Consider the following 57,671-nt stretch of genomic DNA (forward strand, 5'->3'; position numbering starts at 1 on the left):
GAGGCGGATTTGGGTGACCGCGATGCGGTGCAGCGCGGCGTTGAGTTGACGGTTGCCCGAACGGGTCATTCGGACGCGACCGCGGGTCTTGCCTGACCACACCGGCACCGGCGCGACCCCAGCGTGACGGGCGAAGGCCGCCTCGCTTTTGAACCGAGTGACCCCGGCGGACTCCCCGACCAGCTTGGCCGCGGTCAGCTCGCCACAGCCGGGCATCGCCAACAACACCGGAGCCACCAGGCGCACGCGTTGGCCAATGCGCTTGGCCAACGCGTTGATCATTTCAGTGAGGCGGGTGATGTCGGCGAGCTCGTCGCGGGCCAGTTCGGCGACGATCCCGCTCTGGCCCTCCAACCAATCACCGAGGATCTGTCGGTGCTTGGCAAGATCGAGCGAGCGCGGTTTGGGTGCACGTTCAGGATCGAGTTCATGAACCCGCCACAGCAACCGGTTGATCGTCGCCGTGCGTTGTGCCACAAGAACTTCCCGGCGATCCACCAGAAGTTTGCACTCACGCGACACCTCNTCATGGGAGGCCACCGGCAGATCAGGCTCACGCAGGAAACCACGCGCGACCGCCAACGCGTCGATCGGATCGGACTTACCCCGGGTGCGCGCCGAAGCCCGGGTCTGAGCCATCAACTTCGGGGGTACCCGCACCACCTTCTGCCCCTGGGCAAGCAGATCGCGTTCCAGGCGGGCCGATAGATGCCGACAGTCCTCGATCGCCCAGACNACATCGGTCCCGAACTGCTCACGGGCCCACATCACCGCCTCGGCATGCCCGGCGGTGACCGCGGTAACGGTCTTCTCGGCGAGCCTGCGCCCCGCCTGGTCGACGGCCACGAAGGTGTGCGTGCGCTTGTGTACGTCGGCTCCAACAACAACCATGGTGGTTGCCTCCATTCACTGTGAGGTGACGGTTGGGCCGGTCGGCGGACATACCTCAGTGGGGGCGGTGCCACGCTCCTNTCACACCTGATGCCGACAAAACGCATGCACGCCAACCCGAAGGCGGCAGCGAGCCTATGAGCCAGACACCAGATGATCAGGATCCAACCACCGCAAGAAGCGGTGCCCTCACCCTGACACTGACGCGAGCCTGGTCGACGCGTTGGAGTTCGGCGGCACCGCCATCACCTACGGCTCACTGACCGGTGCGCCGACGGGCCCGTCGACCGCCGCGCTGTTCGCCAAGGAGATTCGGTATACGGGCTTCTGGCTTGGCAACTGGTACTTCTCCGCGCCGCGGCAGGAGGTCGTGGAGACGCTCTCCTACCTCGCAGGCCTGGTGGCCGACGACGAACTGTCGGTACCCGTCGAGGCCACCTACCACCTCGACGAGCACCAGAAGGCGTTCGCGCACGCCCAGGCCACCCAGCGCGGCGGCAAGGTCCTGTTCACCTTCGACTGACGTCCATCCGACCCCGAGGAGATGCAATCTATGACCACCAACCCGATCCTGGTGACCGGAGCGACCGGACGTCACGGCAACACCGGCGAATACCTGGTGCGACGCCTGCGCGAGGAAGGCCGGGCGGTCCGGGTGCTGGCTCGCACCCTCGGCGAGCGCACCGACCGGCTCGCCGCGCTGGGTGCCGAAGTCGTCGTCGGCGACCTGCACGACCGTCGGACGCTGGTGCCCGCGCTGGCCGATGTCGACCTGGCGTACTTCACCTATCCGATCGATGCGGGAGTTGTTCCGGCGGCGGCCAATTACGCCGCCGCGGTGCGCGAGGTCGGGCGCCGGCCCAGGACGGTGGTGATGTCGATGGGCCCGGCGCAGCCCGAAAGCCCGAGCGCTCTGGGGCGGGCCCAGTGGCTCGCCGAGGAGATCCTGCAGTGGGCCGGCCTCGACGTCCTCATCCTTCGGGTGGCGGCGCTGTTCCATGAGAACCTCGCTGTGCTGCATGGTCGTTCGGTCATCGAACGCGGGGTCATCCGCAACTCTTTCGGGCCCAACGAAGTCGCGTGGATCAGCGGTGGCGACGCCGCAGAACTGGCTCTGACCGCGCTGTTGAGGCCGGAGCGGTTCGCCGAGCCGATCTATTATGCGAAGGGCGCGGAGGTGCTCAGCCACGTCGAGATCGCCGAGCTGATCACCGAACTCAGCTCCGTCGATGTCCGGTACGAGGCCGTCACGCAGGAGGAGTGGCGTCGCGATCTGGAGGCGCAGTCCCTGTACGACGGTGAGGATGTCGTGAACGGCGCGATGGCGCAGCACATTTCGGCGGTAGGTGACATGGTGGCCCGGAGTGGTCGCACGCTGCCCGCCGACGTGGATGCGCTACGCGATCTCATTGGCCGCGAGCCGGTGACCGTGCGCGACTATCTGCAGGCAAACCTCGCCGGGTTCGCGGCACGCCAACCCGCCTGACGCGCGGCCGAGTCTCCTCGCGAGCAGACGCGTACACCCCCAAATCACGTGGAAATAGGGGGTGTATGCGTCTGCTCGTCGGCGCACTCAGGTCTGGGTCGTAAGCAGGAAGACCAAAAAGGCGACGTATGCGCACACCATGGCCGCGCCTTCGCCACGATGGACCCGTCGACCGGAGATGAAGATCGGGATGCATGCCAAGGTCACGGCCACCATGATCGGGATGTCGATACGCACCAGCGCGGACGGCAGTTCGAGGCCGTGTGCGGGTATCAGGCAGGTGATGCCGAGGATCAGCAGGATGTTGTAGATGCTGCTACCGAGCAGGTTCCCGATGGCGATGTCCCTGTCGCCGCGCAGCGTGGAGACGACGGTGGTGACGAGTTCGGGAGCGGTCGTGCCGATGGCGACGACCGTCAGCCCGATCAGCGCATCCGATACGCCGAATCCGCCTGCGATCCCGACTGCGGCGTCGACCAGCCGATCGGCGCCGAGCACGATGATCGCGATGCCGCCGACCATCATCGCGACATGCAGGGCGGTGCTGCGACCGCCGGTGGTATCGGCCGGATAGGCCGGGACGAATTCGGCTGCAGCATCACGCGTTTCCCGTCGTGCAGCCTGAATCACGGCGAAGGTGTAGACCACCGCACAGACCACCAGGATCATGCCGTCGACTCGGGACAGCACGCCGTCGAACGCGAGAATCATCAGCAGGACGGCGGCGACCGCCATCACCGGCAGTTCGAAACGAAGCGTGCGCATTTCGATGGCCAGCGGCAGCATCAGCGCGCTCAGACCGAGTACGAACAGCAGATTGATCACGTTGGCGCCCGCGATGTTGCCGACCGCCAGCGCGCCGGTGCCCTCCGACGCGGCGACCACGCCGATCGCCAGTTCGGGCATGCTCGTGCCGATCGCCACCACCGTCAGGCCGACGACGATCGCGCTGATGCCCAGTCGCGAGGCGATCTTCGTCGCGCCGCGCACCATCACTTCCGCCCCGGCGACCAGGGCGGCCAACCCCACCACGAACCACGCCGCGTGCGCAACCACCACCGTCGAGTCTCCTCGTGAAAAGACGCGAAAACCCCCAAAATCGCTAGATTTTGGGGGTGTTCGCGTCTGTCCCCAGCCTACGCGTGGGCCCTCGCGCAGAACCTAGCTAGCGGTAGTCGCTGTAGCCGTAATCGTCCAACGGCACTGCGGCACCGGTCGCCTGGCCGAAGTCCGGGCTGTAGTACTGATCCTCGTAGGACGGGATCGTGTACGCCGCGGCCCGTGCTTCCTCGGTCGGCTGCACCTGGATGTTGCGGTACCGGTTGATACCGGTACCGGCCGGGATCAGCTTGCCGATGATCACGTTCTCCTTCAGACCCTGCAGCTTGTCGCTGCGGCAGTTGATCGCCGCATCGGTGAGCACGCGCGTGGTCTCCTGGAACGACGCCGCCGACAGCCACGAGTCCGTGGCCAGCGATGCCTTCGTGATACCCATCAGCACCGGACGACCCGCCGCGGGCTCGCCGCCCTCGGCGACCACCCGACGGTTCTCGGTCTCGAACTCGCCGCGCTCGGTCAGCGAGCCGGGCAGGAACTCCGTCGCACCCGAATCGATGATCGTGACGCGCCGCAGCATCTGCCGGACGATGACCTCGATGTGCTTGTCGTGGATCGACACGCCCTGAGCGCGGTAGACCTCCTGGACCTCCTTGACGAGGTGGATCTGCACCTCGCGGGGACCCTGGACACGAAGCACCTCGTGCGGATCGGCCGAGCCTTCCATCAGCTGCTGGCCCACCTCGACGTGGTCGCCGTCGGACAGCAGCCGCTCGGTGCCGTCGTCGTGCTTGAACACCTTCAGGCGCTGACGACGAGAGAGCTTGTCGTACACCACTTCTTCGCCACCGTCATCCGGGATGATGGTGATCTTGTAGAAGCGCTCGCCCTCCTCGAGTTGCACGCGTCCGGAGACATCGGCGATCGGCGCCTTGTCACGCGGGATACGGGCCTCGAACAGCTCCTGCACGCGGGGCAGACCACCGACGATGTCGCTACCACCAGAGACGCCACCCTGGTGGAACGTCCGCATGGTCAGCTGCGTACCGGGCTCACCGATGGACTGCGCGGCCACGATGCCGACCGCCTCGCCGATGTCGACGAGCTTGCCCGTCGCCATCGAACGGCCGTAGCACATCGCGCACACGCCGGTACCGGTGCCGCAGGTCAGCACGGAGCGGACCTTCACCTCGGTGATGCCGGCAGCCAGCAGCGCCTCGATCGCCGGGTCACCCAGGTCGTGGCCACGCTCGACGATGACGTTGCCGTCGGCGTCGACCGCGTCCTGCGCCAAAGTGCGGGCGTAGGCCGAGGTTTCGATGTGCTGATCGCGGATCAGCGTAGCCCCACCATCCGGAGAGACCTGCTTCTCGGCCAGCGTGACGTTGATGCCGCGCTCGGTCTCGCAGTCGGTCTCGCGCACGATGACGTCCTGGCTGACGTCCACCAGACGACGGGTCAGGTAACCCGAGTCAGCGGTACGAAGTGCCGTGTCCGCCAGACCCTTTCGCGCACCGTGGGTGTTGATGAAGTACTCCAGCACCGTCAGGCCCTCACGGAACGAGGACTTGATCGGACGCGGGATGAACTCACCCTTCGGGTTGGTCACCAGACCCTTCATGCCCGCCAGCGTGCGGGTCTGGGTCAGGTTGCCCGTGGCGCCCGACTTCACGATCGTGATGATCGGGTTGTCCTCGGGGTAGTGCGCCTCCAGCGCCTCACCGACCTCTTCGGTGGCGTTCTGCCAGATCTTCACCAACGCTTCGTTGCGCTCGTCGTGGTTGAGCGCGCCGCGCTGGTACTGCTTCTCGATCCGGTCGGCCTCGAGCTCGTGACGCTCCAGGATCTCCTGCTTCTGTGGTGGAACCAACACATCAGCCATGGAGACCGTCACTCCACTTCGGGTGGCCCAGTAGAAGCCGGCGTCCTTGAGCTTGTCCACCGTCTGCGCGACGACGATCATCGGGTAGCGCTCGGCCAGATCGTTGACGATCCGCGCCTGCACCTTTTTGTGCATCTGCTCGTTGACGAACGGATACGCCTGCGGGAGAAGCTCGTTGAACATCACCCGGCCCAGCGTGGTGTCCGCAGTCCAAGCGTCGCCCGGCTTCCAGCCCTCCGGGAACAGCTCGGCCTCGATCTCGGCGGGCGGACGCAGCTGGGTCAGCCGCACCCGGATGTTGGCGCGAACGCTCAACGCACCGCGGTCCATCGCCATGATGGCCTCGGCGGGTGAGCTGTACACACCCGTCTCCGGCTTGTCCTTGGCCGCCGGCGTGTACTCGCCGGTGTCGCCCTCGATCATGGTGGTCAGGTAGAACAACCCGGTCACCATGTCCAGACGCGGCATGGCCAGCGGGCGGCCCGATGCCGGCGACAGGATGTTGTTCGACGACAGCATCAGGATGCGAGCCTCGGCCTGCGCCTCCGCCGACAGCGGAAGGTGCACGGCCATCTGGTCGCCGTCGAAGTCGGCGTTGAACGCCTCACACACCAGCGGGTGCAGCTGAATTGCCTTGCCCTCCACGAGCTGCGGCTCGAAGGCCTGAATGCCGAGGCGGTGCAGCGTCGGTGCACGGTTCAGCAGCACCGGGTGCTCACCGATGACCTCTTCGAGGACATCCCACACCTGGGGACGCTGACGCTCGACCATCCGCTTGGCGCTCTTGATGTTCTGCGCGTGGTTCAGGTCGACCAGACGCTTCATCACGAACGGCTTGAACAGCTCCAGCGCCATCAGCTTGGGCAGACCGCACTGGTGCAGCTTGAGCTGCGGACCGACCACGATGACCGACCGGCCCGAGTAGTCGACGCGCTTACCGAGCAGGTTCTGACGGAACCGGCCCTGCTTGCCCTTCAACAGATCCGAAAGCGACTTCAGCGGACGGTTGCCCGGCCCGGTGACGGGACGGCCGCGGCGGCCGTTGTCGAACAGCGCGTCCACCGACTCCTGAAGCATGCGCTTCTCGTTGTTGACGATGATCTCGGGCGCGCCGAGGTCGATCAGCCTCTTGAGCCGGTTGTTGCGGTTGATGACACGGCGATACAGGTCGTTCAGGTCGGAGGTCGCGAAGCGGCCACCATCAAGCTGAACCATCGGGCGAAGCTCCGGCGGGATCACCGGAACGGCGTCGAGCACCATGCCCATCGGCGAGTTGGTGTTCGACTGGAACGCCGCGACGACCTTCAGGCGCTTCAGAGCACGAAGCTTCTTCTGGCCCTTGCCGTTACGGATCACGTCGCGCAGCTCTTCGGCCTCGGCATCGATGTCGAAATTCTCGATGAGCTTCTTGATCGCCTCCGCGCCCATGGCACCGGTGAAGTACTCGCCGTAGCGATCGACGAGCTCGCGGTAGAGCACCTCGTCGACGATGAGCTGCTTGGGAGCCAGCTTGGTGAAGGTGGTCCAGATCTCCTCGAGACGGTCCAGCTCGCGCTGGGCCCGGTCGCGGATCTGACGCATCTCGCGCTCGCCGCCGTCACGCACCTTGCGCTTGACGTCGGACTTGGCGCCCTCGTCCTCGAGCTCCTTCATGTCGGCCTCGAGCTTCTGCGCCCGGGCCTCCAGGTCGGCGTCGCGCTGATCCTCGACAGCCTTGCGCTCGACGGCCATCTCGGCCTCGAGCGTCGACAGCTCGTTGTGCCGCATCTCGTCGTCGACCGCGGTGATCACGTAGGCCGCGAAGTAGATGATCTTCTCGAGATCCTTTGGCGCCAGGTCGAGCAGGTAGCCCAGACGCGACGGCACACCCTTGAAGTACCAGATGTGCGTGACGGGCGCGGCCAGCTCGATGTGGCCCATCCGCTCACGACGCACCTTGGCGCGAGTGACCTCGACGCCGCAGCGCTCGCAGATGATGCCCTTGAAGCGGACACGCTTGTACTTGCCGCAGTAGCACTCCCAGTCGCGAGTCGGTCCGAAGATCTTCTCGCAGAACAGGCCGTCCTTCTCGGGCTTTAGCGTGCGGTAGTTGATGGTCTCCGGCTTCTTGACCTCGCCGTAGGACCAGTTGCGGATGTCGTCCGCGGTCGCGAGACCGATCCGGAGTTCATCGAAGAAGTTGACGTCTAACACGTAACTCCCTTTCCCCTTTCGGGACTAGAAACTATTAGGCACCACGGCTGAGCCGTGACTTAGGCAAGGTCCTCAACGGACGCAGATTCATTGCGGGACAGGTTGATTCCCAGGTTCGCGGCAGCGCGCTCCAGGTCCTCGTCGTCGCCGTCGCGCATCTCGATCGCGGCACCGTCCGACGACAGCACCTCGACGTTGAGGCACAGCGACTGAAGCTCCTTGAGAAGCACCTTGAACGACTCGGGAATGCCCGGCTCGGGGATGTTCTCTCCCTTGACGATCGCCTCGTAGACCTTGACGCGGCCGACGGTGTCGTCGGACTTGATGGTCAAGAGCTCCTGCAGCGTGTACGCCGCGCCGTAGGCCTGCATGGCCCAGCACTCCATCTCGCCGAATCGCTGACCACCGAACTGCGCCTTACCGCCCAGCGGCTGCTGAGTGATCATCGAGTACGGGCCGGTCGAGCGAGCGTGGATCTTGTCGTCGACCAAGTGGTGCAGCTTCAGGATGTACATGTAGCCGACCGTCACCGGGTACGGGAACGGTTCACCACTGCGGCCGTCGAACAACTGCGCCTTGCCGTCGCCGTCGACGAGCGTGTCGCCGTCGCGGTTGGGCAGCGTCGCCGACAGCAGACCCTGCAGTTCGGCTTCGCGGGCACCGTCGAACACCGGCGTCGAAACGATGGTGTTCGGCTCGACCTCGAGCATCTCCTCGGGCAGGTTGGCAGCCCAGTCCGGCGAACCGTCGATCTTCCAGCCGGCCTTGGCGGCCCACCCGAGGTGGGTCTCCAGGATCTGGCCGATGTTCATCCGTCGCGGCACACCGTGCGTGTTCAGGATGATGTCGACGGGCGTGCCGTCGGGCAGGAAGGGCATGTCCTCGACGGGCAGGATCTTGCCGATGACGCCCTTGTTGCCGTGGCGTCCGGCCAGCTTGTCGCCATCGGAGATCTTGCGCTTCTGCGCGACGTAGACGCGGACCAACTCGTTGACACCGGCGGGCAGCTCGTCATCATCCTCGCGGCTGAACACGCGGATGCCGATGACCTTGCCGGACTCACCATGCGGCACCTTGAGCGACGTGTCGCGGACCTCGCGCGCCTTCTCACCGAAGATCGCGCGTAGCAGCCGCTCCTCCGGGGTCAGCTCGGTCTCGCCCTTCGGGGTGACCTTGCCGACCAGGATGTCGCCGTCGCGGACCTCGGCGCCGATGCGAACGATGCCGCGCTCGTCGAGGTCGGCCAGCACCTCATCGGAGACGTTCGGGATGTCCCGGGTGATCTCCTCGGCGCCCAGCTTGGTGTCGCGGGCATCGATCTCGTGCTCCTCGATGTGAATCGAGGTGAGCACGTCCTCTTCCACCAGACGGTTCGAGAGGATGATCGCGTCCTCGTAGTTGTGACCCTCCCACGGCATGATCGCCACGAGCAGGTTCTTGCCCAGTGCCATCTCGCCGTTCTCGGTGCACGGACCGTCGGCGATCACCTGGCCGGCCTCCACCCGGTCGCCGGCGTCGACGATCGGGCGCTGGTTGGCGCAGGTGCCGTGGTTGGACCGCGCGAACTTGCGCATCCGGTAGGTGTGCCGGGTGCCGTCGTCGGCCATCACGGTGATGTAGTCGGCGGATACCTCTTCGATGACGCCCGCCTTGTCGGCGACGACGACGTCACCGGCGTCGATCGCGGCGCGCAGCTCCATGCCGGTGCCGACCAGCGGCGCCTCGCTGCGGACCAGCGGAACCGCCTGGCGCTGCATGTTCGCACCCATCAGGGCGCGGTTGGCGTCGTCGTGCTCGAGGAACGGGATCATGGCCGTCGCGACCGACACCATCTGGCGCGGCGACACGTCCATGTAGTCGACCTCGGTGGCGGACACGAACTCGACCTCGCCGCCCTTCCGGCGAACCAGGACGCGCTCCTCGAGGAAGCGGCCCTTCTCGTCGGTCGGCGAGTTGGCCTGCGCCACGACGTGGCGGTCCTCCTCGTCGGCGGTCAGGTACTCGATGTCGTCGGTGACGACGCCGTCCTTGACCTTGCGGTAGGGCGTCTCGATGAAGCCGAAGGGGTTCACCCGCGCGTACACCGACAGCGAGCCGATCAGGCCGATGTTCGGGCCTTCCGGCGTCTCGATCGGGCACATGCGGCCGTAGTGGCTCGAGTGCACGTCGCGCACCTCGAGGCCGGCGCGCTCACGGGACAGACCGCCGGGGCCCAGCGCCGAGAGACGACGCTTGTGGGTCAAGCCCGACAGCGGGTTGTTCTGGTCCATGAACTGGGAGAGCTGGCTGGTGCCGAAGAACTCCTTGATGGCCGCCACGACGGGACGGATGTTGATCAGGGTCTGCGGCGTGATCGCCTCGACGTCCTGAGTCGTCATCCGCTCGCGCACGACGCGCTCCATGCGGGACAGGCCCACCCGGATCTGGTTCTGGATCAGCTCGCCGACGGTACGCAGACGACGGTTGCCGAAGTGGTCGATGTCGTCGACCTCAACGGGAACCTCGACTCCGCCGGGGGCGGTCATCGTCTGATCGCCCTGATGCAGGCGCACCAGGTACTCGATGGTGGCGACGACGTCCTCTTCGGTCAGCGTCGAGCTGGTGATCGGCTGGCCGGCGTTGAGGCCGAGCTTCTTGTTCACCTTGTAGCGGCCGACGCGGGCCAGGTCGTAGCGCTTCTCCTTGAAGAACAGGTTCTCCAGCAGGGTCTGCGCGGACTCCTTGGTCGGCGGCTCGCCCGGGCGCAGCTTGCGGTAGATGTCCAACAGCGCCTCGTCGGTGCCGGCGGTGTTGTCCTTCTCCAGCGTGCCCATCATGATCTCGGAGAAGCCGAAGCGCTCCACGATCTGCTCGTTGGTCCAGCCCAGTGCCTTGAGCAGCACGGTGACGGGCTGACGACGCTTGCGGTCGATACGCACGCCCACGGTGTCGCGCTTGTCGACGTCGAACTCCAGCCACGCACCGCGGCCGGGGATCACCTTGACGCTGTGCAGCGTCTTCTCGGTGGACTTGTCGATGCTCTCGTCGAAGTACACACCCGGCGAGCGGACCAGCTGGGACACCACAACACGCTCGGTGCCGTTGATGATGAAGGTGCCCTTCTCGGTCATCATCGGGAAGTCGCCCATGAAGACCGTCTGGCTCTTGATCTCACCGGTGTTGTTGTTGATGAACTCGGCCGTGACGAACAGCGGCGCCGCGTACGTCATGTCCTTGTCTTTGCACTCGTCGACCGGGGCCTTGACTTCGTCGAAGCGCGGGTCGGAGAACGACAGCGACATGGAACCCGAGAAGTCCTCGATCGGCGAGAGCTCGGTGAGTACCTCTTCGAGGCCGCCGACGGGCTCGATGGCGTCGCCACGGAGCTTGGCGTTCTCGCGCCAGCGATCCGAACCGATCAGCCACTCAAAAGACTCGGTCTGAACGTCAAGTAGCCCCGGAACCTCGAGCGGCTCACGGAGCTTTGCAAAGGAAATTCGGTTTGGTGCTCCTGGTACGGAGTTATTGGTTACTACTGCTGACTTGGATTGGCGGGACCCTGCCAAGATGCATCCTTCCAGCACCTCATGCGACGATCCGGATGGCCTCAAGGGGCTTGAGCGCCGTTCCGTTCCTATCGCGATATCTGCGTCGGTTTGGCTGGCTTCTCAAGCCCAAATACGCCCGTAAGCAGGACACACGACTAGATCACTGAGCGGACTCAGGCCAAAACATCGGTGTCAGGTGCGGGTTTGGAGGGCAGGATGCAGCCAGCGCAACGTCCAACAGTACCGCAGGACGGCGTATTCCTCAACCACTGCACGTACGGACAGTCGGGGCGCTGGCTGGCGACTCGATTCTTCTAACCCATCCGTACATTGCTGACCAACAGATTGGCCCCTCGAAGCCCTTCCGTCAAGAGATAACGCGGTGTTTGGTGTGGGGTTTTTCGTTGGTACCCCGGTTTGCGGAGGCTTAAGCGGCGACGGTGTTCGTGCAACTGGCGCTTGATCCGACCTCCTCCCGTAGACAGCCCGGCTGGAGGGTGAACAGCCCCGCACTCATCGCCATGAACGGTTCCAGGAAGTTCAAGAGGTACGGCCGGCGCAGCGAATTCGGGAGGTCAACCAGTGTGGCGGCGCCTCCGGGAGTGGTGATCGTGCGCGTCTCACCGCTATCGAGGTAGATGCCGGTGGCCCGGTTGCCCGCAAACATGTCGTTCACCCAGCCCACCATCAGGATCTGCGCGGCCGCGACGTTCTGCGGCTGGGAGAACCCCGCCACCAGTTGCTGCGAGAACTGGATGAGGAAGTTGCCGCCGCGCATCGTGTCGACGTGGGAGCCGCCGGCCAGTGTCACGCCGTGGAAGTCGGCGTCGGGCCGTGCCTGCAGCAGTGCAGCGGTGCCGCTGCCGAACATGTTCCACATGTACTTGGGCGCGGCGAGCTGATAGATCGGGATGCTGTCGTCGACCTTCCGCAGGTCGCTGGCCATCAGGCCGTTGAGACCGACACCGTCGAGCAGCACCACCCCGGCCAGCCGGTCAGCGCTGCCGTTGTCCGTCATGTACCCGGCGATACCGGAGACCGCGCCGCCGCCGAGCGAGTGACCCATCAACACCACCCGATCGGGAATCGGACCGGTGTAGCCGGCGGCGGCTGCGCTGTCGGCGAGTGCCGTGTTGCCGTCTGCGAACACGCCGGCCATCGCCTGGTGCATCGGGGCCCCGCCGAGCCAGCACTGGCCGTAGTCCAGGAAGTTCGAGGTGATCGACGGGGCGACGACGATGCTATTGGTCTGTTCGGCCATCGTGGCGGCGGTGTGGCTGTACCACGGCCCGGCGGCCAGGAATCCGTGCTGCAGGTAGATGAGCCGGTCCGGCTGGGAGTTCTGGGGGACGTACCAGTCCGCGGGCACACTCTCGCCAGCGCCCGGTGCGCACCCGCAGTCCATCCGTAGCCGCGAGCTGTGCACCGTGACCGTGCTGTTGGCCGGGAGCATCGGCGGCCCGCCGAAGAGCTGGATGACGAAGCCGTACAGGCCGAAGACGATCGTCCCGATCACGTCGAGTAGAAGGTTCAACGGGGTTGCTGTCGCGACGGCGGTGGCCTGCGTCCTCGCAGTGGGCGTGACCTCGACGGCTGCGAGTTCGGGCTCTTGTGTCTCGACGAAGGAGGTGTCGAGCCCCATCGCCACGAATTCGGTGGCGAATTCCGTTGCGAATTCCTGGGTATCTTCGCGTTCGGTTTCGACGACGGCTGTCTTTTCCTCGACGTCCGGTTCCGTGGTCTTCGCGAATCGGTTGTCGACGGCCTGGGTCAGGGCCGTCTCGACCGTTGGCGTCTGCGAACCACCCGATGCGTCATGCTCCACGTGCGAGTCGTTGCCGGTTTCCGTTTCCGCCGCGGACGTATCGTCTTGGGTGACGCCTTCGCCGGCCGTGACCTCCGGCTCGGTGACGACGTCATCGGTCGTCTCGTCTCGAGTGTTCTCGCCGGCGGCGTCGGCCTTCTTGGCGTCGTCTTGCTTTTCGTCGTCCTTCTTGTCGTCGTCCTTCTTGGCGTCGTCTTGCTTTTCGTCGGCCTTCTTGTCGCGGTCCTGCTGACTGCCCGCGCCGACATTGCCTTGCTTCGTTCCGCCGCCGTTCTGGGTGCCCGTCGCCGACGCGGAGCCATCGTTCTTGCTGCCCGTGGAATCCGACGAGGATGACGTCGACGTGTTGCCGCCGTCGCCGGAGTCGCCGTCGGTAGCCATCGCGATGCCCGACCCGGCCAACAACCCAGCCGAAATACCCGCGGTGACCACGCCGGTCGCCATCCACACCAAGAACCGGTCGCCCATGCGCCCTCCTGTTCGCTGACCGCCAGAAAGATAACGTGTGTTGTCAGCTCATTAGGGCGATTCAACGATTCCGCGCCGAATCCGCACGTTTGCTCAGGATGGATGAGGGGCGCGTCGATTCGACGCTACGAGGCCGCCCGCTCGACCCGGATTGGCACACCGGTCAGCCGCGCCATGCCGGCGAGCCGCTCGATGTCCTCGGGGTTGCTGGACATCAGCTTGTTCACGTTGGCGCCGCCCGCGCGGTTGGCCAGCCGCCAGCCGCCCGTCCCCTTGTGGCCCCAGCCGTGCGGTACCGCCACCACGCCGGCGACGATGTCCTTGGTGACGGTGACGGGCAGCTCGATCTCGCCGTGCTGCGAGGCGATGCGCACCACGTCGCCGTCGACGATGTTCGCCGCGGCCGCATCGTCGACGTGCATGCGCGCATGCTGGGTGCGTTCGCCGCGCATCAGCAGCGGCGCGTTGTGCATCCACGAGTTCTCGGACCGGGCCTCGCGCATGCCGATCAACCGCAGCGGATAACCCTCGGGCGCTTCGCGGTGCGCGAGCTTGTCGACCTCGGCGGCGATGTCGTCATGGCGCAGCCGCACCCGACCGCCGCGATAGACGACGACGTCCTTGAGCACCCCGTCGCGCAGATGCGGCGCCAACACGACACCGTGCGGGTGATCCGCGGTGAGGCGGCCGAAGGACAGCCCACCGCGACGCAGCCCGAACCGGTCCCCTGCCTCGCCGAGCCGGATTACCGCGTCGACCAGTAACCGCGGGCTCAGCCGAACACCGAAGAGTGACAACGCCTTTCGTACAGCAGTCAGCATCGCGAAGCCCGGTGTCCGCCGCCGCAGCCGTGACGTGAGATCGTCGATGATCTCCCACTCGGGACGAGCCTGCCCCACCGGCGCGATGACGGCTTCGGTGGCCTGCCGGAACGGAGTGGGTTGCAGGGTCTGGAACGGCAGCGGAAAGTCGTCGCGCTCGTACATCGACGCCGCGGGCAACACGTAGTCACAGTGCGCCAGCGTCTCGTTGACGTACAGGTCGATGCCGACCATCAACTCCAGGGACTCCAGCGCCGTTTCCAACTCCTCGCCGTTGGGCACCGACAGCACCGGGTTGCCTGCGCTCACAAGTAGCGCCTTGACCTGACCGCTGCCGGGCGTCGTGATCTCCTTGGCCATCACCGCGGCGGGTTCGGATCCGAGCACCGACGGGAAGTCACCGATGCGTGAGCGCCTTCGCGCGTAGGTCGACCGCAGCAGTGCGGCACCCGCTTTGCCCAGCCAACGCTCGCCGGGCAGCCCGAAGCGGCCGAACATGCTGCCGCCCGCCACGTCGAGATTTCCGGCCACCAAGTTGACCGCGTCGAGCAGATAGGTTGTGAGCGTGCCGTTTTCGCCGATGCTGGTGCCGACGCGGCCGTATACCGCGGCGCGTTCGGTGCGGACCAGGTCGCGGGCCAGCGAGCGCACGGTGTCGGGACCGATCCCGGTGCGCGGCGCCGTCGCCTCGGGGCTGAACGGTGCGGCCAGCCGCTCCAGCCAAACGCCGCCATCGGCCTGGCGGGCAAGCCGGGTCCGGTCGACGAGGTTCTCGCCGAACATCACGTTCAGCAGCGACAGCAGCAGGTAGGCGTCGCCGTCGGGCACGATGCCCAGCCATTCGAATGCGGCGGCTGTCTCCGTCTTGCGTGGATCGATGACGAGTACGCGGCCGCCGCGCTTGACGATGTCCTGCATACGGTCCTTGATCCGCGGGACCGTCAGCACACTTCCATGGGACACAACGGGATTGGCGCCGATCACGACGAGCAGATCGGTGCGGAGGACATCGGGCACCGGCAGCGCCAGCGGCGAGCCGTACAGCAGCTGGCTGGCCACGAACCGGTTGTTGACGTCCTGGCTACCTGCGGTGAACACATGGAACTTGGGGCCGAAGCCGAACATCAGCGTGTTCAGGCTGAGCGTGTGGCTGTAGCTGAACGCGCCGGGGTTGCCGTAATACCAGCCGATCGCGCCGGATCCGTGCCTGCGGTGGATGTCGGTCAGCCGGGCGGCGATGTCGGTCATCGCCTCGTCCCAGCCGATCGGTTCGAATCCACCGTCGGCGCTACGACGCAGCGGTTCGGTGACCCTGTCGGGATCGTTGACGATCTCGCTGAACGCGATGCCCTTCTGGCAGGCAAAACCCGCCGAGATCGGGTGATCCTTGTCGGGGCGCAGTGCCGTGAGGCGGCCGTCCTCGACCGTCGCGATCATGCCGCACAGCGGCTCGCAGATCCGGCAGAACGTCGGCTTGTGCTCGCTCGTCATGCCTCTTCGCCTCCGGCTGGGACCGTCATGCGTTAACGGGTTGATCCCCCGCACCAGGTGCAGACAATCAACCCGTTAAACAGCTATCCACGGCGGCGAACCCGGGACGAGATTTACCTCTCGACGGTCGGGATGACGCCGGTCGGGGCGTCCTCGTCGTGGTGGTGCCGCGTCGTGGTGGGCTCGGCGAACTCGCTGGTGTGGTAGCGGTGAGTGCCCTCAAGGTCGTCGCGGATCGCCTCCTGGGCGGCAGGCGGCAGCGTGTGCAGGATCTCGCGCACCCGCGCCTGGCGACGGGCCACGGCCCGACGTTCCGGCATGCCCGGCGTCGCCTGGATCTGCGGCGGCACGCCCTCGATCTCCTCGACACCGCCGTCGTGGTGGCCGGCATCCATCATGGCCTGCTCTTCGGCCATGGTCGACTCGTCCTTCTCCTCCGACATACCGATCGGGCCGATACGGCGGCCGTTGAGGAACTGCTTGACCACCGGCTCATCGCTGGTCAACAACACCTCGCGGGGACCGAACATGACCAGGTGCTTCCGGAAGAGCATGCCCATGTTGTCGGGCACCGTGCGCGCGATGTTGATGTTGTGCGTCACGATCAGGATCGTGCAGTCGATCTGTGCATTGATGTCGATCAGCAGCTGCGACAGGTAGGCCGTACGAACGGGGTCCAGACCGGAGTCCGGCTCATCGCAGAGGATGATCTGCGGGTCGAGCACCAGCGAGCGGGCCAGGCCGGCACGCTTGCGCATACCGCCGGAGATCTCGCCGGGGAACTTGTTCTCGTCACCGCCCAGACCCACGAGGTCGAGCTTCTCCATGACGATGTTTCGGATCTCGCTTTCCTTCTTCTTGGTGTGCTCACGCAAGGGGAAAGCGGTGTTGTCGTAGAGGCTCATCGAGCCGAACAGGGCACCGTCCTGGAACATCACACCGAACAGAGTGCGGATCTCGTAGAGCTCCTTGGCGGTGCACTCGATGATGTTGGTTCCGTCGACGATGATCTTGCCTCGCTCGGGACGCAGCAGGCCGATCAGCGACTTCAGGAAGACCGATTTACCGGTACCGGATGGGCCGAGCAAGACGCTGACCTCGCCTGCCGGAATCTCCAGCGTGACGTCCTCCCAGATTCGCTGGGGCCCGAAGGACTTGGTGAGTCCCTCAACCTGAATGCCAATGCCCACGCGCGCGATCCTTCCGCCAAAAATGTTCGCTGGCCACATGCCTCCCGCCTGTGGCTTGAGTCACTGTAGCGCACGGCCATCGGCGCCACCGGACTAGTGTCAATACAGATATTGACGCTGGTGAAATTTAATTTTCACGTGTCTGTGAGCCGAAACCTCAAAATGCGGCAAAACCCCTTGGTATGGGCGTGTGGGGGACGTGCAAAAGAAAAGCCCCCGGCGAACCGGGGGCTTTTCCGTGATGCTGCGGCTACTTGACGGTGACCGTTGCGCCGGCGGCCTCGAGCTTGGCCTTGGCGTCGTCGGCAGCCTCCTTGGCGACCTTCTCGAGCAGCGGCTTGGGAGCGCCGTCGACGAGGTCCTTGGCCTCCTTGAGGCCCAGGCCGGAGACGATCTCGCGGACAACCTTGATGACGCCGATCTTCTTGTCGCCGGCGCTCTCGAGGATGACGTCGAACTCCGACTGCTCGTCGGCGGCCTCGGCGGGCGCACCGGCAGCGGCCGGGCCTGCGGCCGCGACGGCGACCGGGGCAGCGGCGGTGACCTCGAAGGTCTCCTCGAACTTCTTGACGAACTCAGAGAGCTCGAGCAGCGTCAGTTCCTTGAACGCCTCGAGCAGGTCGTCGGTGGACAGCTTGGCCATGATTGGTCCTTCCTGATTCTTTCTTGTGGGCTAGTGGTGGATTTATTCGGCGGCGTCGTCGGACGGCGCCGGGCTCTCGGATGCGGCTTCGGCGGGTGCCTCGGCTGCCTTCTTCTCTTGCAGTGCCGCGAACAGCCGGGCTGCCTGCGCCTGCTGCGCAGTGAACAGACCGGCGGCCTTCGACAGATTGGCCTTCATCGCGCCGGCCAGCTTGGCCAGCAGAACCTCACGCGACTCCAGATCGGCGATCTGCTCGACCTCGGAGACGCTCAGCGTGCGGCCGTCCATATAGCCGCCCTTGATGACGAGCGCCTTGTTGTCCTTGGCGAACTTCTTGATCGCCTTGGCGGCGTCGACGGCTTCACCCTTGACGAACGCGATCGCAGTGGGCCCGACGAAAAGCTCGTCGAGACCCTCGATGCCCGCCTCCGCCGCGGCACGCTTGACCAGCGTGTTCTTGGCGACCGTGTAGGTGGCGGAATCGCCGAGCGAACGGCGTAGGTCCTTGAGGTTGGCAACCGTCAGCCCGCGGTACTCGGTGACGAGCGTCGCCGTCGAGCCCCTGAACTGTTCGGCGATGTCGGCAACCGCGGTGGCCTTGTCAGCCTTGGCCATGCATGCCTCCTCGTAGATGGGGACCGCGGGGCCGAGAGGAATCACGTCCGGAAATGACAAACGCCCCGACGCAGACAGGTCGGGGCGCGCAATACAGCACTAGCCTCGTCCTCCTGCGTGGGCCGCCGGGCTGTCCCGGACCTTCAACCGATTTCTCGGTGACCAACGGTCTTCGGTAGAACGCCGCCAAGAATAGCCGACCACCCGCCGATCAGCCAAAACGCATGCGATTTCGGCGTGCGCAGTCACGCTGAGCGAGACCCGTCACGCCGAAATCGCCAAGGCCGCGGCGCCGACGAGGCCGGCGTCGCCACCGAGTTCAGCGGGCACGACACGTAGATCGCGGATGAAGTCCAGCCCGGTGTAGGACTCCAGTGCCTCGCGAAGGGGGTCGAACAGCAGGCCCCCGGCCTTGGCGACACCCCCGCCGATGACGACGAGGTCGAGGTCGCAGACCGCACCGACCGACGCGATCATCGCGGCCACCGCCGTCGCGCCCCGCTTGAACGCGCGCAGCGCGATCGCGTCGCCCACCGCCGCGGCGTCGGCCAGCTCCTTGGCGTCGGCGCCCGCGGGCGCCTCCCAGCCCTGCTCCCTCGCCCACTGCGCCATCCGTGGACCGCTGGCGATCGTCTCGACGCATCCGCGGCCGCCGCACGCGCACCGTCGACCGTCGGGGTCGACGACGACGTGGCCGACATGTCCCGCGTTGCCGGTGCGGCCGTCATACGGAGCACCGTCGAGCACCAATCCGCCGCCCACGCCCGTCGACACCACCATCCCGAGCATGAACTCCGCGCCACGCCCGGCGCCGCGCCAGCGCTCCCCCATCGCCATGCAGAGTCCGTCGCCGCCGAGCCGCACCGGCGCACCGGCGATCGCGGACACTCGCTGGACGATCGGGAAGCGGCGCCACTCGGTGATGTTGATCGGGCTGACGGTGCCCGCCAGCAGGTCGATCGGCCCGGCCGACGCGACGCCGACGCCACGCACGGCACCGCCGGCCACCGCGAGCGCCTCGGTGACGAGCGAGTCGACGACCGTCCACACCGCCTCGGCATCCCCGTCGGGTGTGGGCAACTTCGCGTGATGCACCAGTGCACCGTCGTCGTCGACGAGGCCCGCGGCGATCTTGGTGCCGCCGATGTCGATCGCGAGGGTGGGGTCGCTCATCAGTGCCGGTGGGTGTTGTCGGGCTGTCGCGGGTCGCCGGGGTGCTCATAACCGGGCGCGAGTTCGACGAGCGCGGCGCAGCGGGCGTCCAGCCACAGCCGGAACGCGCGACGCCGCGCCGCGGCGCGCAGGTGCTCTGCGACGTCCGCGACGTCGGCGAAGCGCGACGGATTCCGCGCCTGGTACGCCGCGACCGCGTCGTCGGTCGCGTCGACGCCTTCCGTGACGGCCACGAACAGCGTCCGCGCCAACGGATCGGCGAGCACCGACGCCGCGACGCTGCCGATCTCCAGCCGCACGGTCATGTCCGGCAGCAGATCCTCCTCCGACGGCGCGCCGTCGGCGGTCAACCCGCGCGCGTTCGCCTCCGCGGCCACCACACGTTCGGTGACGAGAAGCTGTGTCAGCCAACGCCTCAGCTGCCGCCCCTCGCTGGTGCCGGGACGCGGCAGCGACGATGCCGCCCGCGACCCCCGCAGCTGCGCTTCGCGTGCATCGACCTCCTCGACCGCCACCGGTACCCCGTCGACCATCGCTGCGACGCTCATCGGACCGCCACCTCGACCGCCGACGAATACAGCAACTGCCCGGCGCCGGCGACCCGGATCAGCGCCCACCATCGACCGGGTTCCGCCCAGGCCGGCGGCGCGACGTCGAAGCTGAGTTCGGCCGTGCCACGCGCCGTCAGGTCGACGCCCGTCGCCGCCGGGCCGATCCACTCCCACGTTCCCCACGGGCTGATCAGGTGGGCCTCGACCGCGATGTCGGCATAGGCGTCGGTGGCGACTTTGGCTGTCAGGACGGCGCGTTCGCCCGCCTTGACGTCGACCGGCTGCGGGTCGGCGACGAAGCGCAGCAGGCTGTCGTCGGCGGGCGCGCCCACCGACACGACGCTCACATCCTCGACCACCTGGCGCCACGAAGGCGGCATCGAGACGTGGTGGCCGGTCAGGGCGAGTTCGGCCCGAATCGGATACAGGCCCGGCTGCGCATTCTCCGGCGCATCGAGAAGCACGTCGGTCGCGAGGTGCCCGCCCGGCGGCAGCATGAACGGCAGCTCGGCGGGATCGGCCGTCCAGCCGTCCGGACACAGCAGCCTGACCCTGCCGTGCAGCACCGTGTCGCTGCAGTCGCTGGATACCGTAAGACGCAGCTGTGCTTGCGAGTCCGGCTCAACGGCGACGTGCTGCGGATGCAGGTGCGCGACGGCGGGCAACCCGCCGAGCGGCGCAGGCCCACGGTTGTGCAGCCAGTACCGCGCGTACAGCGGTTGCGCCACCTCGGCGTCGGGCGCCAGCACGGTGTGATCGGCCTCCAGCACCTTGGGCAAGTTCAGCCGGGTCAGCACGGTGGCAATCTCGAATCCGTGCAGGGTGAGGTCGTCCGACGAAAGATGTTGGACCCGAGGCTGTTCGAGGAGGTCGACGCGGACGGCCGCCGTCACCCGACGTAGACCCGACCGAACCTCTACATCCGTTGCGGCACCCGAGGTTTCGATCAGGCGGACCGCGACCCCGTCGACGGGGTGGACGTGCCGGGCGCTACCGCCCGCCAGCGGGTTGCCCGCCGCCTTCAGCGCCCCGAGTTGGACGGTGCCCGCCGGCTCGATCTCCAGTAGCGATCCCCACGGGGGTAAACCACCTGCGGCGCCGGTGTTCTCGATGACGGCGTGCAGCGGACGGGAGAACTCGGCGCTGCGGGCCGGGATCGCTGCCTGACGCCAGTCCCCGTCGCCGGAGACCACCGCGTACTCGAAGGTGTGCGTCCAGTGCTGCAGCTGGAAGTTCGATCCGTCGGGTGCGGTGCGTCGGGGCGGGTCGATCCAGGTTCCTGACGGCCAACCGGTGCACGAACGCATCAGCGACGTGTGCAGGGTGCCGTCCGAATCGACAGCGAATCCGGGCATTCCGCGGTTGAGCACCGCCACTGTGCGTGACTCGAAGGGGTCAAGTACCGCAGGCGCCGTCTGGTCGACGACGATCTCGAAGTCGGAGAGGTCCTCGACCAGGGTGTCGACCGCGGCCTCGAGGTTCGAACCCGCCACAATGAGTACCGGCAGCGCACGCACCGAGCGTAGATCCGCACCCGGCACCCACTCGTCGACCAGCGGGGCGCCTGCAGGCACCCAAACCCTGGCCTGTCCTGTCGCCCTGAGCTGACCCTCGAGTTCCTCGGCGTAGATCGGATCGGCCGCTGCCAAAACCGCTGCGGCGAACGGATTCTGGCCGGGTCCACCGATGGCGATCCGCGCATCGGGAAGGTTGGAGTCGACGTCGAGATCGCCGTAACGCGGGTGGTCGGCGTCACTGCAGGTGGCGGTGACGCCCGCACGGACGAGCGCGACCATCAGCGCGCGGGCCATCGGGGTAGACGCCGCGCCCGCCGGTGTCACCACCTCGGCCACGGATATCGCACGCAGTCCGGCTTCCAGCCGCACCCGGGCCGCCGACGACAAGCCGAACCAGCCGTAGGCGGGGTTGTCCAGCGTCCACGGGTGCGTGGCCGAGTCGACGGCCGACTGCTCACCCTTCTCGTGCAGCAGCCCGAATCCGCGGCCGATCACCGCATCGCCGACCTCGCTGACGGGCAGTGCCCCGGGGACCGGGCAGGGCCAGCGCAACCGCAGCAGGCGGTCCGCGCCGGTGAACTCGTCGACGGTGGTCCAGCAGTCGACCCGCGCCACGTCATGCCATAGCGTCAGAGTCTGCGTGTAACGCAACAGATCTCCGATGCGACCACGGATCACCAACCGCTCCCCCAGCGGCCCGCGATACGCCTGGACCTCGGCCACTCCCGCCGATGAGCAGACGACCGGACCCTTCGGCAGCAGATGCCAAGGCCCTTCGCCTGCCTGCGGGTGCGCGGGGTACTCGTCGTACACCGCGAGCTCGTTGCCGACCCTGCCGGCGGCGATCAACTCGCGATCCGACGCCGCCTCGACCAGCGACACCACCCCACCGCCGCGCGCAGGGTCCACCCGCAGCCGGTAGTGGCTGTTGCCGATCTCGTTCCCGTCCAACGGCTTCCAGTTGTCGGCTGATGCGGCGGGTTCAAGACGATACGACTGCCAACCCAACGACGGCACCTCGCGCGCCAGCCAGCTGACCGACCGCCCGCCGTGCTCGACATGCGCCGGTATCTCGGTGCCGTCGGAGTCGAACACCCGGACACCCGGGCCGACGGGCCTTTCGAATCTGGCCGTCACGACATCACTGCGTTTGTGCGCCAGCGCATTCCAGACGACGACGTCCCCGTCGACCGCCTGCGACAACAGCGTCAACGCGTTGTCGCGTGCCGTCGTACCGAGTTCCCACGCGTCGCGCCACCCCGTCAGCAGGTCGAGGTAGACCTGGTCGGATTCCGAGCCGGTGATCGCATCGTGGTGCGCACCGTAGACGAGTTGCACCCAGGCTTTGGCCAGCGCGGCTTGCGGATAGGTCGCGCCGCCGAGCAGACCCGCGAACACCGCGAACTTCTCGGCGTCGAGCACGGCGTCCTCCGTCGCCCGGTTCGCCTGCTTGGTGTCGATGTAGGACACGTGGCACCCGGTGTAGATCGGGTTCATGTCGCGGGTCTGCGGCGAGGCCTCGACACCGCGCTCGGTGAGCTCGGCGCGCACCGCGGCGAAGAACTCTCTTGGCAACGCGCACACGAACTTCGGCCACGTGTAGCGCTCGTTCCAGTCTCGATGGATCTCCGTGACCCACTTGTTCGGCGGCGTGTAGTCCGTGCCGACCGGCAACAGCACGTTGCGCGTCAACGCCACCTTCTTCAGCGACGCGAACAACTCGTACGTCGCGGCCTCGGCCTCTTCGAGTGTCGCCGCCGAGTCCATCCACCAGCCGGCCGCGTAATGCGCTGGCATGTAATGGGTCAGCAGACCGCGACCGGACGGCGCGATCCACTCGAACTCGCTGCTGAACTGCATACGCTCGGGATCGCCGCCGCCGGCCATCGGACCCCACTGGTGATGCGGCCCCCGCGCCCACGAACTGGACGTCAACCCCGCGTCGGCTGCCATGCCGGGGAACTGGGGGTCGTGCCCGAACGCATCGAGTTGCCACGCGGTGGCCGGGTCGGCTCCGAGGATGCCGCGCTGAAACCCTATGCCGTGCACGAAGTTCCGGATCGTGGTTTCGGGGCTGGTGAGGTTGGTGTTGGGTTCGTTGTAGGTGCCGCCCATGATCTCGACTCGGCCCTCGGCGATGAACCTGCGCAGGTCGGCGCGTTCCTCGGGATGGGTGTCCCAGAACGGCTTGAGGTAGTCGACCTCGGCCAGCACGAACTTGTACTCGGGTTCGCGCCGCGCCATTTCGAGGTGAGCCCGTACCAAGTCGAAGCCGTTGGTCTGCCTACAGCGCCCGGGTGGGTCCTCGGTCCACAGACTCGTGTACGCCCCTTGGGTGTTCCACCACACCGGGTCGTAGTGAAAGTGGCTGATCATGTACATGGTCCAGCCTGGTTCGGCGACGGTGAACTCGAACGGCGTGATGCTGTCCCCGGCGATCACCCTCGCGTCGCGAACCTGGCCGGGGATCGGATCGGTCACCACGACAGGCACCTCGATGCTGCCGTCGCCGGGGTCGGCCTTGGCGCGCCCGGTCAGGCGGTCACCTTCGATGCGCACGCTCCCGGCGCCGTCGGTGTAGGTGACCCGCACCAACTGCTGTGGCGCCTGCGACGGCCCGGTGAAAAGTTGCGTCGCCTCCGCGGAGATCACGTGCACGCCAAAACCCTACGGCGTCAGGCCCTCGAAATGTCGATGACAAGGGCTCGGTGATCCGAGATCGCGAGCCTCGGCGCGCAGCAATTGGTGGCGAGCAGTCCGTCGTCGTCGGTCAGGATGTGGTCGAGCTGCGTCTCGGGTCCGTCGGCGGGAAACGTCGACGCCTGGCCGAGCGACCGCAGTCCACTCAGGCGACCCACTCGCGACGGCGCCATGTTCAGATCACCCATCAGCACGTGCGGACCGGGAAATCCGCGCAGATCCCGCATGAGCATCCGCAGTTGCCTGCGATTCCACCCGGGCACGAACGACAGATGCGTGTTGGCGACGGTCAGCGGCCCCACCGGGGTCTGCAGTCGCGCGATCGCCGCCGCCCGCGGTTCTTCGTTGACGATCTGCACGCGGTTGGGGCCACGCAGGTACATCGGAAACCTGATCGGGACGCGCGGCAGCCGCACCACCTGCCAGTCGTCGGCCGGGTATCGCGACAGCAGGGCGATGCCGTAGGCCGCGGTGCCAGGCTGTTCGCGCCCGGTTGCGGCCATCCACGTCGCACCGGGCGTGCCCGCGATCGCGGCCACGAACCGATGGCTCACCGCGTCCATCGCAAGCGCGGCAGCCGCGGTCAGATCGGCCATCCCGGAGCGCGGTTGGTCGAGGTCGACCTCCTGCAGCGCGAGGATGTCGGGGTCGAGTTTCCGTATCGCGTCGATGAGTCGGTCCCGGTGCACAACACCGTCATGCACGCTGCGACCGTGCAGGATGTTGAAAGTGGCCATCCGCATGGGTACTCACATACCCGCAATGGCCATCGGCCCATCAGGAGACATGTGCCCGCACGCAACGACGATCTGCGCGACGCGCTCAAACGTGCCGCGTCGGCCATGCGTGCGCATGGTCCGGAGTTCGCGCTGGCCGGCGGCTATGCGCTGTGGGTCTTCGGCGGTCCCGAACCCGTTCACGACGTGGACTTCGTCGTCGCGGAAGCCGATACGGAGAAGGCGGTGGCCACTCTGGAGGGCGCCGGCTTCAACATCGAGCGCACGCCGGAGGACTGGCTGTTCAAGGCCTGTGTCGGCGACGATTTCGTCATCGATGTGCTGCACCGGCTGAACGGTGTGCCGGTCGACGCGGGCACGGTGCTGTCGACCGAGGAGTTCGACGTGCTCGCGGTGCGGATGCGGGTGCTGCGGCCGACACACGTCATGACCGAGAAGCTCAACGCGCTGAACGAGCACAACTGCGATTTCGCGTCGCTGGTGCCGGGCGCCCGCGCGGTGCGCGAGCAACTCGACTGGGACCACCTACGAACCGCGACGAAGGACAACGACTTCGCGGCCGCGTTCCTGTTTCTCGCGGACCGGCTCGGACTCACTTCTTGACGGTCGCGCGGCGAAGCCGGTCAGCGACGGCGTCGACGGCTCGCGCGACCTCGGGTGGTTCGAGTACTTCGAAGTCGTAGCCGACGGTCGCGAAGTAGAACACCATCCGCTCGGGGTCGTCGGCGCCCGCGGTGACGACGCAGGCGTCGGGACCGTCGGACTCGATCGTCACCGAGGCAGGTGAAAAGTGTTGCGCGAGAGCCTGTTCGGATGCATGGTAGCGCACCCGCGCCACATAGCGGTATGGCGAGCTGCTGATCGACCGTTGCACGTAAGTCGCCGCGTCGGGGGCGTCGCGCTTGATGAAGGTGCTGCCGAGCGTTGTCACGTCGGACATCCGGTCCAGCCGCAGGCTGCGCCAGTCCTGCTTGTCGCGGTCGTAGGCCAACAGGTACCAGCGCCTGCCGGTCGTCACCAGCTGATACGGCTCGAGCCGCCGCTGTGTGGCATTGCCGCGGATGTCGACGTAGCCTAGGTTCACGTGCTCGCGGTCGCGGCAGGCACGCGCCAGCGTCATCAGGACGTCGGGTTCGACGGTCTCGGCCGACGACGGCGACGTCAGCGTGACGGTCGCGTCGTGCACCGCCGCCACCTGCGACCGCAGCCGCGACGGCATCACCTGATCGAGCTTGCTCAGCGCCCGAAGCGCCGACTCGCCGATGCCGGCGACGGTGCCGCCCGCCGCGAGCCGAAGACTCACGGCGATCGCGACGGCCTCGTCCGGGTCGAGCAGCAAGGGAGGTAGCGCCGCGCCCGCGCCGAGCTGATATCCGCCGCCGTGGCCCTTGCTGGCATGCACGGGATAGCCGAGGTCACGCAGCCGGTCGACGTCGCGGCGGACGCTGCGGGTCGTCACGCCGAGGCGCTCGGCCAGCTCCTCACCGGTCCACACCCGGCGCGACTGCAGCAACCCGAGCAGCTGCAGGACCCGGCTGGTCGTCTCTGCCATCCTTCGACCCTGTCTCAGTTATAGGACCGAAACTGTCCTATATTCGATTGAGGGTAGTCCTATGGACATGACAAGGACGACCTTCACCAGCCAGCTGGTCGACCAACTCGACTTCCACTGGACGCACGCCCTGCGGCCGCGGCTCGAGGGCCTGACCGACGACGAGTACTTCTGGCAGCCGGTTGAAGGCTGTTGGACGGTGCACCGCGACGGCGGCATCGACTTCGCGTACCCGCCGCCCGAACCCGCACCGTTCACGACGATCGCGTGGCGGCTCGCGCACGTGATCGTCGGCGTCTTCGCGATGCGCAATCACAGCCACTTCCGGGCCCCGGAAGCCAGCTATGAGACCTGGCCGTACGCGAGGGGCGCCGCGACGGCGCTGCGTCAGCTCGACGAGCAGTACCGTACGTGGATCGACGGTGTGCGTGGAATCTCCGACGACGATTTGTGGCGGCCGTGTGGGCCGGCGGAGGGGCCGTATGCCGACTATCCGATGGCCACGCTTGTGCTGCACATCAACCGCGAGGTCATCCATCACGGCGCCGAAATCGCCTGCATCCGAGACCTTTACGTCCACACCAAGAAGGGAAACTGAGTATGCCCGCAATGCCCCCACCGATTGCCGATGAGCGAGCAGGACTGCGCGAGTATGTCGCCGCGCAGCAGCATGCGTTTCACGCGGTGGCGTTCGGCCTGACCGACGAGCAGGCGAGGTCGACGCCGACGGTCAGCGCGCTGTCGATCGGCGGGCTGATCAAACACGTCACCGGTTGCCAGCGCGGGTGGATGGAACGGGTGGCCGCCGCACCGGAGGTGACCGAAAGCGACAAGCGGCCGATGGAGGACCAGGCGTCCAACTACCAGGACGAGTTCGTGATGCGCGACGACGAGACACTCGCAGACATCCTCGCCAGGTTCGACGAGCAGAACGCCGAGACGATCCGGCTGATCGAGACCGTCGATCTGAGCGCCGCAGTGCCGATTCCGCAGCATGTGCCGTGGTTCCCGAAAGATGTCCCGGCCTGGTCGGTGCGGTGGGTCCTCTTCCACATGATCGAAGAGTTGGCCCGGCACGCGGGACACGCCGACATCATTCGCGAAAGCATTGACGGCGCAACGCTTTACGAATTGTTGGCCGGGTTGGAGGACTGGGAGCCCACACCGTGGCTGACGCCGTGGGGCAAGGAGCCGGTAAACAGGTAGGTATGGAGACGCGCAGCGGGACGGCGGTCTGCGGGGAAGTCGAGCTCTACTACGAGGATCTCGGCGACCCCGAGGCCCCGCCCGTACTGCTGATCATGGGCGTAGGCGCCCAGCTGCCGATGTGGCCGGACGGGTTCTGCGAGCGGCTCGTCAAGCAGGGTTATCGGGTGATCCGTTACGACCATCGCGACGTCGGGCTCTCCACGAAGATGGCCGGCCACCGCGCGGACGGCTCGGTGTATCGGCGGGTCGCGCGTTATGCAATGGGGCGGTCCAGCACGGTCCCGTACACGTTGGTCGATATGGCCGACGACGCGGCGGCCCTGCTGGACTATCTGCGGATCGATCGCGCGCATGTGGTCGGGGCCTCGATGGGCGGGATGATCGCCCAGGTGCTGGCGGGTAACCATCCCTCGCGGGTGCATTCACTCGGGATTCTCATGTCGAGTTCGGGCAAGGCGTTCTCGGCGCTGCCGCGGTGGCGGGTGATCCGGTTGGCGTTCGGCGGCCCTGGCAAGGACGCGCCGTGGGAGGAACGGCTGGCGTCGGAGGTCCGCAACATCTCGATCATCAACGGCCCGAATTTCCTACCGCCCGTTGAACAATTGCGGCGACGCGTCGAGGAGTTACGGGCCCGCAGCGACTACCCGCAGGGCATGCTGCGCCAGTTCGACGCGATCCTGGGCACCGGCAGCCTGGTGCGCTACACGCGCAGCATCGTGGCGCCGACGGTGGTGATCCACGGCTCGGAGGATCCGATGGTGCGACCACGCAATGGGCGCAACCTGGCCCGGGTGATCGACGGGGCCCGCTACGTGGTCGTCGATGGTATGGGACACGACCTGCCCGAACCGGTTTGGCGTCCGGTCATCGAAACGCTGACGGAGAATTTCACTGCCGCTTCGTAGTCGTAAACGTCACGTGAGCGTGGAATCCCAGTATTCATCGTGACTGCGGCCGATCCTTCGACCCGCGTCTTCTCGGAGCTCCAATGCTCGTTTGTGGATGTAGTACTCGGTAGAACGTGGCATCTGCCCAGGCCCGTATTCGCCACGCCGGAGACGACGGACCCGACCTCGGCGCATTTCCCAGCGCAGCGCATCGGACACTGTCTTCGATGGACGGCCCGGGATGATGAAGCCTTGGTAGTAAAGCAGTTCGAGTATCTCGAACATGGTGGCCTTGCCGTGGACAGCGAGGTTCGTCGTGACCATGTGACGGAGTTCGGTGCCCCGGAGGACTTTCCGCGAGTTCGCCATAACCATGTGGCGACAGTGGCATTCGGCTCCGACATCGCCGCGCCCTATATCCGCACCGAAGCGGCGTCTGTGGATGTATGCCTGATTGGGGAAGACGGTTGGGGAAGACGGCGTCCTCTCGGGCCCGTTCGACTCCAGACCTCTGGGACCAATATGCCTTCGTGCCAGCCTCGTAGCGACTTTGTCGCTCAACTACTACGGGCCAACCAAACGTCAGCGACTTTGTCGCTACGAGGCTGGCACAACGACATATTTCCCGGAGAGGGCTTGGGTCACCTGCGGTACGGAGCGCCATGGACAGCACCGCGCGTCGCACCACACCAATTACCAGCGGCCAGCTCGCTCACTCCAGCTCAGCGAGCGCCTTGCGTGCGGCTTCCAATTCGGCCTCCAGCGCGGCGACCTTGGCGGCCTGCTGTGTGCGCGCCTCCTCGATCAGCTCGTCGATCGGGGCGGAGAGGTCCTCGTGCAGTTCCTTCGCGGCGCGCGAGACCGCAGCGGCTGCGACGGCTAGATTGCGTGCCCGATAGGTGGTGCCCTGCTTCAACTCGGCGCGCCATTCGCCGTCGGCCGTGCCCGTGACCGTAAGCGTCAGCTCGAGCGTCTTCGACTTCTTGCTTGCCGGCTTCTTCGCCGGAGTCTTCTTGGGCTTGTCCTCGACGGGCTCCGCGGCCTCCTCGGCGACGGACGGAACCACCGCATCCGGCGTGTCGTAGTAGACGGACTGCGCTTCGGGTGCCAAGGTATCTAGGGTCATAGCCTCATTAGAACACATGTTCGACTGTCGAAGTCAACACGTTCCGCTGAAAGTCATGAAAAGTACTCGCGCGGTTGCGCTTTCGCTCAGCGCAGAACCGTCTGCACCGCGTACTCGACGACCGCATCGAGATCGTCGCCGAGATTTCCCGCCAGCCACTGCTGGGCCAGCTCGGCCATCGCGCCGGTGTACAACGCTGCACCGACTTGCGCCGCAACAGGATCCGAGCCCGGGTTCAGCCGCCAACCTTCTGTCAGCACGCCTTCGCGAAGCAGATCCTGGGTCGCCGTCCGACGCGCCGCGAGCACCGGATTGGCGCGCGCATCGGTGAAGAGGATGCGACCGCGTCGCGGATCAGCCGAGCTGAAACCCAGCACCGCGGCGATCCCGGCGCGCGTTCGATCGCGAAGCGAATCGCCCGACGCAGCGATCGCCGCCTCCACCTCAGCCCCGAGCTGCGCACTGACCTGGTCGTAGACCGCACCCAGCAGATCGTCGGTGTCGGCGAAGCTCTCGTAGAAGTAGCGGGTGTTCAATCCGCACTCGCGACACACCGACCGCACCGCCACGGCAGCCTCACCACCCTCGCCGAACAGGCGGAACGCGGCGTCGATCAGCTGCGCGCGCCGCTCGGCACGCCGGTCGGTCAACGGCACGCCGGCCCATCGGGTCGGACTGGACATCACCACAGCGTAAGCCCGACTCACCACATCTGGTCACAGGCGTATCCAAATAGTATTCTGGTCACAGCTGTGACCAGACTCCAGGAGGGGGCCGCCGTGTACCTGCCGCACCAGATGGTCGGGCAGTTCGTCAACCAGCGCTTCGACCAGGCCGTTCGGAAGCACTTCTTCCGAGGCATGGAGTTCGCGGCACCCGTCGCCGACCCCGGATGGTTCGGGCCCGGCAGCGCCGTCTGGCATGTGCATTCACACATGCACGCGCTGATCTTCGGGCTGCAGTGCGCCGCCTACATGGAACGACTGGATCCGTCGATCTACTGGATGGGCATGCATCATTCGCGGCTCGTCAAACGCGACCAGGACGGCACGGCCGTTCCGGTGATCGATCCCAAGGGCGCAGCGGTGCGGCTCGGTCACTCCGTCGCGTTCTTCATCGGGACCGCCTACGGCTCGACTGAGACGGCCGAGCGACTCGCCCAGTCGGTTCGCGCAATGCACCACACCATCAAAGGGGTCCGACCCGACGGCGCTCGGTACGACGCCGACGATCCCGATTGGCTGCGCTGGAACTACGCGACCGTCGTCTGGGGCATCGCCACCGCGCACGAGCTATACCATCCGAACCCGCTGCGCGGCAAGAAGATCGACGACTACTACGGCGAGTTCGTCCGCGTCGGACACGCGCTCGGCGGAACCGACCTGCCCGCCACCAAGGCCGACACTCTCGAGTGCCTGAAGTCGTACCTGCCCCGTCTCGCCGTCACGCACGGCATGGCGATGTCCACCGGACACAACCTGCCCATGCTGCACAGCGCCATCGACTGGGCGGTCCGCGACACGATGCCGAAATGGGCCAAGGAACTGGTCGCCCATCGCGACCCCAACATCCTCGAACGCACGGCCAGGCGTGCCGCGGTCTGGAGCGTCATCAACAGCCTCGAACTCGCGGCGGGCACAGCACCCGAATTCCGGCAGGCACAGGCCAGGGTCAAAGCGGGAACCACGGTGTCGCACACCTTGCCGACGTACGCGCTCGGCGACGATCCGGTGCGTAGCCGCGACGAGGTCGAGCTGAGCTTCCGATGACGCGCACGGGCCGCCGAGTGCACGCTTGTTTGCGGTGGTCCTCGACGTTTACGTACAACAAAGGTGCACTCGGCGCCAACCGTTCGGCGTGTGACACGGCACACGTTTTCCCGGCTCATGGCCGTTTTTGAGACACTGGCCCCTATGAGTACGACTAAATCCCGCGAGGGGGCCAAGCTGGATCGGGTTCCGCTCCCGGTCGAGGCCGCCCGCATCGGCGCGACGGGTTGGCAGATAACCCGCACCGGCGCGCGAGTCGTCACCAAGCTCGCCGGAAAGGGTTCTCTGCAGCAGAAGATCCTCAAGCAGATCCCCCAGACGTTCGCCGACCTCGGACCCACCTACGTCAAATTCGGACAGATCATCGCGTCGAGCCCCGGCGCGTTCGGCGAGCAGCTGAGCCGCGAATTCCGCAGCCTGCTCGACGCCGTCCCGCCCGCCGATGAAGACGAAGTCCACAAGCTTTTCAAGGAGGAGCTGGGCGACGACCCGTCCAACCTGTTCGCCTCCTTCGACGAAAAGCCCTTCGCCTCGGCCTCGATCGCGCAGGTGCACTACGCGACGCTGCACAGCGGCGAGGAGGTCGTCGTCAAGATCCAGCGGCCCGGGATCCGTCGCCGCGTCGCCGCCGACTTGCAGATCCTGAAACGTGGTGCGCGCCTGGTGGAGTTCGCCAAGCTCGGCCAGCGATTGTCGGCGCAGGACGTCGTCGCGGACTTCGCCGACAACCTCGCCGAGGAGCTGGACTTCCGGCTCGAGGCGCAGTCGATGGACGCGTGGGTGTCGCACATGCACGCGTCGCCGTTGGGCAAGAACATTCGGGTGCCGCAGGTCTATTGGGATCTCACCTCGGAGCGGGTGCTCACCATGGAGCGTGTCAGCGGCGTCCGTATCGATGACGTCGCGGCGATCCGCAAGGCGGGCTTCGACGGCACCGAACTCGTAAAGGCGTTACTGTTCAGCGTTTTCGAGGGCGGACTACGACACGGCCTGTTCCACGGCGACCTGCACGCCGGCAATCTTTTCGTCGACCCAGACGGCAAGATCGTGTTCCTCGACTTCGGCATCATGGGTCGCATCGACCCGCGCACGCGCTGGCTGCTGCGCGAGTTGGTGTACGCGCTGCTGGTGAAGAAAGACCACGCCGCGGCGGGCAAGATCGTCGTGCTGATGGGCGCCGTCGGCACCATGAAACCCGAAGCCCAGGCCGCCAAGGATCTGGAGAAGTTCGCCACGCCATTGACCATGTCGTCGTTGGGCGACATGAGTTATGCCGAAATCGGAAAACAACTTTCGGTGCTGGCCGACGCCTACGACGTCAAGCTGCCGCGCGAGCTGGTGCTGATCGGCAAGCAGTTCCTCTACGTCGAGCGGTACATGAAGCTGCTCGCGCCGAAGTGGCAGATGATGTCCGACCCGCAGCTGACGGGCTACTTCGCCAACTTCATGGTCGAGGTCAGCAGGGAGCACACCGAAGAAGTCGAGGCCTGAGTTGCAGTTGCGCACCGGCACCGCCAAGTCCGGCGAGCTGGAGATCTACTACGAGGACATGGGCGATCCGAACGATCCGGCGGTGCTGCTCATCATGGGACTCGGTGCGCAATTGTTGTTGTGGCGCAAGGACTTCTGCGAGAAGCTGGTCAACCAGGGACTCCGAGTAATCCGCTACGACAACCGCGACGTCGGACTGTCGTCGAAGGTGACAGGTCAGCACTCGGGTGCGGCACTGCTGCCGAGGATGGCGCGATCCTTCCTCGGGTTGCGCAGCCCGGCGCCATACACGCTCGAAGACGTGGCCGACGACGCCGCGGCACTGCTCGACCATCTGGAGATCGACTCGGCCCACATCGTCGGCGCGTCGATGGGCGGCATGATCGCGCAGATATTCGCCGCCCGCCACAGCGTACGCACCAAGACGCTGGCGGTGATCTTCTCGAGCAACAACCAACCGCTGTTGCCTCCGCCGGGCCCCAAACAGCTGCTGGCGATTCTGCAGCGACCGAAAGACGCATCGCGCGAGGCGATTATCGAGAACGCGATCCGCGTCAGCAAGATCATCGGGAGCCCCGGCTATCCCGCACCCGAGGACCGGATCCGGGCCGAGGCGATCGAGGGCTACGACCGCTCGTACTACCCCGCGGGCATCGGGCGTCATTTCGCGGCGATCCTTGGCAGCGGCAGCCTGCTGCGCTACGACCGTCAGATCACCGCGCCGACGGTGGTCATCCACGGCAAGGCGGACAAGCTGATGCGCCCGTTCGGCGGTCGCGCCATCGCCCGCGCGATCAGGGACACCCGTCTGGTGTTGTTCGACGGGATGGGTCACGAGTTACCACGGGAACTGTGGGACGACATCGTCGGCGAGTTGAAGACCACCTTCACGGCTGTGTAACTGCTGTTACGGCGCTCCTCCGTTAGTTAGCTTCAGCAATTGGGGCTAGCATGCGAGTCGAGTGCTTCAGGGCTTTGCGAGCTGTCAACGGAGATGACGGCGGAGCTACTGATTCGCCCAGAAAGGCACCGACTAATGGCTGTTGCACGCAATCTGAAACCGCACTTCGAAGACGTACAAGCGCATTACGACCTGTCCGACGAGTTCTTCCGGCTGTGGCTGGACCCCACCCAGACCTACAGCTGCGCTTACTTCGAGCGCGACGACATGACGCTGGAGGAAGCGCAGCTCGCCAAGATCGACCTCGCGCTGGGCAAGCTGGGTCTGCAGCCCGGCATGACGCTGCTCGACGTCGGCTGCGGCTGGGGATCGACCATGATGCGAGCGCTGGAGCGCTACGACGTCAACGTCATCGGACTGACGTTGAGCGAGAACCAAAAGGCCCATGTGGAAAGGGGTTTCGCGGCGTCCGACAGCCCGCGCACCAAGCGGGTACTGCTGCAGGGCTGGGAGCAGTTCGGCGAGCCTGTGGACCGGATCGTCAGCATCGGGGCCTTCGAGCACTTCGGCTTCGACCGGTACGACGACTTCTTCGCGATGGCCTACCGAGCGCTCCCCGATGATGGCGTCATGCTGCTGCACACCATCACCGCGCTGACGCTGCCGCAGATGGCCGACCGCAAGATTCCGCTGACCTTAGAGGTGGCGCGGTTCGTGAAGTTCATCCTCACCGAGATCTTCCCGGGTGGACGGCTGCCGTCGATCGAGAAGGTCGAGGAGCATGCGACGCCGGCCGGGTTCACGCTGACGCGCCGCCAGTCGCTGCAACTGCACTATGCCCGCACCCTGGACACGTGGGCAGCGGCCTTACAGGAGCACCGGGACGAGGCGATCGCCGTGCAGTCCGAGGAGGTCTACGACCGGTACATGCACTACCTGACGGGCTGCGCGAAGGGCTTCCGAATGGGATACATCGACGTCAATCAGTTCACCCTTGCCAAGTAGCGTGGAATTAGGGCGTGACCTAGGCCACGGGCTAGGGTGTACGACCAGATCAACACTACGGAGGCCCAGGACGAATATGGCTGACAATTCCACTGGCACGAAGGACATGACGCCTCATTTCGAGGACATTCAGGCCCACTACGACCTGTCGGACGACTTCTTCGGCGTATTCCAGGATCCGACCCGCAAGTACAGCTGCGCGTTCTTCACCGGCCCCGATGTCACGCTGTCAGAGGCGCAGGTCGCCAACGTCGACCAGCACCTTGATCTGCTGGACCTCAAGCCGGGGATGACGCTACTCGAGGTCGGCTGCGGTTGGGGGCTGACGTTGCAGCGGGCGATGGAGAAGTACGACGTCAATGTCATCGGCCTGACCCTGTCGAAGAACCAGAAGGCCTACTGCGATCAGCTGTTGAGCAAGGTCGACAGCGAGCGGACCTTCGATGTGCGGCTGGAGGGTTGGGAGCAGTTCCACTCCCCCGTCGACCGGATCGTGTCGATCGAGGCGTTCGAGCACTTCGGGTTCGAGCGCTACGACGACTTTTTCAAGACGTGCTTCGACATCCTGCCCGAGGACGGCCGGATGACCATTCAGAGCAGCGTCGGCTACCACCCCTACGATCTGGCCGAGCGCGGTAAGAAGCTCACGTTCGAGCTGGCGCGCTTCATCAAGTTCATGATCACCGAGATCTTCCCCGGTGGACGGCTGCCAACCACGCAGATGATGGTCGAGCACGGCGAAAAGGCCGGCTTCGTGGTGCCCGAGCCGAGGTCGCTGCGGAACCACTACATCAAGACGCTGGGCATCTGGGCCGACCGCCTGGAGCGCAACAAGGAGGCGGCGATCGCGGCCACCGACGAGGAGAACTACCACCGCTACATGCGGTACCTGAAGGGCTGCCAGTACTACTTCATCGATGACAGCATCGACGTCAGCCTGGTCACGTACCTGAAGCCGGGCGCCGTCGCGGCCTGATCTTCACGCCCTTCAGCGCCCTTCAGCGCGAGCAGACGCTAAGACGCCCAAATTCGCGAGGATTTGGGGGTCTTTGCGTCTTCTCGTCAACTAGGCGGCGGCCTTATCGGCGTCGTTTGAACTGCCGTCGCTGTCGTCGTTCGAGGTCGGTCCCGTCGCTGGGCCCGCGGTGGGTGCCGGGTCGTCGACGGGCTTGACCGGGTCGGGACCCTCGTCGTCGCCCTTCGTCGAGGTCTGATTCGTCTTGTTCGTCGAGAAGTTCAACGAGACGCTGCCGCCGTTCGCGTCGACACGGTTGCTCTGAAGATCCTTCTTCTCTTCGGGCTTTGTGATCTTTTCGGGCTCCCTGTCGACCACCGTCACGACCTCGGGCTTGGTGGTCTCCTGGACCGTTCCCTGGGTCTCCTGGACCGTTCCCTGGGTCTCCTGAACGGTCTCCTCGATCGTGCCTTCGGTTTCCTCGACGGTTCCCTCGGTCCCTTCGACGGTTCCCTCGGTCCCTTCGACGATGCCCTCGGCCTCTTCGACGGTGCCCTCGGCCTCTTCGACCGTGCCTTGAATCTCCTCTACCGTCCCCGGGGTCTCCTCGACGGTGCCTTCGATCTCCTCGACGGTGCCCTCGATGAGGTCTTCGCCGTCAGCACCGAACGCCAGCATTCGGAGGTTCGCTTGGTCCTGCGGGTCCTCGATGTCTTGGCCTTCTTCCGATGACAAGCTTGAGCTCGTCAAGGACGAGTTCGCGCTCGCGAGGGTCGTTGTCCCGAGCGGATTCGTCGCTCCCGGCGTGGTCGGCGACAGCGGGATCTCCTTCGCCAAGCCGAAATTCGCGAAGAAGTTGTTGATACCTATCAACACTGCCGGGACGAGCTTGATGAAAAGCGAGATCGGGTTGAACCACGGGATCAGGCTCGTCCCTATCGGGTAGCCGAACGGGATGGCCCGGTTGTAGCCGGTCTCTTCAATCACCACGCGCAGGATGGGTTCAAAGAAGTCCGCGATCGGCTTGCCGATCAACGGGATGTCGTGAAGCCACCGGACGAGCGGCAGGACCTTCGGAGTGATGGTGTAGTACGTGGTATCTCCGTACGTCTGAATATCGACGATGGCGGGATAGTTCTGCGGGTTATCCATGATCGCCTGCCATGTGGCGGGGTCGTATCCGGCCGGAATCTCCCCCGGATCGCTGTCTGCATTCACCGCCAGGTAGGTGCCGTGGTCGTATACGAAGCCGAGGATTGAGTTGACGATCGCAAGCGGATTCAGCAGGTACTGCGGCCAGTCCGCGATGCCCTCCCATCTAATGGCGTAGTCGTCGGTCGGTATTCCAGTGTTGGTGGGCGTGGGTTGGCCGGTCGTCACATCGAGGATCGGGATGCGACCGATGATGCCGAAGCGCGACAGGATGCCGCCATTGGGGCGGTTGGGGTTGCCGATGAACGTGAATGCATCCGGTAGCGGCAAGCCCGCCCAAGCACCCCTGGCGATTTGCATCTTCGCGATGGTGGCGACACGGGCCCCTTGCGAGTAGCCCGCAATCAAGAACGGGCCAGCCACACCCGACACGTCGGCCCGGAGGTTTGCGACACCCTTCGCGACCGAGACGTCGAACTTGTCGCATTGCAGATTCGGGCACCAGCCTGGTAGAGGTATCGGCCAGAATGACGCGGGATAGTTGACGCCGGTGAGGGTGTCGCAACCGTTAGCAGGATCTATATCCGAACAGGTCCTCTGCATGTAGTAGTCGCGGAAATTCTCCATGTACATGCCGACATTGTTCGCATTCGGGGTTCCCGTTCCCGGCACGATCACAGCGGTGGCCGCCAGGCTGACGGCCGCCACGATCGCTGTTGCTGCGGCGAGCACCGCGGTGCTCAGCAGGCTCAGGAGGAAGATGCGGACAACCCGACCAACCTTGCGCATGCGACAACAATCACATAGCGCACGGCAGTCTTCTCGTTGAATCGAAAATTTGCCCACAGGTGTGTCGCGCGGACTGTCGGATTACCGTGGCGTTGTTCGTCGGCCAGATAGAGAGTGGAACGCAGGGTTCTGCTCGCATCCGAAAGGTGATGCCAGCCATTACCTCGCCCAGTTGCTGGAATCTGAGTCCGCCGACACGCCGGGGCGCGAACGCGGCCGAGCTGAGCTCGGCTAACTGATAGGGAAACGCCTGATTCCTCGTGCCTTTTTCGCCGTTACCGTTCGATCTCATGAAGGCCGTTGGCAAGCCGGCGTGCTACCTCGTTGAGTGGTACCTGCCGGAGCTCAACGAGAAAACAGTCGACGACATGGTCTCGCGGCTCGATGCCGCCGCCGCGACGGTCAGCGACCAAGGCACCCCCATCCGCCTCCTCGTCACACTGTCGGTGCCGGCCGACGAGGTCCTCTACGGCGTGTTCGACGCACACTCTCCAGACATCGTGTCGACTACGTGTATCCGCGCCGGAGCGCCCCATCAGCGGCTGTCCGAGCGCGTCGGAACACGGATCCGCCGGGGTCGCCTGTAGCCAGGGCGATGCAGGCGGGGGATTAGGCCGGCGCTCGCGTGGTTACCCTCGATTCGCCGCACGGCTGGGGATCGGGGTATGGCTTCGGGGGTTATCGAGCGTCCTGCCGAGTTCCGCGCTGTCTCGGATTTCCTGCAGTCGACCAACCTGCACCTCTCGGGGCTCGTCATCGACGGCGAAGCCGGCATCGGCAAGACCACGCTCTGGCTCGCCGGCGTCGCCGAGGCGGGTGAGCGCGGCTTTCACGTGCTGTCCGCACGGACGGGGCAGGCCGAAACGGTGCTCACGTTCGCCGCACTGGCCGACCTTCTCGGCGGCGTCGACCCCGACGTCCTCGCCGAACTGCCCGACGTCCAGCGCATCGGCGTCGACCGGGTGCTGTTACGCGCCGCCGCCGATGCTCCCGCGACAGGCGAGAGCGTGGTCGCCGCAGCCCTCGTCTCCATCGTCGACCAGCTCGCGGCAGACACCCCGGTCCTTATCGCGATCGACGATGTGCAGTGGCTCGACCCGTCGAGCCAGGCGGTTCTGGCCGCCGCCGCCCGTCGGTTCACCGGCCGCGTCGGACTCCTGATCACCGAGCGCACCGAGCGCGAAGGCGCCGGCGCGGCGGACTGGTTGCAGCTTGCCGACCCCGACGCGATGGCCCGCATCCACGTCGGCCCGCTGAGCCTCGGCGGACTTCACGCGCTGGTCTCCTCGCGCCTCGGCCGGTCGTTCCCCCGTCCCACCATGGTGCGCATCGCGGAAGTGTCAGCCGGAAATCCGTTCTACGCACTCGAATTGGCCCGTGCGGTCGACGCGGGCAGCTCCGGATCGGTGTTGCCGGCGACGCTGGCCGAATTGATGCGGATGCGGATCGGCCGTCTGGACCGCGAGGTCCAGGATCTGCTGCTGGCCGCGGCATGCGCGTCGAACCCAACCGTCGGGCTACTCGCCCAGGTGACCGACACTCCCGTCGACGTCGTCCGAGAGTTGCTCGAGGAACCTAGGACCAAAGGCGTCATCTCGCTCGACGGTGATGTCGTGCGGTTCTCGCATCCCCTGTTGGCGCGAAGCGTGTACACCGACGCGGCGCCCCGCGAGCGACGGGCGATGCACCGGTCGCTATCGGAGGCGGTGGTGCTGCCGGAACTGAGGGCCAGGCACATGGCGCTGGCCGCCTCGCGCGCCGACCCGACGACCTTGAGTGCGCTCGATGTCGCGTCGAATGCGGCGTCAGCCCGCGGCGCCCCTGCCGCGGCCGCGGAGCTCGTCGAACTGGCCATCCGCCTCGGCGGTGATTCCCCCGAACGCCGGATCCGCGCCGCCGACCACCTCATCCACGCAGGCGATCTACCACGTGCTAGCGCGCTGCTGGACGGAGTCATCGATGCCGTGCCGCACGGCGTAGACCGGGCCATGGCGTTGAACTTATTGGCGGGCATAGAGATTCACCTCAACAGCTTCGACAAGGCGGTCGAGACGCTCAAAGAGGCGCTCGCAAACGCCGCGGATCAGCTCGACGTCCGGGTTCGCACCATGCTGTTGCTGTCGTTCGCCGAGATCAACGCCGGCGAGTTCGTTCATGCCATGCAGCACTCCGAGCGGGCGGTCATCCTCGCCGACAGCATCGACGACCCGGATCTGACAAGCCAGGTGCTGGCCATCCGAGCGATGGTGACGAGCATGTGCGGCAACGGTTTCGACGAAACCGCTCTCCGGCGAGCCAACGCCCTGGAAAATCCTCACAGCGATACGCCGATCGCGTTGCGCGCCAGCGCGATCTACGGCGTGCTGCTGTCCTGGGCGGGCCGACTCGACGAGGCCGTCGAGCAGATGACGGCCGTTCGTCGGCGCTGCATCAACCGCGGTGCAGAGACTGATCTGGTCTCCGTGGCGTACTTCACGACGCTGATGGAGGTCTGGCGCGGCCGATACGCCGATGCGGCGTCGCTCGCGGCTGAGACCGTCGAGCGGGCACAGCAACTCGGCGGCAACCACCTGCAGGTCGTCGGATCGACAATGCAGGCCGTTGTCAGCGCCTACACCGGCCGGGAAGCCGAAACCCGCACCGCCGCAGCGTCGGCCATCGACATTGCGCAGCGATGCGGGGCGCGGAGGCTGGCCGACTGGGCATCGATCAGTCTGGGATTCCTGGAGGTGTCGCTGGGCAATCACGCGGCGGCGATCACCGCGCTGACGCCTCTGATCGCGGAATTCGACCGCATGCCGTGCACCGAGATCGTCACGGCGGGTTACGTTCCCGACGCCGTCGAGGCCCTGGTATCGCTGGGCCGCCACGCCGACGCCGAATCGATGATCAACGCGATCGAAGTCAACGGCCGGTGGTTGGACCGTCCATGGATGCTCACGATCGGCGCGCGCTGTCGCAGCATGTGGCTTGCCGCGCAAGGGGATATCGCAGGAGCCCTCTTCATGGCCGAGGCGGCGGTCGGCCACCACTATCGGCTTCCGATGCCGTTCGAACGTGCCCGTACACTGCTGCTGATCGGGCAGCTCCAGCGTCGTCAACGCAAGAAGGAAGCCGCTCGCACCGCACTGCGCGATGCCTTGGCCACCTTCGAGGGGTTGGGCTCACAACTGTGGGCCGACCGCGCCCGCGCCGAACTCACCCGCTCCAGCGGTGCGCCGGCTCGAGCGCTCGGACTCACCGCATCAGAGCAGCGCGTCGCCGAACTCGCAGCCACTGGGATGACGACTCGCGACGTCGCCGCCGCCCTGTTCATCAGCCCGAAGACCGTCGAGTCCAACCTCGCTCGCGTTTACCGCAAGCTCGGCATCAAGTCACGCGCCGAACTCGGCCGCCTGATGGGCGGCGGCTAGTTCGCTTATGCCTCGGTGAAGTTGCGCGTCACCGAAGGGTCGACGGGGATGCCCGGCCCCGTCGTCGTCGACACGACGACCTTCTTGAGGTAGCGGCCCTTCGAGGAGGACGGCTTGGCGCGCAGGATCTCGTCGAGCGCGGCGCCGTAGTTCTCGGCGAGCTGCTTCTCGTCGAACGAGGCCTTGCCGATCACGAAGTGCAGGTTGGCCTGCTTGTCGACGCGGAAGTTGATCTTGCCGCCCTTGATGTCGGACACGGCCTTGGCCACGTCGGGGGTGACGGTGCCGGTCTTGGGGTTCGGCATCAGGCCACGCGGGCCCAGCACGCGGGCGATCTTGCCGACCTTGGCCATCTGGTCCGGCGTCGCGATCGCGGCGTCGAAGTCCAGGAAGCCGCCCTGGATCTTCTCGATCAGGTCGTCGCTGCCGACCTCGTCGGCGCCTGCGGCCAGCGCGGCCTCGGCCTTGTCGCCGACGGCGAACACCACGACGCGCGCGGTCTTACCGGTGCCGTTGGGCAGGTTCACGGTGCCGCGCACCATCTGGTCGGCCTTGCGCGGGTCGACGCCCAGCCGGATCGCAACCTCGACGGTCGCGTCCTGCTTCTTCGACGACGTCTCCTTGGCGAGCCTCGCGGCCTCGAGCGGCGTGTACAGACGCTCCTTGTCGACCTTCTCCGCGGCTTCGCGATATGCCTTGCTGTTCTTGCTCATTCGTATCTCCTAATCAGAGTTGTGGTTGGCGAGCCGATGCCAGCTCTCCCACGGGTTGCGCCGAAATGGCATTCCGGGTTGTCGATCTCAGCGATTTGCCGCCTGGAATGCTGTTTCGCCGGGTTCTCGGTCGTGCTACTCGACCGTGATCCCCATCGACCGGGCCGTCCCGGCGATGATCTTGGACGCCGCGTCGATATCGTTGGCGTTCAAGTCTTCCTTCTTGGTCTCGGCGATCTCGCGCACCTGATCCCAGGTCACCTTGGCGACCTTGGTGCTGTGCGGAGTGCCGGAACCCTTCTGCACGCCTGCGGCCTTCAGCAGCAGCTTGGCGGCGGGCGGGGTCTTCAGTGCGAACGTGAAGCTGCGGTCCTCGTAGACGGTGATCTCCACGGGGATGACGTTGCCGCGCTGGTTCTCCGTCGCGGCGTTGTACGCCTTGCAGAACTCCATGATGTTGACGCCGTGCTGGCCCAGCGCCGGACCGACGGGCGGGGCGGGGTTGGCCTGCCCGGCCTGGATCTGGAGCTTGATCAGCCCGATGACTTTCTTCTTCGGGGCCATGGTTTTCCTTTCTCCTGCGATCTGTGTGCGTTTAGGAGCGCCCACCGCTCCTTAACGCACACAAATCGCTTGTGTTAGATCTTGGCGACCTGGTTGAAGGTCAGTTCGACAGGTGTTTCGCGGCCGAAGATGGACACCAGCACCTTGAGCTTCTGCTGTTCGGCGTTGACCTCGCTGATCGACGCCGGCAGCGTGGCGAAGGGACCATCCATAACGGTGACGGACTCGCCGACCTCGTAATCAACCTCGATGACGGGCCGTTCGATTCCACCGGTCTCGGCGGCCGCGGCGGTGGAGGCAGCGGCCTTGCCGGGCTTCTTGGCCGCGGCGGGCGGCAGCAGGAACTTCACCACGTCGTCCAGCGACAGCGGCGACGGCCGCGACGTCGCACCGACGAAGCCGGTGACGCCGGGGGTGTTGCGCACCGCGCCCCACGACTCATCGTTGAGCTCCATACGGACCAGGATGTAGCCGGGCAGCACCTTGCGGTTGACCTGCTTGCGCTGGCCGTTCTTGATCTCGGTGACCTCTTCGGTGGGTACCTCGACCTGGAAGATGTAATCGCCGACGTCGAGGTTCTGCACGCGGGTCTCGAGGTTGGCCTTCACCTTGTTCTCGTAGCCGGCGTAGGAGTGGATGACGTACCAGTCGCCGGGCTTGGACCGCAGCTCCTTCTTGAGCGCGACGGCGGGGTCCTCGTCCTCTTCCGGAGCAGGGGCGGCCTCAGCCTCAGCAGCCTCGTCGGTGCCCTCGACGGTCTCGTCGCTCACAACGTCGACCGACTCGGTAGCAGGGTCGGTGGTGGAGACGTCGACCGATGTCCCCGCATCAGCGGCTCCGGCGTCGGTCTCGGCCGAAGGCGTCTCGCCCTCGAAGCTAGTCACTTGTCAGTCCTCTCGAATTCTCATTCTTCGCACGAGCGCTCAGCCGAACACCCACATCACGAGCTTGCCGATACCCAGATCGACCCCGCCGATCAACGCCACCATGAACGCCAGGAAAACCAGCACGACCATGGTGTAGCTGATCATCTGCTTGCGGTTCGGCCAGATCACCTTGCGCAGCTCGGCGACGACCTGCTTCAGGTAGTTCCACACGAACGCGATCGGGTTGCGCGAGGGACCGTCGCCACGCTTCTTGGCGGTCTTCTTCGCGGTGCCCGAACCGTTCTTGGTCGGAGAGGCGTCGGTGCCCGTCGCCAGGTCGACAGCGCTGCTGACGTCCTCGCCGGTCGCCGCGCGCCGTGTCCGCTTGCCGCTGGGGCGAGCAGGCCGGGTTACGACCGCGCCGGAGCCGTCGTTGCCGGTGTCGTCGGCCCCTGCGGAGCCGGCACGATCACGCTCGTCGCTCACCGCATGCCTTCCGTCTGGTTGGTGTGGACACCATCCAGTGTCCACGCTTGTCGAGTATTCAGTTGAGCAGGGGCGACAGGACTTGAACCTGCAACCTGCGGTTTTGGAGACCGCTGCTCTGCCAGTTGAGCTACGCCCCTTCAGGATGGCACTGCAAACAGGACCATCCGGTTCCGGGGCTCACACAATTCGCGCGCTCCCCGTTCGGTCGATCTAAAAACCGACGGACAGCGCGCTGGACTGGGAAAACCCCGAGTAGCGAGTGTAGCGTGCCACCCGCGCTAGGTACTAATCCGCTTTTTCGGCGCTCTGACCGTTCTGGCTGACCGCCGTACGAATGACCTGCCCCGTCTCCGGATCCCACTTCGCCGAGATCGAATTGTCGCCCTCGTGACCCATGAGCGTGGTGAACGCCTCCATCACGATTTCGCCGTTCTCGTCGGTGCAGACGTTGCGGGTGGTGACGATATCGGCGCCGAATCGCTCGTCGACGGTCTCGATGTACATCGTCCCCGTCAGCCGGTCGCCGGCCTTGACCGGCCGGTGGAACTTGAACTTCTGGTCCACCTGGACGATCTGCATCGTCTCCATGCCGATGTCGACGTGCTGGAAGAAATGGCGCTGGATCATCACGGCCAGGATCGTCATGAATGTCGGGGGCGCAACGAGCGCGGTGTGGCCGAGTTCGGCTGCCGCGGCCTCGTCATGAGAGGCCGGATCTTCGGACTTCACCGCGTGTGCGAACTGGCGGATCTGCTCACGACCCACGACAAAAACGTCCGGATACTGGTGAACCATCCCCCGGATATCGGTCTTCAACGCCATCGGTTACGCCAGCTTTGCAGTAGCGATGGCGCGGCCGAAGATCTTCTTGCCGCCCGCAGTGGCCGTCAACGCGATGGTCACTGACTTCGTCTCGGGTTCAACGGATTTCACCCTTCCATTGAACACAATTTCAGCACCCACGCCATCGTTGGGAACCGGGACCACAGCGGTGAACCGCACGTTGTATTCGGTGACCGCGGCGGGATCGCCGACCCACGACGTGACGTAGCCGCCACCGAGCCCCATCGTGAGCATGCCGTGCGCGATCGCGGTGTCGAGTCCGACCTGCTTGGCGATCTCGTCGTCCCAGTGAATCGGGTTGAGGTCGCCGGATACGCCGGCGTAGTTCACCAGGTCGCTACGAGTCAGTGGGATCACCTTCTCGGGAAGCTGGTCACCCACCTTCACCGAATCGAACTCACGAAGTGCCATGGCTGAAACCCTCTTCTCCGTCTTCACCCGAACGACCCGCCAGGGTCGTGTAGGTCTCCTGCACGACGTCACCCTTGTCGTCGGTGACGATGTTCTTGGTCACGATGATGTCGGTGCCGTGCGCCTGCCGGACAGAGTCCACGTACACGTCGCAATAGAGCGTGTCGCCGGCGAATATCGGCTTGTGGAACGTCAGCACCTGGTCGACCTGCACGATCTGCATGTCGTTGATTCCGATGTCCGCGCTCTCGAAGAAGGCCGACTGGGCCATGTAGCCGAACACTGAGATGAACGTCAGCGGCGCGGGAATCCGGGAGTGGCCCAGTTTGGCGGCGGCAGCCTCGTCGTGGTGGGCCGGGTGGTCGTTCTTCACCGCGACGGCGTACTCGCGCAGCTTCTCCCGTCCGACGACATAGTGGTCGGGATAGCGGTAGTGCATCCCGACGATCTGCTCTGACAACGACACAGTGTGGTGAACCTATCCGTCTAACCCCGGGCGGCCGCCCACGGGTCGACGCCTTAGCGCGATTCCTTGTGCGCCTGGTGCTTGCCGCAGTTCGGGCAGAACTTCTTCAGCTCCAGCCGGTCGGGGTCGTTGCGGCGGTTCTTCTTCGTGATGTAGTTGCGGTGCTTGCACACCTCGCACGCCAAGGTGATCTTGGGCCGTACGTCGGTACTGGAGGCCACTTCTCTCGTCCTTTGTCTACGGTTCTAACGTCTTGTAGCGGTGGGGGGACTCGATCCCCCGACCTCACGATTATGAGTCGTGCGCTCTAACCAGCTGAGCTACACCGCCCCGATAGTCCGGGCCGGCGCACCGTCCCGTCCACCGAGCCCCCTAACGGAATCGAACCGTTGACCTTTTCCTTACCATGGAAACGCTCTACCGACTGAGCTAAGGGGGCGTGCACTTCATCGAGGCCCGCCAGCCGTGCCGCGGGCCTTAAAGAGGGTACATTCTCGGCGTTTGGCTCGCCAAACCGCTGGTTATCACTCCGCTGAGACTGGGCTTCCGAGCAGCTGGGCCCAGGTCGCGACGTTAGGGGCCTAAGTGATCGAACCCGTCGCCCCACGCGTGGCCGTCTATATCGACTTCGACAACATCGTCATCTCCCGCTACGACCAGATTCACGGTCGCAATTCCTTCCAGCGCGACCGGGCGGCCGGTTTCCACAAAAAGCCCGGTCGCCTGACGGAGGCGGCGGTCGACGTCGGCGCGATCATCGACTTCGCGTCGTCATTCGGCACCCTGGTGCTGACGCGGGCGTATGCGGACTGGTCGGCCGACGTCAACGCCGAGTACCAGGGTCAGCTCGTCGGCCGCGCCGTCGACCTGGTGCAGTTGTTCCCGGCCGCGGCATACGCGAAGAACGGCGCCGACATCCGGTTGGCGGTCGACGCGGTCGAGGACATGTTCCGGCTGCCCGATCTCACCCACGTCGTCATCGTCGCCGGGGATTCCGACTACATCCCGCTGGCGCAGCGCTGCAAGCGGCTTGGCCGCTACGTCGTCGGCATCGGGATCACGGGGTCGATCAGCAAGTCGCTGACCGCCGCGTGCGACGAGTTCGTCACCTACGACGCGTTGCCGGGTGTTCCCGTGGCCGAGCCAGCCAAGAAGAAGCCCCGCAAGAAGGTCGACGACGGCGGCCAGGAGCCGGAGTCGCCCGATCCGCAGGCCACCGCGACCGCCCTGCTCGAGCGCGCGCTGCGGATCGGCCACGAGAAGGACGACGCCGACTGGCTGCACAATTCGGCGGTCAAGGCGCAGATGAAGCGGATGGACCCGTCGTTCTCGGAGAAGTCGCTGGGGTTCCGTTCGTTCAGCGACTTTCTGCGCTCCCGCTCCGAGGTGGCCGAGCTCGACGAGAGCAGCACCACCCGTATGGTGCGGCTGCGTCCTCAGGACAACTAGGCGACTGCTTAGTCTTAGGGCATGACGGACCGCCTGTACTTCCGCCAGTTGCTCTCCGGTCGAGATTTCGCCGCCGGCGACATGATCGCCCAGCAGATGCGCAACTTCGCCTACCTCATCGGCGACCGCGAGACCGGCGACTGCGTCGTGGTCGATCCGGCGTATGCCGCAGGGGATCTGGTCGACACGTTGGAGGCCGACGGAATGCACCTGTCGGGTGTGCTGGTCAGCCATCACCATCCCGACCACGTCGGCGGTTCGATGATGGGCTTCGAACTGAAGGGCCTCGCCGAACTGCTGGAGCGCACCAGCGTGCCCGTTCACGTGAACAACCTTGAGCTGGAGTGGGTTTCACGCGTCACCGGAATCGCGCGCAGCGAGCTGACGGGTCATGACCACGGCGACGTGGTCAAGGTCGGCGACCTCGACATCGAGCTGCTGCACACACCCGGCCACACCCCTGGCAGCCAGTGCTTCCTGCTCGACGGACGGCTCGTCGCGGGCGACACGCTGTTCCTCGAGGGTTGCGGCCGCACCGATTTCCCCGGCGGGGACGTCGACGCGATGTTCCGCAGCCTGCAAGCGCTGGCGCAGCTGTCCGGCGATCCGACGGTCTTTCCCGGCCACTGGTATTCGGTCGAACCCAGCGCGTCGCTGTCGGAGGTTCGGCGCACCAACTACGTCTACCGCGCGAGCAATCTGGACCAGTGGCGCATGCTGATGGGCGCCTGACCGCGGCGCGACCTGGAATTTCGCCGCAGTAAAACCCGCCGGGTTTCGGCGCACCTGCGTTATTCTCCGTGGCCAGCGCCTCAGGGGCGCGTGATCGGAGGATCCGGCTCGATGACGACACCGCCCACCCCTGCAGGCTGGTATCCCGATCCCGACGGCAGTGGCGGTCAACGGTATTGGGACGGCACCTCGTGGACCGAGCATCGATACCCCGCCGCACCTCCGCCGCCGGCCCCGACGCCACCGCCGGCTGAGCCCGCCGCCAGTGAGCAGCCGACCGCGGTGGTCAACCTGCCACCCGAACCGGAGCCAGTTGAGCCCTCCGTCAGCGAGCAGCCGACCGCGGTCGTCAACCTGCCGCCTGCATCGGTCGGAGAGCACGTCGGCGCCCACCGCAAGCCCGACCCGGAGGACGAACCTGCGTCCGACTCGTTCACGCAACAGACCGATCCGGTGAGTCAGCGGATCGCGCCCGACGTCCCGCCGCCCTCATTTGGCGAGCCACCTTCATTTGGCGAGCCACCGTCGCAGCCACCATCGGGTCCTTACCCCTCGCCCCCGGCATTCGGCGGATACGAGGCGCCTCCGCCGACCCGCAGTCGCGGCCTCGCCTTGTGGTATGGCATCGGAGTCGCTGCGCTTCTTGCGATTCTGGCGGGCGTGGCCATTTACGGGTTCGCGATCAAAAAGCAGCCAGAGATACAGATTTCGGCACCGGACACCTCCACCGAGGAGTCCCCCACTCCCACGGAGACGTCGACCCCGACGGAGACGCCCATCGAGACGCCGACCGCGGGGCCAACGACAGTCGGCCCGACCGGAGACGTCATCGACGGCCCGCTGTCGTTCACCATCCACGGCATCGAGGTCGGCGAGACGGTTGTGATGTCGGATGCGCCGCTCGAGAAGACCGCGGTCGGCGAGTTTATCGTCGTGCACATGACCGTGACGAACGTCGGGACCGACCCGGCGACGTTCGTCGGCATGTTCCAGACGTTGCACGCCGGAGGGACGACCTACCCGCTCGACGATGAGGCGACGGCATACCTGGAAGGGACGTTCGCAGACCTCCAGCCTGGCGACTCCGCCGACGTTTCCATCGCGTTCGACGTGCCGCCAGGCACACCGGCGGAAGCCATTGAGGTGCACGCCGATCCGAGCACCCCAGGCGCCGAGGTTCCGCTGTCATAGCGTTTGCTGGCATCCATACCGTGTGGTTTGCTGCAAACCTCGATAGGAACTTTCGTCTCTGCTTACCCACCATCCTGGGGTTTTCCAGCAAATGACGCGCGCGCAAATATTTTGAGTGCTGTGAGAGCAGCCCGACCGTGATATACAGCGGGGCGTGGAAACGGTCGAACTCCGGTCGCTGAGCGTGACCGACGTGTCGGCCACCGGGTGGACCGCACTGGCCGCCTGGGTGGCCGTGATGGTTCTCATCGCCGCACTGGTGTACGCGTGGCGGGCGTATCAGCGGGCCAGAGCGCAGGCCGAAGAACGCACGCAGCCCAACGTGGCGATGTACATGGAGCCCGCCGCCAACGACTGGCATCTCGTCGAGCTGGTGGTGCGCAACTTCGGGCAGACCCCGGCCTACAACATCCGATTCGAATGGGCGCACCCCCCGACCGTCGGAAAGTACGAAAACGGGTACGAGGACCGCTACGTCGACATCGTGCCGCTGAACCTGCCGGCGGAAATCCCGTACCTGGCGCCGTCACAGGAGTGGCGGATCGTGTGGGATTCCGCGCTTGACCGCCGCGAACTCGGTGAAGCCATCGCGTCCCGGTTCGACGGCGCGGTCACCTATTCCGACCAGCCGACGAGCAAGGGCGCCAAGCGCGCCGGCCGTCAGTTCCGCTCGGCGGCCGTATTGGACTGGGCCACACTGCATCCCGTCGAACGCCTCGAGCTGCTGACCACTCATGATCTGGCGCGTCAGGAGAAGCAGAAGCTGGAACTCCTGCGCAACCTGCTGACGTACTACCACTACGCGGCCAGCGAGAGTCGCGAAGAAGTTCTGCGCAGCGAGATCAACCGGGTGCGCAACGCCGCCGACAAGATGCGCGAGCGCCTGTCGACCGCCAAGATCGCCACACCCAACGGGCAAGTCGCCCCGCCGCGCAACGCCTCGCCGCGCGACGTTCCGTTCCACTCGCCGCGCAATATGCCGTTCGGCGCTCCGGCGCTCGCGCGCGAGAACGGCGCGCCCTACGAGGACGACGACGCCCACACCCAGGTGCTCAACGGAGGGCCGCGGCACCGCCTAGATCTCGGCTAGAAGGCTTTCGAAGGCCGGCAGCCCCCTCCACTGCCGGGTCTGATGAAACGCTATGGCGGTCGGGCCACCGCTGTCGTGAGTAGCCGACTACTTCACCCTTCCTTTTCGTAACGATGTTACGTAACATCGGTCTGAAATCTCGACGCACTCAAAGGAGAGGCGATGACCAGCACGGTTGGCTACGAGCTCAATGATTCGGTCGCGACGATCACCATGGACGACGGCAAGGTCAACGTGCTCGGTCCGGACATGCAGGCCGCGATCAACGAAGCCCTCGACCGTGCGGAGAAGGACGCCGCGAAGGCTGTCGTGCTCGCGGGCAACGAGCGGGTGTTCAGCGGCGGGTTCGACCTCGCGGTGTTCCAGTCCGGCGATGCGAAGGCAGCGCTGGCCATGCTGAGCGGCGGCTTCGAGCTGTCAGTGCGGTGCCTGACGTTCCCCGCGCCGGTGATCATGGCGGCGACGGGGTCGGCGATTGCCATGGGTTCGTTCCTGCTGCTGTCGGGCGACCATCGGGTGGGCCAGCCGAAGACCAAGTGTCAGGCGATCGAGGTGGCCATCGGCATGACGATTCCGATCGCCGCGATCGAGATCATGCGGATGCGGTTGACGCCCGCCGCGTTCCAGCGCGGCGCGGCGCTGGCGTCGATCTATGTGGGCGACGAGGCGATCGCCGCGGGCTGGCTGGACCAGATCGTCGAGAAGGACGAGGTGCTCGCGACCGCCCAGCAAGCCGCCGCCGAAGCAGCGAAGCTGCACACGGGCGCTCACGTGGCGACCAAACTGAAGGCGCGCGACTCGGCGCTGAAGGCAATCCGGGCCGGAATCGACGGGCTGGCAACGGAATTCACGCTCGGCTAGGCCGCTGACGTGCCGAGGGCCAAGCAACGCACGCCCGAACTTCGCGAGCATCTGCTGGGGGTCGCGATCGCGACGCTCGCCGAGGAGGGCGTGGCCGGGTTCACCACCCGGCGGGTGGCCGAGCGGGCGGGGACGTCGGTGCCCGCGGTCTACGAGCTGTTCGTCGACAAGGCCGGCCTGGTGCGAGCGATGTTCTTCGAGGGCTTCCGCCTACTCGGAGCCGAGCTGGCGCAAGTGCCGACGACCGACGATCCGCTGGCCGACCTGGAACAGCTGGTGCCGGTGTTCCGGCTCTTCTGCCGCGCGTACCCGAGACTCGCACAGGTGATGTTCTCGCGGCCGTTCATGGACTTCGAGCCGGGGCCCGAGGAGTTGGCGGCGGGCGAGTCGGTGCGCGAGGTTTTCGTCGGCCGGATACAGCGCTGCGTCGATGCGGGACTGCTGTCGGGCGACGTCACCGATATCGCGCACGTACTGCTCGCGTTGGCGCAGGGTCTGGCGGTGCAGGAGCTGGGCCGGTGGCTGGGTCCGTCGGGGCAGGTGGTCGAGCGACGGTGGAAGCTGGGGGTGCGGTCGCTGTTGGAGGGCTTCCGGGGCTAGCCCGCCGTCGCGCCGGCCTTTCCCGGTGAGCAGACGCGTACACCCCCTATTCGGGCGAAATTTGGGGGTGTACACGTCTGCTCGCCGGCCACAAATCAGGGGCATTTGCCCCATGCGGCGGCTCGGGCTGTCAACAAATGATGACGCGCATGACTACGACACCCGAAGCGGCCGCGGCCGCATCCAAGAATCTGCCCCTCCCCGACGGAGACGAGGAACGCGTCGTCGGCTTCGGCGTCATGGGCCTGCCCTTCGCCAACGGGCACTACCTCGCCTTCCGCGACTTCCCAGAGACGTCGTTCTCCCCGGCCTATCTGTCGGTGTGGCACCGCACCCCCGACGGCGTCTGGACGTTCTACGCGACGACGCCCGGCCCGCAGAGCTGCTCGCGCTACTTCAGCTCGGCCACCCCGGTCGATCCGGTCGTCTGCGACATCACGTCGCGCTGGGTCACCCCGTGGTCGCTCGCGATTTCCATTGACGGAGTGCTGGATTGGCGTGTCGACATCGCGACGACGCCGGCCACGCGACTGATGAGCGCCATCGGCTCGCGGATCCCCGCACGGGTGTCGAGAAGCCGCAAAGCCCTTGCCGCGATTAGTCCGATCGTGGGTCCGCTGTTGGGCATCGGGAAGATCAACCTGACCGGCAACCTGCCCAACGGTCAGGAGTTCCGCATCGCACCGCGACGGGTGTGGGCTGTCGCCGACTCGACCGCCGTCGTCAAGGGTGAGGATCTCGGCCCCATCGGCCCGCATCCCGTGCAGGGCAACCTGGCCGACTTCCAACTGCCCCAGCGGGGCATCTGCGTCGTCGCCCAGGGTCGTTTCGAGGCGTTCGACGTGGCCCGGCACCGCGACGGCGACCGTCTTGACCTATCCCGCTGACCAAATGAAGACCACACTGCACAATCGGCACATGCCTTCCCGGCAGGCGCCGCCAGACCTTCCGACACGTGCGGAGGTGCTGGCGGCGCTGTCGGTCGCGATCGACCTCGGGCTGGGACAGCCCGCCGAACACATGCTGCGGTCGGCACTGATCGCGACGCGGATCGCCGATCGCATGGGACTCACTGCCTCGCAGCGCGATTGCATCTACTACGCGACGCTGATCATGTGGATCGGCTGCCACGCCGACTCGCACGAATACGCACGGTGGTTCGGCGACGACATCGCGGTGCGCCGCGGCTCGTATCTCGTCGACTGGTCCGGCCTGCCCTATCAGCGTTTCCTGCTGACCAACATAGGCCGAGGCGAGTCGCTGCTGTCGCGACTGAAGACCGCCGCGACGCTGTACGCCAATGCGCGCGGCCATATTTCGCAACTCATCCACTCGCATTGCACGTCGGCGGCACTGCTGGCCGAACACATCGGGTTGTCCGACGACGTGCAGACGGCGTTGCGGTTCACCTTCGAACGCTACGACGGCGGCGGACTGCCGACCGGGGCTTCCGGCGAGGCCATTCCGATCGAGATGCGGGTGGCCCAGCTCGCCGACATGGTCGAGGTCCATCAGCGCGAGTACGGAGTCGAGGGCGCGGTCGCCATGGCACGCAGCCGCCGAGGAGGGCAGTTCGATCCCGCGGTGGTCGACGCGTTCGTCGCCGACCCGTCGCACATCCTCGCGGTCCCGTCCGCCGGCGACGTCTGGGCCACCGCGCTTCAGCATGCCCCGGACCGCACCACCCGCCTCGACGGGCCCTCACTGGACGTGCTGCTGGTGGCCCTCGGCGATTTCGTCGACCTCAAATGCCCCTTCACCCTCGGACATTCGCGGGCCGTCGCCCAACTCGCCGCCGACGCGGCGGTCACCGTCGGATTGGACGACGAGGCGGTCACCCTGATTCGCCGGGCGGCCTGTGTCCACGACATCGGCCGCATCGGGGTCTCGAACCAGATCTGGTCCAAATCAAGCAGTTTGACGATGGCCGAGTTCGAACGGATGCGGCTCCATCCGTACCTGTCGGAGCGCATCCTGTCGCGGGTGCCGGGCCTGAAGGACGTTGCGGCCGTCGCCACCAACCATCACGAATGCCTCGACGGCTCCGGCTATCCGAGGGGCCTGTCGTCACGGCAGTTGACGATGCCTGACCGGTTGTTGGCGTGTGCGGTGAGCTATCAGAGCGCGCTCGAACCCCGGCCCTATCGGGAGGCGCTCGGGCCGGCGGGCGCGGCGCGTCGGCTGCGTGAACGCGTCCGCAACGGCGAGCTCGACTCCGTGGCGGCCGACGCCGTGTTGCACGCCTCCGGGCAGGAACCGGGGAGGCCGAAGGCGCGGCCGCACGGGCTGACTGCACGGGAGGTCGAGGTGCTCCGGATGGTGGCGCAGGGCGCGAGCAACAAGGAGATTGCGGCCAAGCTGGTGCTCAGCGAGAAGACGGTCCGCAATCACGTCGAGCGCACCTACACCAAGATCGGCGTCTCGAACCGGATCGGGGCGAGCATGTACGCCCTCGAGCACGGCCTGGTCGCCGAGAATTGAGGCATTCGCCTCACGCGTCGGGACCCGTTCCAGCGAAGAGTCGAACCATGAACAGATATCTCGCCGTCGTCTACGGCACCTTCAGCTACACCCTGTTTCTCGTTGTCTTTCTGTACCTGATCAGCTTTGTCGGCGGACTCTTCGTGCCACGCCATATCGACAATGCCGGCACCGCACCCGTGGGGTGGGCGGTCCTCATCGACGTCGCACTGGTGACGCTGTTCGGGATCCAGCACAGCGTCATGGCGCGCCCCGCGTTCAAGAAGTGGTGGACCCGCGTCGTGCCGGAGCCCATCGAACGAAGCACGTACGTGCTGATCGCGAGTCTGGTTCTCGTCGTGATGTTTTGGCAATGGCGCGAGTTGCCCACAGTGGTCTGGGACGTGACGTGGCAGCCCGCACGGCTTGTGGTGTGGACGGTGTTCTGGCTGGGCTGGGCGATCGTGCTCGCGTCGACGTTCATGATCAACCACTTCGAGTTGTTCGGGCTGAAGCAGGTATTCGCCGCGTGGCGCGCGCGGCCCGCCCTCGAGACCGGCTTCCGGACGACGCTGTTCTACCGCGTGGTGCGCCACCCCTTGATGCTGGGATTCCTCATCGCGTTCTGGGCAGCCCCGACGATGACCGCGGGTCATCTGCTGTTCGCGGCGACGATGACGGCATACATCCTGCTCGCGCTGCAGGTCGAGGAGCACGACCTGATGGCGGCGTTGGGCACGCACTACGCCGAATACCGGCGGCGAGTCCCCATGCTGATCCCGGGTCTACACAAGCGAGACACTGACATCATGGTGGGGTGACCCAGGTTCGAGGCCGGGTGTGGCGCCACGGCAAGCCGCAGGACGACTTCGAGTTCTCGTCGATCTCGGACTATCTCGCTGAGGAGGACGCGCTGGTCTGGTGCGATATCTACGATCCTGACCACGCGATCCTCAAGGACCTGGCGGCCGAACTCGAACTCGACACCTGGGCCGTCGAGGACGCGATCGCCGACGCCGAGCGCACCAAGGCCGTCGTCTACCGCACCCACACCTTCTTCACCGTGTACAGCGTCGCGGTGAAGGAGCCGCTGCCCGAGGACGACGCCGAGTCGATTCTCGACATCCACCGGATCTCGGGATTCGTGCTGCCGCGCGGATTGATCACGGTGCGCTTGTCGCCGCACTTCGACATCGACGCCGTGTCGGAGCGGTTCGACGAGCTCGGCGGCCAGGAGTTCGGAGTGGGCGCCCTGGTGCACGGCCTGCTCGACGTCGTCGTCGACAGTCACTTCGATGCGGTGCAGGCGTTGGACGACGGGATCGAGGCCATCGAGGACGACCTGTTCGCCAACAACACGCGAAAGGGTATACAGCGCAAGACATTCAGTCTCCGCAAGGACCTGGTCGAGCTGCGCAAGGTGGTGCTGCCGATGCGCGAGGTCGTCAACTCGATTCAGCACCGCAGGCTGGACGCCAAGACGTCACCCGAACTCGATCCGTTGTACGCCGACCTCTACGACCACGTGCTGCGGGCCTCGGAGTGGACAGAATCGTTGCGGGACATGATCACAACGGTGTTCGAGACCAACCTGTCGCTCCAGGACGCGCATCTGAACACGGTGATGAAGAAGCTGACCGGGTGGGCGGCGATCATCGCGGTGCCGACGGCGATCACCGGCTTCTACGGCCAAAACGTGTTGTATCCCGGCATCGATACCGTCGGCGGGTTCGTGACAAGTACGGCGATCATCGTGTTGATCGTGATCGTCCTGTACTGGATGTTCAAGCGACGGGATTGGCTCTAAGCAGTTCGTCTACACGCAGCAGGTTTTCGTCAGCGTTGAGGGTCAGCACGCCGACCACGTCACCGTCGGCCTCGTACCAGACCGTGAACCCGCCGTGGTGGTCGACCAGCCGGCAGGTTTCGTAGCCGCCCCAGCCACGGTACTTGAGCACCGAATCGCTGATGGTGCAGGAGAATCCGGGAATCTGATCCCACGCGGCGGAGGAACCCGCGGCCGTGAGTCCGGCGATCAGGCCCTGCTGCGCGGCGTCGCGCCAATGCTCGGACCGGATGCGTCGCCCCGCGCGGACGTTGTATGCGAGCGCGACATCCCCTGCGGCGTAGGCGTTGCGCGCCGACGCCCGCATGTGCTCGTCGACCACGATGCGCCCGTCGCTGGTCTCCAATCCCGCCGACTCCGCCAGCCTGATGTCTGGGCGCACCCCGGTCGCCGAGACGACGAGGTCGGCCCTGACCTCCGTACCGTCATCGAACATCACACGGGTGTCGCCGATCTCGGCCACGGTGGTCTCACCGACGAAGCCGACGCCGATGTCGGACAGGATCTTCACCACCCGCTCACCGGCCTCGAGTCCGAAACGCCGGTGCAGGGGAACGGCTTCCGCGGCCACGAGCGCGGTCTCCACACCGCGAGCCGCGAGACACGCGGCCGCCTCGCACCCGATCAGGCCGCCTCCGATGACCACCGCCGAATCCGCGTACCGGGCAGCCATTTTCAGCGCAACGGCGTCGGCGAACGACCGCAGGCTCAGCGCGGTCTCGGCACCGGGGATATCCGGCTTCACCGGGGCCGCACCCGAGGCGACGACGAGATGCCAGTAGGGGTAACGCTGCCCACCCGCGGTGATGACTTCCTGAGCGTCGGTGTCGATGCGGTCTACGGTGATGCCGCGGATGAGTTCGACGTTGTGGTGGGCGAACCAGCCGGCGCTGTGCAGGTCGCGCTTGTCTTCGCGATCGCACAGGAAGCCCTTGCTCAGCGGTGGCTTGGCGTAGGGCAGCGCGGGATCGCCGGTGAGGATGCGCACGGGGATGCCGGGGTGCTTGCTGCGGAACGTCTCCGCCGCGCTCAGCCCCGCAGGCCCACTCCCGATGGCGATGAAACCTGGTGTCGCCACATTTCCTGGGTACCACTGCGCGGAGCGCGACACGTCGCTTGTCAGGCTTTCGTCACCTTTGCCCGACCGTCGCTTTCCCAGCATGGTCCCGGGATTGCCGCTATCGCGGCGTGGCAAACGACCGCTAGCCGCCGCAGGTCGGGTTTGCGCTCTTCGACGCCGCTACCCGCGTCACCGATTCGTTGACGCGGTCCATGCTCAGCTGGCCCGAGTTGACCGCCTGCTCAAGCGAATCCAAGACCGCGGGCACGTCGTCCGTGGTGATCCAGAGTGCGACGTCGGCGCCGGCCTGCAGGGCGGCCAGCACCGCTTCGGGGACGCCGTAGTAATCGGTGATCGCGGCCATGCCGGACAGGTCGTCGGTGTACACCAGCCCGGTGAAGGGTGGGCCGCCATAGCCCCCGGATCGCAACAGGTCGTAGGCGGGCTTGGACAGGCTGGCGGGGTCGGTGCCGGTCAGGCCCGGCACCTGGAGGTGTCCGAGCATGACGGCGACGGGGTGCTGTGTGGTGAGCGTCTGGTACGGGATGAGGTCGTCGGCCAACAGTTGTTCGAGAGGCGGGGTGCCCACGCCGCCGGTGTGCGAATCGCCCGAGCCGTGGCCGTGGCCGGGGAAGTGTTTGAGCACGGGCAGCACTCCGGCGTCGCGCAGCCCTCGCGCGTACTCGCCGGCGTAGGTCGTCACGGTCTGCGGGTCCGCACCAAAGGACCGATCGCCGATCACGGTGTCGTCAGGGGCGTCGGTGACGTCGACAACGGGCGCGAAATCGACTGTGATACCAAGCTCTTTCATCGCCAGGCCACGTTGCAGGGCGATGTTGTACACCTCCTCGGGCGAGCTGGTGGCGGCAAGCTCGCGCGGCGTCGGCTGCGACCCGATGATGCTCGACAGACGCTGCACCCGACCGCCTTCCTCGTCGGTGCTGACCGCCAGCGGCAGCGGACCGGAGGACGCGACGATTTCGCGCAGCGACCCGTCCTGCAGCATCGACAGGTC

The 57,671-nt window shown here is 66.0% G+C and carries 51 protein-coding genes and 3 tRNA genes (1 of these 54 running past the window's edge); 23 read left to right on the forward strand and 31 right to left on the reverse strand.

What is annotated here, in order from left to right:
* Positions 1 to 891 (reverse strand): IS110 family RNA-guided transposase (locus tag H7J93_RS00800; protein WP_267304399.1); only part of this gene is annotated, 891 nt, incomplete at its 3' end.
* 211 nt (positions 892 to 1,102) lie between these two features.
* On the opposite strand from H7J93_RS00800, the gene H7J93_RS00805 reads away from it, so the two are divergent.
* Together H7J93_RS00805 and H7J93_RS00810 are read left to right on the forward strand one after the other, a co-directional pair.
* Positions 1,103 to 1,414 carry a hypothetical protein gene (locus tag H7J93_RS00805; RefSeq protein WP_504928429.1) on the forward strand — a complete coding sequence of 104 codons (312 nt, stop codon included), beginning with the start codon at positions 1,103 to 1,105 and terminating at the stop codon, positions 1,412 to 1,414.
* Positions 1,415 to 1,444: 30 nt separating this feature from the next.
* On the forward strand, positions 1,445 to 2,377 hold the full coding sequence (locus tag H7J93_RS00810; RefSeq protein ID WP_267304401.1) for an NmrA family NAD(P)-binding protein: 933 nt from the start codon (positions 1,445 to 1,447) through the stop codon (positions 2,375 to 2,377).
* Positions 2,378 to 2,464: 87 nt separating this feature from the next.
* Here H7J93_RS00810 and H7J93_RS00815 read toward each other — a convergent pair whose 3' ends face one another.
* From H7J93_RS00815 to H7J93_RS00870, 12 genes are all read right to left on the reverse strand, one after another.
* On the reverse strand, positions 2,465 to 3,433 hold the full coding sequence (locus H7J93_RS00815; RefSeq protein ID WP_267304673.1) for a calcium/sodium antiporter: 969 nt from the start codon (positions 3,431 to 3,433) through the stop codon (positions 2,465 to 2,467).
* A 109-nt stretch (positions 3,434 to 3,542) separates the two neighbouring features.
* Positions 3,543 to 7,508, reverse strand: coding sequence for a DNA-directed RNA polymerase subunit beta' (locus H7J93_RS00820; protein WP_267304402.1), 3,966 nt, complete (start codon positions 7,506 to 7,508; stop codon positions 3,543 to 3,545).
* Positions 7,509 to 7,567: 59 nt separating this feature from the next.
* Positions 7,568 to 11,053, reverse strand: a complete 3,486-nt coding sequence (gene rpoB, locus H7J93_RS00825; RefSeq protein WP_372507747.1) for a DNA-directed RNA polymerase subunit beta — start codon at positions 11,051 to 11,053, stop codon at positions 7,568 to 7,570.
* 409 nt (positions 11,054 to 11,462) lie between these two features.
* Positions 11,463 to 13,328, reverse strand: a complete 1,866-nt coding sequence (locus tag H7J93_RS00830; RefSeq protein WP_267304404.1) for an alpha/beta hydrolase family protein — start codon at positions 13,326 to 13,328, stop codon at positions 11,463 to 11,465.
* Positions 13,329 to 13,453: 125 nt separating this feature from the next.
* On the reverse strand, positions 13,454 to 15,640 hold the full coding sequence (locus tag H7J93_RS00835) for a molybdopterin-containing oxidoreductase family protein (RefSeq protein WP_267304405.1): 2,187 nt from the start codon (positions 15,638 to 15,640) through the stop codon (positions 13,454 to 13,456).
* 113 nt (positions 15,641 to 15,753) lie between these two features.
* Entirely contained in the window at positions 15,754 to 16,830 is a 1,077-nt protein-coding gene (locus H7J93_RS00840; protein WP_267304406.1) for an ABC transporter ATP-binding protein, read from the reverse strand.
* Positions 16,831 to 17,080: 250 nt separating this feature from the next.
* Positions 17,081 to 17,473 (reverse strand): 50S ribosomal protein L7/L12, encoded by a 393-nt coding sequence (gene rplL / locus H7J93_RS00845; protein ID WP_267304407.1) that lies wholly within the window; start codon positions 17,471 to 17,473, stop codon positions 17,081 to 17,083.
* 42 nt (positions 17,474 to 17,515) lie between these two features.
* Positions 17,516 to 18,088, reverse strand: coding sequence for a 50S ribosomal protein L10 (gene rplJ, locus H7J93_RS00850; RefSeq protein ID WP_267304408.1), 573 nt, complete (start codon positions 18,086 to 18,088; stop codon positions 17,516 to 17,518).
* A gap of 264 nt (positions 18,089 to 18,352) precedes the next feature.
* Positions 18,353 to 19,261, reverse strand: coding sequence for an ROK family protein (locus H7J93_RS00855; protein WP_267304409.1), 909 nt, complete (start codon positions 19,259 to 19,261; stop codon positions 18,353 to 18,355).
* Positions 19,261 to 19,809 carry a DUF7158 domain-containing protein gene (locus H7J93_RS00860; protein ID WP_267304410.1) on the reverse strand — a complete coding sequence of 183 codons (549 nt, stop codon included), beginning with the start codon at positions 19,807 to 19,809 and terminating at the stop codon, positions 19,261 to 19,263. The genes H7J93_RS00855 and H7J93_RS00860 overlap by 1 nt, the downstream gene beginning before the upstream one ends.
* Positions 19,806 to 23,987: a glycoside hydrolase family 38 N-terminal domain-containing protein gene (locus H7J93_RS00865; protein WP_267304411.1), complete on the reverse strand. Its 4,182-nt coding sequence runs from the start codon at positions 23,985 to 23,987 to the stop codon at positions 19,806 to 19,808. Before H7J93_RS00865 ends, H7J93_RS00860 begins: the two co-directional genes overlap by 4 nt.
* Before the next feature lie 17 nt (positions 23,988 to 24,004).
* Positions 24,005 to 24,772 carry an endonuclease/exonuclease/phosphatase family protein gene (locus tag H7J93_RS00870; RefSeq protein ID WP_267304412.1) on the reverse strand — a complete coding sequence of 256 codons (768 nt, stop codon included), beginning with the start codon at positions 24,770 to 24,772 and terminating at the stop codon, positions 24,005 to 24,007.
* 45 nt (positions 24,773 to 24,817) lie between these two features.
* Here H7J93_RS00870 and H7J93_RS00875 point away from each other — a divergent pair, with 45 nt between their 5' ends.
* Positions 24,818 to 25,369, forward strand: coding sequence for a nucleotidyltransferase family protein (locus H7J93_RS00875; protein WP_267304413.1), 552 nt, complete (start codon positions 24,818 to 24,820; stop codon positions 25,367 to 25,369).
* Here the strand turns inward: H7J93_RS00875 and H7J93_RS00880 are convergent.
* Complete coding sequence (locus tag H7J93_RS00880) at positions 25,359 to 26,318, reverse strand: helix-turn-helix transcriptional regulator (protein ID WP_267304414.1); 960 nt, start codon at positions 26,316 to 26,318, stop codon at positions 25,359 to 25,361. The two genes, H7J93_RS00875 and H7J93_RS00880, sit on opposite strands and share 11 nt — an antisense overlap.
* A gap of 67 nt (positions 26,319 to 26,385) precedes the next feature.
* On the opposite strand from H7J93_RS00880, the gene H7J93_RS00885 reads away from it, so the two are divergent.
* From H7J93_RS00885 to H7J93_RS00895, 3 genes are read left to right on the forward strand one after another with little or no spacing between them, the layout of a single operon-like run.
* Positions 26,386 to 26,916 (forward strand): DinB family protein, encoded by a 531-nt coding sequence (locus tag H7J93_RS00885; RefSeq protein ID WP_372507748.1) that lies wholly within the window; start codon positions 26,386 to 26,388, stop codon positions 26,914 to 26,916.
* Between the two features lie 2 nt (positions 26,917 to 26,918).
* Positions 26,919 to 27,524, forward strand: coding sequence for a DinB family protein (locus tag H7J93_RS00890; RefSeq protein ID WP_267304416.1), 606 nt, complete (start codon positions 26,919 to 26,921; stop codon positions 27,522 to 27,524).
* A gap of 2 nt (positions 27,525 to 27,526) precedes the next feature.
* Positions 27,527 to 28,432, forward strand: coding sequence for an alpha/beta fold hydrolase (locus tag H7J93_RS00895; RefSeq protein WP_267304417.1), 906 nt, complete (start codon positions 27,527 to 27,529; stop codon positions 28,430 to 28,432).
* Between the two features lie 9 nt (positions 28,433 to 28,441).
* On the opposite strand, the gene H7J93_RS00900 is transcribed toward H7J93_RS00895, so the two are convergent.
* From H7J93_RS00900 to H7J93_RS00910, 3 genes are all read right to left on the reverse strand, one after another.
* On the reverse strand, positions 28,442 to 28,738 hold the full coding sequence (locus H7J93_RS00900; protein ID WP_372507749.1) for a hypothetical protein: 297 nt from the start codon (positions 28,736 to 28,738) through the stop codon (positions 28,442 to 28,444).
* Positions 28,739 to 29,126: 388 nt separating this feature from the next.
* A complete protein-coding gene (locus H7J93_RS00905) occupies positions 29,127 to 29,540 on the reverse strand; it encodes a DUF6319 family protein (protein ID WP_267304418.1) in 414 nt (137 codons plus the stop codon).
* Between the two features lie 86 nt (positions 29,541 to 29,626).
* Positions 29,627 to 30,223 (reverse strand): TetR/AcrR family transcriptional regulator, encoded by a 597-nt coding sequence (locus H7J93_RS00910; RefSeq protein ID WP_267304419.1) that lies wholly within the window; start codon positions 30,221 to 30,223, stop codon positions 29,627 to 29,629.
* Positions 30,224 to 30,319: 96 nt separating this feature from the next.
* Here H7J93_RS00910 and H7J93_RS00915 point away from each other — a divergent pair, with 96 nt between their 5' ends.
* From H7J93_RS00915 to H7J93_RS00935, 5 genes are all read left to right on the forward strand, one after another.
* Positions 30,320 to 31,309, forward strand: coding sequence for an oxygenase MpaB family protein (locus H7J93_RS00915; RefSeq protein WP_267304675.1), 990 nt, complete (start codon positions 30,320 to 30,322; stop codon positions 31,307 to 31,309).
* Positions 31,310 to 31,453: 144 nt separating this feature from the next.
* A complete protein-coding gene (locus tag H7J93_RS00920) occupies positions 31,454 to 32,800 on the forward strand; it encodes an ABC1 kinase family protein (protein ID WP_267304420.1) in 1,347 nt (448 codons plus the stop codon).
* A 1-nt stretch (position 32,801) separates the two neighbouring features.
* A complete protein-coding gene (locus tag H7J93_RS00925) occupies positions 32,802 to 33,701 on the forward strand; it encodes an alpha/beta fold hydrolase (RefSeq protein WP_267304421.1) in 900 nt (299 codons plus the stop codon).
* A gap of 135 nt (positions 33,702 to 33,836) precedes the next feature.
* The gene (locus tag H7J93_RS00930) at positions 33,837 to 34,706 is read left to right on the forward strand and encodes a cyclopropane mycolic acid synthase family methyltransferase (RefSeq protein ID WP_267304422.1); all 870 of its coding nucleotides are present in this window, start codon (positions 33,837 to 33,839) and stop codon (positions 34,704 to 34,706) included.
* A gap of 76 nt (positions 34,707 to 34,782) precedes the next feature.
* Positions 34,783 to 35,682 carry a cyclopropane mycolic acid synthase family methyltransferase gene (locus H7J93_RS00935; protein WP_267304423.1) on the forward strand — a complete coding sequence of 300 codons (900 nt, stop codon included), beginning with the start codon at positions 34,783 to 34,785 and terminating at the stop codon, positions 35,680 to 35,682.
* Between the two features lie 90 nt (positions 35,683 to 35,772).
* Here H7J93_RS00935 and H7J93_RS00940 read toward each other — a convergent pair whose 3' ends face one another.
* The gene (locus tag H7J93_RS00940) at positions 35,773 to 37,602 is read right to left on the reverse strand and encodes a PE-PPE domain-containing protein (protein WP_267304424.1); all 1,830 of its coding nucleotides are present in this window, start codon (positions 37,600 to 37,602) and stop codon (positions 35,773 to 35,775) included.
* Between the two features lie 290 nt (positions 37,603 to 37,892).
* On the opposite strand from H7J93_RS00940, the gene H7J93_RS00945 reads away from it, so the two are divergent.
* Positions 37,893 to 38,189: a hypothetical protein gene (locus tag H7J93_RS00945; protein WP_267304425.1), complete on the forward strand. Its 297-nt coding sequence runs from the start codon at positions 37,893 to 37,895 to the stop codon at positions 38,187 to 38,189.
* A gap of 78 nt (positions 38,190 to 38,267) precedes the next feature.
* Entirely contained in the window at positions 38,268 to 41,015 is a 2,748-nt protein-coding gene (locus H7J93_RS00950; RefSeq protein ID WP_267304426.1) for a helix-turn-helix transcriptional regulator, read from the forward strand.
* A gap of 5 nt (positions 41,016 to 41,020) precedes the next feature.
* Here the strand turns inward: H7J93_RS00950 and rplA are convergent, their stop codons facing one another.
* The 11 genes from rplA to H7J93_RS01005 all read right to left on the reverse strand — a co-directional run bounded on the left by rplA (position 41,021) and on the right by H7J93_RS01005 (position 45,806).
* Positions 41,021 to 41,728 (reverse strand): 50S ribosomal protein L1, encoded by a 708-nt coding sequence (gene rplA / locus H7J93_RS00955; RefSeq protein ID WP_267304427.1) that lies wholly within the window; start codon positions 41,726 to 41,728, stop codon positions 41,021 to 41,023.
* A 135-nt stretch (positions 41,729 to 41,863) separates the two neighbouring features.
* On the reverse strand, positions 41,864 to 42,292 hold the full coding sequence (rplK, locus tag H7J93_RS00960) for a 50S ribosomal protein L11 (RefSeq protein ID WP_267304428.1): 429 nt from the start codon (positions 42,290 to 42,292) through the stop codon (positions 41,864 to 41,866).
* 74 nt (positions 42,293 to 42,366) lie between these two features.
* The gene (gene nusG, locus H7J93_RS00965; RefSeq protein ID WP_267304676.1) at positions 42,367 to 43,062 is read right to left on the reverse strand and encodes a transcription termination/antitermination protein NusG; all 696 of its coding nucleotides are present in this window, start codon (positions 43,060 to 43,062) and stop codon (positions 42,367 to 42,369) included.
* 153 nt (positions 43,063 to 43,215) lie between these two features.
* Positions 43,216 to 43,644 carry a preprotein translocase subunit SecE gene (gene secE / locus H7J93_RS29230; protein WP_267304429.1) on the reverse strand — a complete coding sequence of 143 codons (429 nt, stop codon included), beginning with the start codon at positions 43,642 to 43,644 and terminating at the stop codon, positions 43,216 to 43,218.
* A gap of 67 nt (positions 43,645 to 43,711) precedes the next feature.
* Positions 43,712 to 43,784, reverse strand: a tRNA-Trp gene (locus H7J93_RS00975).
* 148 nt (positions 43,785 to 43,932) lie between these two features.
* Positions 43,933 to 44,469 carry a (3R)-hydroxyacyl-ACP dehydratase subunit HadC gene (gene hadC / locus H7J93_RS00980; protein ID WP_267304430.1) on the reverse strand — a complete coding sequence of 179 codons (537 nt, stop codon included), beginning with the start codon at positions 44,467 to 44,469 and terminating at the stop codon, positions 43,933 to 43,935.
* Positions 44,470 to 44,472: 3 nt separating this feature from the next.
* Positions 44,473 to 44,901: a (3R)-hydroxyacyl-ACP dehydratase subunit HadB gene (hadB, locus tag H7J93_RS00985; RefSeq protein ID WP_267304431.1), complete on the reverse strand. Its 429-nt coding sequence runs from the start codon at positions 44,899 to 44,901 to the stop codon at positions 44,473 to 44,475.
* On the reverse strand, positions 44,888 to 45,367 hold the full coding sequence (hadA, locus tag H7J93_RS00990) for a (3R)-hydroxyacyl-ACP dehydratase subunit HadA (RefSeq protein ID WP_267304432.1): 480 nt from the start codon (positions 45,365 to 45,367) through the stop codon (positions 44,888 to 44,890). The genes hadB and hadA overlap by 14 nt, the downstream gene beginning before the upstream one ends.
* Before the next feature lie 53 nt (positions 45,368 to 45,420).
* Complete coding sequence (rpmG, locus tag H7J93_RS00995; RefSeq protein ID WP_006246868.1) at positions 45,421 to 45,588, reverse strand: 50S ribosomal protein L33; 168 nt, start codon at positions 45,586 to 45,588, stop codon at positions 45,421 to 45,423.
* A 35-nt stretch (positions 45,589 to 45,623) separates the two neighbouring features.
* Positions 45,624 to 45,697, reverse strand: a tRNA-Met gene (locus tag H7J93_RS01000).
* A 36-nt stretch (positions 45,698 to 45,733) separates the two neighbouring features.
* Positions 45,734 to 45,806 (reverse strand) — tRNA-Thr (locus H7J93_RS01005).
* A gap of 146 nt (positions 45,807 to 45,952) precedes the next feature.
* Between H7J93_RS01005 and H7J93_RS01010 the strand changes: the two genes are divergently transcribed.
* The 10 genes from H7J93_RS01010 to H7J93_RS01055 all read left to right on the forward strand — a co-directional run bounded on the left by H7J93_RS01010 (position 45,953) and on the right by H7J93_RS01055 (position 55,557).
* A complete protein-coding gene (locus tag H7J93_RS01010; protein ID WP_267304433.1) occupies positions 45,953 to 46,816 on the forward strand; it encodes an NYN domain-containing protein in 864 nt (287 codons plus the stop codon).
* Between the two features lie 21 nt (positions 46,817 to 46,837).
* Positions 46,838 to 47,548, forward strand: a complete 711-nt coding sequence (locus H7J93_RS01015) for an MBL fold metallo-hydrolase (RefSeq protein WP_267304434.1) — start codon at positions 46,838 to 46,840, stop codon at positions 47,546 to 47,548.
* A gap of 111 nt (positions 47,549 to 47,659) precedes the next feature.
* Positions 47,660 to 48,739, forward strand: a complete 1,080-nt coding sequence (locus H7J93_RS01020; RefSeq protein WP_267304435.1) for a DUF4352 domain-containing protein — start codon at positions 47,660 to 47,662, stop codon at positions 48,737 to 48,739.
* A 154-nt stretch (positions 48,740 to 48,893) separates the two neighbouring features.
* A complete protein-coding gene (locus H7J93_RS01025) occupies positions 48,894 to 49,829 on the forward strand; it encodes a DUF8453 domain-containing protein (RefSeq protein ID WP_267304436.1) in 936 nt (311 codons plus the stop codon).
* Between the two features lie 162 nt (positions 49,830 to 49,991).
* A complete protein-coding gene (locus tag H7J93_RS01030; RefSeq protein ID WP_267304437.1) occupies positions 49,992 to 50,690 on the forward strand; it encodes a crotonase/enoyl-CoA hydratase family protein in 699 nt (232 codons plus the stop codon).
* A 9-nt stretch (positions 50,691 to 50,699) separates the two neighbouring features.
* Positions 50,700 to 51,290 (forward strand): TetR/AcrR family transcriptional regulator, encoded by a 591-nt coding sequence (locus H7J93_RS01035; RefSeq protein ID WP_267304438.1) that lies wholly within the window; start codon positions 50,700 to 50,702, stop codon positions 51,288 to 51,290.
* 140 nt (positions 51,291 to 51,430) lie between these two features.
* Positions 51,431 to 52,177, forward strand: a complete 747-nt coding sequence (locus H7J93_RS01040; protein ID WP_267304439.1) for a hypothetical protein — start codon at positions 51,431 to 51,433, stop codon at positions 52,175 to 52,177.
* A 31-nt stretch (positions 52,178 to 52,208) separates the two neighbouring features.
* Positions 52,209 to 53,771: an HD domain-containing phosphohydrolase gene (locus H7J93_RS01045; RefSeq protein ID WP_267304440.1), complete on the forward strand. Its 1,563-nt coding sequence runs from the start codon at positions 52,209 to 52,211 to the stop codon at positions 53,769 to 53,771.
* A 47-nt stretch (positions 53,772 to 53,818) separates the two neighbouring features.
* Positions 53,819 to 54,571 (forward strand): methanethiol S-methyltransferase, encoded by a 753-nt coding sequence (gene mddA / locus H7J93_RS01050; RefSeq protein WP_267304441.1) that lies wholly within the window; start codon positions 53,819 to 53,821, stop codon positions 54,569 to 54,571.
* A complete protein-coding gene (locus H7J93_RS01055; RefSeq protein ID WP_267304442.1) occupies positions 54,568 to 55,557 on the forward strand; it encodes a magnesium transporter CorA family protein in 990 nt (329 codons plus the stop codon). The genes mddA and H7J93_RS01055 overlap by 4 nt, the downstream gene beginning before the upstream one ends.
* Here H7J93_RS01055 and H7J93_RS01060 read toward each other — a convergent pair.
* Together H7J93_RS01060 and H7J93_RS01065 are read right to left on the reverse strand one after the other, a co-directional pair.
* Positions 55,535 to 56,674, reverse strand: coding sequence for an NAD(P)/FAD-dependent oxidoreductase (locus H7J93_RS01060; RefSeq protein WP_267304443.1), 1,140 nt, complete (start codon positions 56,672 to 56,674; stop codon positions 55,535 to 55,537). The genes H7J93_RS01055 and H7J93_RS01060 overlap by 23 nt on opposite strands.
* Before the next feature lie 124 nt (positions 56,675 to 56,798).
* A protein-coding gene (locus H7J93_RS01065) for a glycoside hydrolase family 3 N-terminal domain-containing protein (RefSeq protein ID WP_267304444.1) crosses the window boundary here: on the reverse strand, positions 56,799 to 57,671 show its 3' portion. The gene runs 294 nt beyond the window's last position; 873 of the gene's 1,167 nt are visible here — the last part of the coding sequence; its start codon lies off the right edge, out of view; it ends in the stop codon at positions 56,799 to 56,801.

The organism is Mycobacterium barrassiae (genome assembly GCF_025822765.1).
Taxonomy (GTDB): Bacteria; Actinomycetota; Actinomycetes; order Mycobacteriales; family Mycobacteriaceae; genus Mycobacterium; species Mycobacterium barrassiae.

Excerpts from the sequence above, each read along its gene's own strand:
- rplA (WP_267304427.1), bottom strand. The coding sequence starts at position 41,728 with ATGAGCAAGAACAGCAAGGCATATCGCGAAGCCGCGGAGAAGGTCGAC.
- H7J93_RS00900 (WP_372507749.1), bottom strand. The coding sequence starts at position 28,738 with ATGGTCACGACGAACCTCGCTGTCCACGGCAAGGCCACCATGTTCGAG.
- H7J93_RS00895 (WP_267304417.1), top strand. The coding sequence starts at position 27,527 with ATGGAGACGCGCAGCGGGACGGCGGTCTGCGGGGAAGTCGAGCTCTAC.
- H7J93_RS00890 (WP_267304416.1), top strand. The coding sequence starts at position 26,919 with ATGCCCGCAATGCCCCCACCGATTGCCGATGAGCGAGCAGGACTGCGC.
- hadB (WP_267304431.1), bottom strand. The coding sequence starts at position 44,901 with ATGGCACTTCGTGAGTTCGATTCGGTGAAGGTGGGTGACCAGCTTCCC.
- H7J93_RS01015 (WP_267304434.1), top strand. The coding sequence starts at position 46,838 with ATGACGGACCGCCTGTACTTCCGCCAGTTGCTCTCCGGTCGAGATTTC.
- H7J93_RS00910 (WP_267304419.1), bottom strand. The coding sequence starts at position 30,223 with ATGTCCAGTCCGACCCGATGGGCCGGCGTGCCGTTGACCGACCGGCGT.
- mddA (WP_267304441.1), top strand. The coding sequence starts at position 53,819 with ATGAACAGATATCTCGCCGTCGTCTACGGCACCTTCAGCTACACCCTG.
- H7J93_RS00870 (WP_267304412.1), bottom strand. The coding sequence starts at position 24,772 with ATGCGGATGGCCACTTTCAACATCCTGCACGGTCGCAGCGTGCATGAC.
- H7J93_RS00945 (WP_267304425.1), top strand. The coding sequence starts at position 37,893 with ATGAAGGCCGTTGGCAAGCCGGCGTGCTACCTCGTTGAGTGGTACCTG.
- H7J93_RS00930 (WP_267304422.1), top strand. The coding sequence starts at position 33,837 with ATGGCTGTTGCACGCAATCTGAAACCGCACTTCGAAGACGTACAAGCG.
- rplJ (WP_267304408.1), bottom strand. The coding sequence starts at position 18,088 with ATGGCCAAGGCTGACAAGGCCACCGCGGTTGCCGACATCGCCGAACAG.
- H7J93_RS00885 (WP_372507748.1), top strand. The coding sequence starts at position 26,386 with ATGACAAGGACGACCTTCACCAGCCAGCTGGTCGACCAACTCGACTTC.
- H7J93_RS00920 (WP_267304420.1), top strand. The coding sequence starts at position 31,454 with ATGAGTACGACTAAATCCCGCGAGGGGGCCAAGCTGGATCGGGTTCCG.
- H7J93_RS00935 (WP_267304423.1), top strand. The coding sequence starts at position 34,783 with ATGGCTGACAATTCCACTGGCACGAAGGACATGACGCCTCATTTCGAG.
- H7J93_RS00950 (WP_267304426.1), top strand. The coding sequence starts at position 38,268 with ATGGCTTCGGGGGTTATCGAGCGTCCTGCCGAGTTCCGCGCTGTCTCG.
- rplL (WP_267304407.1), bottom strand. The coding sequence starts at position 17,473 with ATGGCCAAGCTGTCCACCGACGACCTGCTCGAGGCGTTCAAGGAACTG.
- H7J93_RS00835 (WP_267304405.1), bottom strand. The coding sequence starts at position 15,640 with ATGACGAGCGAGCACAAGCCGACGTTCTGCCGGATCTGCGAGCCGCTG.
- H7J93_RS01020 (WP_267304435.1), top strand. The coding sequence starts at position 47,660 with ATGACGACACCGCCCACCCCTGCAGGCTGGTATCCCGATCCCGACGGC.
- H7J93_RS01040 (WP_267304439.1), top strand. The coding sequence starts at position 51,431 with ATGACGCGCATGACTACGACACCCGAAGCGGCCGCGGCCGCATCCAAG.
- H7J93_RS01045 (WP_267304440.1), top strand. The coding sequence starts at position 52,209 with ATGCCTTCCCGGCAGGCGCCGCCAGACCTTCCGACACGTGCGGAGGTG.
- H7J93_RS00860 (WP_267304410.1), bottom strand. The coding sequence starts at position 19,809 with ATGAGCGTCGCAGCGATGGTCGACGGGGTACCGGTGGCGGTCGAGGAG.
- H7J93_RS01030 (WP_267304437.1), top strand. The coding sequence starts at position 49,992 with ATGACCAGCACGGTTGGCTACGAGCTCAATGATTCGGTCGCGACGATC.
- H7J93_RS00905 (WP_267304418.1), bottom strand. The coding sequence starts at position 29,540 with ATGACCCTAGATACCTTGGCACCCGAAGCGCAGTCCGTCTACTACGAC.
- hadC (WP_267304430.1), bottom strand. The coding sequence starts at position 44,469 with ATGGCGTTGAAGACCGATATCCGGGGGATGGTTCACCAGTATCCGGAC.
- H7J93_RS00810 (WP_267304401.1), top strand. The coding sequence starts at position 1,445 with ATGACCACCAACCCGATCCTGGTGACCGGAGCGACCGGACGTCACGGC.
- H7J93_RS00940 (WP_267304424.1), bottom strand. The coding sequence starts at position 37,602 with ATGCGCAAGGTTGGTCGGGTTGTCCGCATCTTCCTCCTGAGCCTGCTG.
- H7J93_RS00880 (WP_267304414.1), bottom strand. The coding sequence starts at position 26,318 with ATGGCAGAGACGACCAGCCGGGTCCTGCAGCTGCTCGGGTTGCTGCAG.
- rplK (WP_267304428.1), bottom strand. The coding sequence starts at position 42,292 with ATGGCCCCGAAGAAGAAAGTCATCGGGCTGATCAAGCTCCAGATCCAG.
- H7J93_RS00855 (WP_267304409.1), bottom strand. The coding sequence starts at position 19,261 with ATGAGCGACCCCACCCTCGCGATCGACATCGGCGGCACCAAGATCGCC.
- H7J93_RS00830 (WP_267304404.1), bottom strand. The coding sequence starts at position 13,328 with ATGGGCGACCGGTTCTTGGTGTGGATGGCGACCGGCGTGGTCACCGCG.